Consider the following 55096-nt stretch of genomic DNA (forward strand, 5'->3'; position numbering starts at 1 on the left):
TGATAGCTTTTTCGAGGTCAATTTTCTACCTCGAAAAAGCTATCGCTCAGCCATGACCTAAGACACTTTAAATGAGGCTACCGACTGCTTCATCATGTCTTTGACCTTCTCCCAGCGCCCTTCGTCGGTGGAAGCATTGAAGGTGTAAAGCTTGCCTCGGCGGACAATGGCACTGGCTAGATTGTGGCGAGGCCCGGCGGGCAGGTCAGCTAGATATTCGAGAATGTAGTAGGTTTTGTTGTCGACAGTGTCAATGCGTTGAGCGCTGAGTAGATCGACGGCGCTGTCATTGCCCGACAGAGCGCTAAAGCTCTTAGAAAGCTTGTAACCCACCTCGGTGGGTCCGCCCAGTTCATCTAGGCTTTTGCCCTCGGGCACTTCGCTGACGACCACGCTGACATTCTCGGTCTCGTGAATGATGTCGTGAAACACCACGTCAGCGGCACCGGGAACATTTACTTCAACCCAGCCGGTGGGGTACATAAACTCGTAGCCAGAATACTGGTCAGCGTAGGCCTGTAGCCCCCCACCGCTGCCCACACAGCCCTGGAGGGTGACGGCAAAAATAATCAACAGCACTGTGGCCAGCCGCTTCAGCATGGGGTGAAATCCTTGGATTGCGATCGTCGATAAGTATTTACTTATTCTCTCATACAGCCTGCTTAACCTGTATTGGGCATAAGCTAGGCTCTTCGCAAGCAGTGTCGCAGTCGTAACCTTTATCGGTTGGGGGAGGTAATTCTGCGTCGTTGTCTAATCCTCTGAGAGGTGCCTGAAGATATGGGTGGGTCATAAATCTTGCCTGTGGCAAAAGCTTAACTCGTCCCCTTAGCGTCAGCAGCGGCATGGGCAACTTGGTTAGCAACTCGTTATCTGTTGGCAAACTGGCCAGGGAGCAGGCTAAAACACCATGAGCTGTTGCATGGTCTTCGTGAGCTCTTGGGTGGCCTCGGCTGCCCAAACACCTTCGCAACGGCGACCCGCAGACAAGATAAAATGCAAACTGTAGGCCTGGGGAAACCCTTCAGCCTCTAGCCACAGGTCGTCGGCTTCGGCCTCGCAAGCAATGCGCTCTTCGGTCATTAGCTCAGCCGCGATCGCATCAACGGCTTGGCCAATCTCAACCGCTAGCCGACGAAAGGTATTAAACTCGGCCTCAGTCACCTCGATCGCCCACCCCTCGCCTGCCAGTAGACCCTTGTAACAGGGGGCCGCGTCATCCCAACCGAGACGCCATCCATTGCCTTCTTTGGTGAACCGCTGCCCCATGGGTAAAAGGCTATTCGCCAATGATCTCGGGCTGGGTCAACTCGTCAGACATCTCAATGATGGCGCGCAGCACCGGTTTCATTTTCGGGTCTTCGTAGTTTTCAAAGTCTTCAAAGCGTCGTCGCTGGGCGCGGTTGGCCACCTGCACCGTAATGCGATAGCGGTTTGAGGCAGCTCGAATTAGCTCCTCACTGCGTCGCATAACCTGGGTGCTGTCGAAGGGTGAGCGTTTTGCCATAACAACCTAGCGAAATGGGTCAAGCCTCCATTATACCAAGCTTTCATGCCTCAGATCTGGCCTCCCGCGGCCAAAGCATTGGTCAACTTGATGGAGACGCCGGTTCTTCATAGCTGACCAAAGCCTTTCTTTTTCTTCTGGCTTTTCTGCTTTTTGCTGCTGGGGGCGCGAAACCCTTGCTGAGGCCCACCGCCCATGCCGGGCAAACCCGGCATGCCGCCGCCGTTGCCCATGCCCGGAAAGCCACCGCCCATACCGGGCATACCGCCGCCCATGCCCGGAAAGCCGCCGCCGCGTCCCATCTGCTGCATCATGGTGCGCATTTTGGTGAAGTCGCTGACCAGCTTGCCCACGTCTTTTTCTTGGTGGCCTGAGCCTTTGGCAATACGACGGCGACGGCTGGGGGAGCTGGAGAGCAGGTTGGGCTGCTTGCGCTCTTCGGTGGTCATGGAGTTGATCATGGCTTCGCAGCGTTTGAGTTGGGCCTCGCCCTGCTCTAACATGTCGCCCGTAATCTGCTTACCCATACCGGGGATGAGCTTCATGATGCCGCCCAAGGAGCCCATGCTCTTCATAAAGCGCATCTGTTTGAGAAAATCGTCGAAGTCAAACTCGGCTTCAAGAATTTTTTGCGTCAGCTTTTCGGCATCGGCAATATCGACGGCTTCCTGGGCTTTTTCTACTAGGGTGAGCACATCGCCCATGCCGAGAATGCGGGAGGCCATGCGATCGGGGTAGAAGGGTTGCAGGGCCTCTACCTTTTCGCCCACGCCGATAAACTTGATCGGCTGACCCGAGATTTGCCGCACCGACAGGGCTGCGCCACCCCGAGCATCGCCATCCATCTTGGTGAGAATAGCGCCGGTAATGCCGATCTGGTCGTGGAAGGTGCGGGTGAGGTTGGCGGCCTCTTGGCCGGTCATGGCATCGACCACCAGCAGCACTTCGTCTGGGTCAATGGCGGTTTTGATGTCGGCCAGCTCAGCCATCATCTTGGGATCGATCTGCAGACGACCTGCCGTGTCCACAATCACCGTATCGACGCCGTCGGCCTTGGCTTTCTCAATGCCTTGACGGGCAATATCTACTGGGTTGGCGTCTGTGCCCAGCTCAAATACGGGTACGTCAATCTGTTTCCCCAGGGTGACCAACTGATCGATAGCAGCCGGGCGATAGACGTCGGTGGCGACTAGCAGAGTGCTGCGATTTTCTTTGCGCAGATGCAGGGCTAGCTTGGCGGTGGCGGTGGTTTTACCGGTACCTTGCAGACCGGCCATTAGCACCACCGTGGGCTTGGTGGGCGAGTCGACCAGGGGGGCGTTGGTGTCGCCCATCAGGCGCACCAGCTCGTCGTTCACCACTTTGATGAACTGCTGGTCGGGGCTGACCCCTTTGACCACCTCGATGCCCAGGGCATTTTCTTTGACCTGGGCGATGAAGTCTTTGATCACCTGGAGGTTGACATCGGCCTCTAGCAGAGCGCGGCGCACCTCGCGCAGGGCGCTGTCGATATTTGACTCGCTGATTTTGTCTTGGCCACGCAGGCTTTTCCAGGCAGATTCGAGGCGGTCAGAGAGGGCTTCAAACATGGTTTAGGGGCGCAAACTATTCCCAGACAGAATATCTATTCTAAAGGGTGGAGGCCACCACTGGTGTTTACCTCGATCTGTCTCTCCGTTGGTGAACACCCATAGGCACGGAATCTGAGCAGTGAGGCTGGGTATGCTAGTGCTTAGGGTGATCTCAGCCCGGAGGCTGAGACGGAGACCTCTATTCAGGGTGCATCGAAGAGCGATTGATTTACAGACTCTATGTGTATTCCCTGGATTCCGAGAAGATATTGGCCTGGGTTCGGAATTCTAACGGGTTGCTTTGTAACTATTGTTTGAAGGGTGAACCACGGCGCAACTATGGCTGATAAATCGTCTTACTACATTGAAACCGATAGCGAATCTAGAGCTGAGACTCTGTCGCTGGTCAATCTCAGCTACACCTTGAACGATTCTGAAGGCGATCGCCCAGTGGGCAAGCCCCCCCATGGGAGCGGCGATCGCCCCAATTTGCCCTGGCTCGATCTAATTCAGCACTACAGTCACCTGGTGATGGCTGTAGTCGATGTCACTACTCAGTTGGAGATTCCTACCCAGACGTTTCCGGTGCTGTTTGCCAATCGGTTGTTTTGTCGTCTGACGGGCATTCACCCCGAGGTGGGCCACCTCGATCTAGGCTTCTTTGACCGTCTTCTGCCCGCCGACCAGGAGGCTCTACAGGAGCGGTTTCGCCGACATTTTCTCAACGCCCTGCTGGATTACTACTATGGCCAGGCTGATCTGGTGTGTCAGCAACTGCTCCACGAGCCGTTGGTGGTGACTCTGGTCGATGGCGATACTGGTGCAAAGCGCCAGATCGAGCTGCGGTTGCGCACCGCTGACCAAGGGTTGCAGATGGCGGCGATCGCCCCTGAGTTGGCCACCCGCCTTGCCGCCTGCTGGTCTGAGGTGCCCAGCCGCGATCAGGTGTCGACCCAGTTGATGGGCCAGTCACCTGCCTTTAAGCAGCTGTTGGTTGCCCTGCATCCAGGGCACTATACTGCCGCCGGCCACATTTTGATTGAGGGCATCGATGTTACTGAGCGGGAGATATCAAAGGCTCTGATCGAGCTGCTGGTTGGGCAGGAGTCGGTGCTGGGCACCAGTCGCTTTGACCAGGCCAATGAGCTAATGATGCAGCTCTTTGGTGCCACCGACAGCTTTTTGCTCAGCGCCGAAAATAACCAGGCTCAGATCTTTACTGAGCTCGATCGGCCTGAGTGGCGCACGGCCACTTATACCGCAGAAGACTTGCAAGGGTCCGCATTTTTGCAGGCCACTGAGCGCCGAGAGGTGGTCAATGTGCCCGATCTCAACCTCGCCTGCACCACCCAAAGTGAGCGCGATTTGCTGACTCAGGGGGCGCGATCGCTGCTGTTGATTCCCCTGATGACGCGCTCTGTCCGGCTGGGGGAAAGCGCCAATCAGAGGGTGGGTCTGGTGGGCCTGGTTAGCTCTCAACCCTATGCCTTTGACCAGGCTGACTGCTGCCGCGCCACTACCCTGATACCCGCGTTGACGGCGGCCATGCGCCACAGTGTCCAAGACCGCTTTACCAACATTCATCCGGCGGTGCGGTGGCGATTTGAGCAAGAGGCCGAGCGCATCGGTCTAGGGCTACCCCCGGCCCCGATTGTGTTTGAGGGGGTGTATCCGCTGTACGGCATATCAGACATTCGCGGCTCATCCGACGAGCGCAACCGGGCAATTCAAACCGACCTGCTGACCCAGTTTCGCCTGGCACTGGCAGTGGTCGAAGCCTCTGAAGAAGCGGTCAGCAATGCCCTCGTACGTCAACTGGCCTTCGATCTAGCCGATCATATTGCCACTCTAGAAAGCGGGGTTACTGTAGATTCTGAGGTGACACTGCTGCGCTATCTACAAGGGGAGGTAGAGGTGCACTTTGCTTACTTCGCCCAGCACAGTAACGAGGCCAAAACGGCGATCGCTCGGTACAGCGCCAATCTTGACCTTGACCATGGCAGTGTGTATGCCGCCCGCGCTGCCTACGATCAGACCATTGGTCACATAAACGAGCTGCTGCGCGACACCTGGAACCAGTGGCAGCAGTCGATGCAAGCGATTACTCCCCACTACTGCGATCTGGAGGCCACCGACGGCATTGACCATATGATCTACGCGGGTCAGGCGATTGACCCCAAATTTACCGAGTTTCAACTCAAGGCGCTGCGCTACGAGCAGCTGCGAGCGGTGTGTGACTGTGCCCGCAAGGCGTTTTTGCTCAGAGCCACCTACGACACCGATATGACCATCACCCACCTGGTGCTGGTGCAGGGCTTTACGGTTGACATTTGCCACGACGAGACCACCGAGCGGCTGTTCGACGTGCGTGGCACCCGCGACACCCGCTACGAAATTGTTAAAAAGCGGATTGATAAAGCTCGGGATGCGGAGACGGGCGATCGCATTACCCAGCCCGGCATGCTTACGGTGGTTTACTCTACGAATGATGAGTGGCAGGAGTACCAGCGCTACCTGCGCTACCTCCACCGCGAGGGGCTGGTCGAGAGCGAAATCGAGCAGGGCACCGTCGAGCCACTTCAGGGGGTCAGCGGGCTTAAGTTTGGCCGGGTGAGGGTGAATCCTGAATAGGGGTTGGTGCCAATAAATCAGCCCCCAATTGGGCATCTAATTGCCTGCTGGGGGCTGTCCTGCATGATGCTGTGGGTAAACCAGCTGAATCTTCGGTGCTGGGCGCAAATTATTGGCCGCGTTGTAGGTCCGGAGGCAGGCTGCGACCGCTATCAACCTGGCGCTGAAGCCCAAGGGGGTAGGCCACGACCACTCTCGACCTGACGCTGAAGACCGGGGGGCAGATTCTGATGTTCTGCCGTAGATTCGACCATCGGGTCATTTATGGAGGGCTCTGCGGGTAGATTAGCAACCGGCGTTTCGATGCTCCTCGCTGGGGTTTCAAGGGTGGCATTGGGTATTGCGACGGCAGGAGCACTGGGTTGAGGACGCTGCCCCCGCCCCTGCCCAGGGCGGGCATCGGCAGCAGTGCTAGCCAAGGCAATGGTAGCTAAAACGCTGAGAGCTGCTAGGGTTAATCGCGATCGCTGGGTCATCATGGCCATCCGCCTTTCTAAAAAACTAACTAAGAAACTAAGGAGCGACTAAAGGGAGTCAGCAGGACTGTGGCGTTGGGGTAAATGCTGCTGCCTAGTCTTAAGGTACTCAGCGCGGATGGGCCGGGGCATCTGTGAATACACTCTTTCCCGAGTTTCTAAGGATTACAGCTCTGGTCATCACAGAGAGGAAAGGCTGAGTCGTAGCGATCGCGGCGTTTGCCAAACAGGTCGTAGCGGCGATCGCGCACAAAAGCATAGATTTGGTCGCCCGCCTGTTTGGCCCCAGGTAGGGCCCGATAGGCCAGCACAAAGGGGTTGCCCAAGGGCAGCAGACGGCCAATTTCTTCGGCGGCGGCGCTGCCCTGCCAGCGCTGACCGGGGTTGACAAGATCAATCAAGATCATGCCCGCTTCACAGTCGGCAGGGGTGATGCCATAGCGGGCCAGGTTTGGGCTATCTTGCATCGGCAGGTACTGAAACTGTGCGCCTTGGTCTAACGACTCCAGCAGCCGCACCAGGTTGACGCAGAGGTTGCAGTTGCCGTCATAGATAACGCAGTACATAGTAGGATGGGCGGCGAAAACAACGTTATTGTTATCTTAACGAGTGTAGCCGTCTGAGCTTCAGAACCACCTGATTTGTCCTGGGCCAGTGCCCGGCTCCTGTTACTCCTGAAATTCGCCACGATATCCGTCACAATTCGGCATTGGTCAAAAATCGTCAAAGCAGCTGTATCGACTATGATTCAGCTTCTTTGGGGTGGTGATCCGTCGGCCACCGGCCAAGGTGGTTATAGCGCTGACCAATTGCGCTCCGATAGACTAAGTGCTCTCAACCCCTGGGAGTTGAGCTGAAGACTCTCGCTCTAGTGCATTTACCCGGCAGATTCCATGGCAGTAAAAAGACTCATTGATGGACGCTTTCAGTTCATTCGTGTGGTCAGTACTAAGGCCTATACCAAGACCTATTTAATGACTGACCACGACGATGCAGCCAAGGCTAAATGCATCGTCAAGCACTTAGAACTGCCCGCTCACAATGCCACCACCCGTAAGTTTCTCAGCGATTTGCTGGCAAAACGGGTTAACCTACTCAAGCGGATTGGCACTCACGACGCGATCGCCCAGCAGCTGACCACGGTGCAAGATGGGCCTAACTTTTACTGGGTGCGCAGCTACGTGCCTGGTCAATCGCTGTCGTCTGAGTTGACCGAGGGTAAGCCCAGGCCTGAGGACGAGGTCAGGCAGTTTTTGCTAGAAAGTCTGGGCACCCTGGAACTGATTCAGCGCCACGGCATTGCTCACCAAAATCTCCATCCCAATAACTTGATTCGCCACGTTGATGGCCATCTGGTGCTGGTTGATTTTGGCTTGATTCAAGACCTTGGCACTCCAGACCTCAGTGTTGCCGCCAATCGTGATTTGGCCAGCCCCAAAGTCGAATCGGCCTATCTACCCCAGGGGCACTCGCGGCAGTATACGCGCTTTGCCGCCGACCACTTCGCCCTCGGCATGGTGGCGGTACAGATGGCTACTGGTCTCTCCAATGAGGCTATGCCCCGTCTCAGTCAAGATGACTTTTGGGATCAGGTCAAACTTCAGCTCGATGAGTGCTCAAGCCTGGAGAGTGGGCTCAAAGATATCTTGCTCACCATGGTGTCACCCCAGCCAGATCACCAGTGGCCCTTAGCAAAAGATATTTTGGTAGCCCTGACCAGAGCCGAGGTGAGAGACCAAAGCATCTCTGCTGCGGGCACCGGAGAGAGTGATGGGGCAGCTAAAGTCGGTTCTCAACCAGAGGCTGCGACGACGCGCCAACCTCGACGGCAGCTACTGTCTCAGCCCAGGGTTTGGCTAGGGGCAGGGGTCGCCCTAGGACTGTTGGCCCTAGGTGGTCTAACTCTGAGGCATATGCCCCAGGCCCAGACGGTTAAGGCGCTGCTACAGCAGGCCGAGACGGCTAAACAGCTAGGCCAAAATAACGACTCGCTTAACTACCTGAACCAGGCCTTAGATCTCAAGCCTGACCATGGTTTAGCCCTGGCCGAGCGGTCTAGTCTGCTGTGGGAAAACGGCCAGTCGGAGCAGGCCTTGCAAGATTTGACCGATGCCATTGAGGCTACTCCTGAGAACGCTGAGTTGTACTACCAGAGAGGTAACTTTCGCCTGCGCCTAGGAGACTTGCAGGGGGCTATTCAAGACTATAGCGCTGCTATTGAGCGTCAAGATAGCTACGTTGACGCTTATATTAATCGGGGTAATGCTCGGGCCGAGCTGGGCGACGAAGCTGGGGCACTGCAAGACTATACCGCCGCTGTCAATCTAGCCAACGACCCCGAGAGCAAGGCCGATGCTTACCTCAATCGCTGTCTGTCATACTCTAACCTCAACGACCATGGGGCGGCCCTGAGCGACTGCGCTGCTGCCGTCAACCTGCGGCCCAACAATAGCTATGCCTACGAAAATAGGGGGCTGGTTAAGCGCCGTTTGAATGACTTTCAGGGGGCCATTCAAGACTTTACGATCGCCATTCAGATCGATGCCAGCAGCCCAGAGCCTTACTACAATCGGGGGCTAACCCGGCTCAATCTAGGCGATTTTGCCGGGGCTATGGCCGACTTCAACCAGACGATAGAGCTCAATCCCAAGCATCCCTTTGCCTACTACGACCGGGGGTTACTCCATGCGGAGCTAGGGGATATTGAAAGCGCGATCGCCGATTTAGAAACTGTAGCTAGTGCCTGTCTCGATGTTAGTCGCCTGGGCTGTTTCGACGACGCCCAGTACCAGCTGTCTCGGCTCCGGGCCAACCAGCAGAGCGAACTCTAGCTGCCGCGCATTCTGCGACGGCCGCTGCCTGGGCGATTGTTGGGGTGGACGTAGGAGCTGTTGGCCACTGCGTCGAGGTCAACGCTGATCGCTAGGGGCTGGGGAGACAGTTGCTGCCCGATCGGCTGGGGCGATCGGGCCATATAGGTGATGCCCCCAAGAGCGCCAATAGCTGCTAGCGCCAAGAAGATAGAGAAACGATGCCGCATGATGGTATACCAAATCTGGACAGTTACTTCTTCTCGGTCGGGGCGAGAAATCCTGCTATTTCCAGACTTGAACCATGAATAGATGGATAAAAAAATAGCCGCTTATTGAAGATTGTCCATGGATGGGGGTTAATAGCGGCACAAAAGTCCTCTACGACCTGTAGAAGAAGTGACCATAGGTAGATGCCCCAGCTGCTTAAGCCAAGGGAGGTTGAATCAACCTTAGATGTTTGGCCCAGCTTGATGAACTCATCATTCCCAAAGCCAGCGCACGCGAACCTAAGCTGATGCTTCACCCCATAAGTGTCTATATTTCTACGCTTTACAGAAGTAGATTTGCGATCGCTTGGCCAACTGCCGTACCAGACTATGTAGTTCTTGGCTTGGGTCAGCATCTGGGCGATCGCATCGAAATGGCGAGGAAACCCTATCTGCTCTTTACCAGCGCAGCTTTGACAAAACTTTTTAGCCCCAGATATGCGTGACGTTCCTAAGCCTGTTCAGGCAATCCAGCTTCAGCCTATCGAGGCAATGGGGATACCGAGAGGCTGCTTAGCAGGTTAGATACTCGTGCAATGCTCACGCTGAGAAGAGTGATTTGGTCGCAAAAAAATAGAGCCTAACCTGCTGTTAGGCTCTATTTTTTTGCTGAAGCGCCACCTACACTACTCGCTAACCGATTACTTTAAGCGAAGCAATCGTCAACTTGCTCGGGTAGGCTTCTCTAGTAGGCATCCTGTAGTTCAAAGAAGTCCGGCGATATATAATCCTTCCGCAAAGGCCAGCCAACCCAATCTTCAGGCATTAGTAGTCGCTTGAGATTTGGGTGCCCCTCATAAACGATGCCGTACATGTCATAGCTTTCCCGCTCTTGCCAATCGGCGGCCTTCCAAATCCAGTAGACAGACGGAACCCTTGGGTCATTACGGGGCAAAAACACCTTTACGCGCAGCTCCTCAGGGTGGTCAACGTTGTCGTCGACCTTAACTAGATGATAAAAGCTCACCAAATCCTTGCCGGGGCCGTCGTCATAGGCACCCTGGCACTGAAGATAGTTAAACCCATAGGCAAAGAGAGCCGTGCAGATCGGAATCAGAAATTGAGGATCAACCTTAATCACCTCAATGCCCAAGTGATCTTTTGCCATCAGCTCATGGTCAAAGCCATTCTCCGTTAACCAGTTGGACGCAGCACCGGCCTCAACCAAAGGGGCAACGCTGTCTCCCCCAGCCTGGGAAACAGAGGGTTGATTAGGGGATGGCGGTTGAGAGTCAGTTTCAGCCATTTAGATATCCTCACGCTCAGGAGCAAGCTCAGCCAACGCTTCAGCCACAGGCATGCCCATAGCTTTCATCAGTTCTTTTGGCGGCGCAGAGTGCCGACCAGTTTGCAAATACTGCCCCGTCAAAATAGGTGCAACAGTCTTCAACTCGTGGCTGCGTTCATAAAAACGGTGAGTTTGGAGAGTGTAGGCACGATCCTGCATCGACTCAGTGGCCACCTTCTTACGCAGCTTGATGATGGCATCAATGATGGCCTCGGGTCGAGGGGGGCAACCGGGAATATAGACATCCACCGGGATGAGCTTATCTACACCTCGCACCGCAGAAGGAGAGTCAGTGCTAAACATCCCTCCAGTAATGGTGCAGGCGCCCATAGCAATAACGTACTTTGGGTCGGGCATCTGCTCGTAGAGCCTGACCAGAGCCGGAGCCATCTTCATAGTGACTGTGCCCGCCGTAATCAACAGGTCAGCCTGTCTGGGGCTAGCGCGCGGCAAAAGACCAAATCGGTCGAAGTCAAACCTAGAGCCAATCAAGGCGGCAAACTCGATGAAGCAGCAGGCGGTGCCGTAGAGAAGCGGAAAAAGGCTGGAGAGACGACACCAGTTGTATAGATCATCGACCGTAGTCAAAATGACATTCTCAGACAAACCATGGGTCACCGCTGGAGGAGCAGCAGGATTGAGCAGTACCTCACCGGGAGAGGGGGAGAGCTTCCCAGAGGTAGAAGCAGAATTCATGACCATTCCAAAGCTCCTTTACGCCAAGCGTACACAAGACCAACAACCAAAATGGCGATAAAAATAAGTGCTTCTACGAAGGCTAACAAGCCTAGCTGGTTGAACGCTACTGCCCATGGGTAAAGAAACACAGTCTCCACGTCGAAGATAACGAACACCAGAGCAAACATGTAGTAGCGTATGTTGAACTGGATCCAGGCACCCCCGATGGGTTCCATCCCTGATTCGTAAGTGGTGCGGCGAGCCGGGCCACGATCTATCGGCCGCAAAAGTTTAGACGCTGTCAAAGCCGCAATCGGCACCAGACAGGATATGAGCAAAAAAACCAAGAAGTATTCGTAGCCAGACAAGACGAACACAGGTTCACCACCCTAGACAACTGAATTACACGTCTTCCAAACCGCCTTGGCTAGAGAGCCAAAGCCTACTTACACACTTATCTCCAGGTGTATTCTAAGGCAGTTTGGCCGAAAAGCCAGGGGTAAGCCTGGTCTAACTTATCAATAGCACCAATGGAGTTGCGCCAATGGTACGAGCGCTGTCAGGACGGCAAAATGATAGATGAGCGGGATGTCCTAACTGTGTCATAATTGTTTACAACGAGCATTTTTATCTCAATTAGCCATCTGTGCCCCAAATTTGCTCAAGAAAACTACTGATCTGCGTAGCTAGCTCTTGCTGAATTTAAGGTGTTTTGATCCTATGAGTGTTGAGCTTGAGTCTTCGGCCAATGAGTCTGACCCCAGTGAAACCCTTGCTGAGAGTGGTTTAGAGAGTGGCTCAATTGAAGGTGATTCAGAGGTTGTAGTCCTCGCCCCGGAGGAAATGGATTGCTACGAATGTCAGTCCTGCGGCTACTCCTATGAACCAGTCAAGGGAGACAGCCGCGCCAAGATACCTATGGGTACAGCTTTTGAAGATCTCCCGCTTAACTGGCGTTGTCCAGTGTGTAGCGCACCCAAGAAGCGGTTCAGCAACATTGGCCCCGTCAACGCTCCCTCTGGGTTCAAGGAAAACTTAGACTTTGGGCTGGGGGTAAATCGGCTTACCCCTGGGCAAAAGAATATTCTTATTTTTAGTGCCTTGGCTTTGGGGTTTGTCTTTTTTCTTAGCCTCTATGGGCTGCGATAAGCCTTTGGCTTAGCTTGATTGACCCTAGGAATGGCAGGGGTTTTATCTTAAGATCGATTGTTGTTTAGGAAGTACGGGCTTTGATTGTCTATGCACGCTGCGTTTAGTTGGTTACGGCGAGGGCTGGTGATGCTGGTGGCAGTGATGCTAGCAACCGGTTGCTCTAGTTATTTTTTGGCGGACGCAGACGTGCATCCTTGGTCGGTTGTTAAGGTGCCGGTGGAGTCTACTCTCGCCGATGTGGCCTTCACCAGCGACGAAAACCACGGCTGGATTGTAGGCAGTCGGAACACTCTCTTGGAAACTAACGATGGTGGTGACACCTGGGTGGTGCGGGAGCTGGCTCTTGGCGATCAGCCCTACACCTTTACCTCTGTGGGCTTTGCTGGCAATGAGGGCTGGGTCACAGGGATTCCATCGGTGCTGTTGCACACTGCCGATGGCGGTGATACTTGGGAAAATGTACCGCTCAGCAAAGAGCTGCCTGGTTCACCCTTTTTGATCACTGCAGTTGGGCCTAGGTCTGCCGAGATGGCTACCGACATTGGGGCTATCTATCTTACTGAAGATGGGGGCCGCACCTGGAAGGCTCTGGTGCAGGGCGCGGTCGGGGTCGTGCGCAATATGGTGCGCTCCGACGATGGTCGCTATGTGGCGGTCTCGTCTCGGGGTAATTTTTACTCTACCTGGGCAGCCGGTCAAGACCAGTGGATCCCTCACAACCGCCAAAACTCAAGACGCTTGCAAAACATGGGATTTGATAAGCTTGGCAAGCTATGGGTGATTGCCCGAGGGGGCCAGGTGCGGTTTTCTAATAGCCGGGCCTCTGACGACTTTACTGAGGCTATCACTCCCGAGTTTGGCACTAGCTGGGGTCTGTTGGATATGGCCTTTCGCACTGCCGATGAGGTCTGGGTAACCGGCGGTGGGGGCAACTTACTGTGCAGCTTTGACGGCGGTCAAACTTGGTACAAGGATTTATCCGTTGGTGATGTGCCCTCCAATTTCTACAAGGTGAAGTTCTTAGGGCCTGAGAAGGGGTTCATTTTGGGGCAGGAGGGCACTATCCTCAAGTACGAGCCGGTAGCAACCTAGAAAAACTTTGGGAACTTAGCCGAAATGGCTTGTTAGGGTTTCCGAGGTTCTCTATGATGAAATTAGATTCTTTGTGTTCAGAGAGGAGACGCTGATATGGCAGGTACTACAGGTGAGCGCCCGTTTGGCGATATTGTCACGAGCATTCGCTACTGGATTATTCACAGCATTACCATTCCGATGCTGTTTATCGCGGGTTGGCTATTTGTCAGCACTGGCTTGGCCTATGATGCCTTTGGTACGCCTCGTCCCAATGACTATTACCCCGACAATCAAATGCAGCTGCCGATTGTGACCGATCGCTTTGAGGCGAAGGATCAGATCGACATGTTCTTGAATCAGTAGTGCTTTAGTTATTCCACCGTTTGATTGAACCTATGCAAAGCAATTCTCCTAACGAGCAAATTACTTACCCGATTTTTACCGTGCGCTGGCTGGCTGTCCACACCCTTGGTGTTCCTAGCGTGTTTTTCCTCGGGGCGATCGCGGCAATGCAGTTTATCCAACGATAAGAGAAACACATGGAACGTACTCCAAACCCAAATAAGCAGCCCGTTGAACTCAATCGCACATCCCTATTCTTGGGGTTGCTGATGGTCTTTGTGCTGGGTCTGCTGTTTTCTAGCTACTTCTTTAACTAGGCATAGCTGACTACCTCCTCGGTAGATGGTGACTTACCTAGTCTGTGTTGGGTTTTTAGCAAATTAGTAGGAGGTCAATACTATGCTTCAAAGTGGACGGATTCCGTTGTGGATCGTGGCAACCGTGGCCGGTACTGGTGTTTTGGTTGTGGTTGGCCTATTTTTCTATGGTGCCTACGCTGGCGTTGGCTCGGCTATGTAGCCTCTATTGGCAAACCATAAAAAAAGGGATGAGCTATTCAAATAGCTCATCCCTTTTTTTATGCCGCTGCTGATCAGGCTACAGGTGGGCGATCGCGTCCTTGTATGCGTTCACTAAGCTATCAATACCTGTAATGGCTGTGCCTACCACTACCGCAAAGGCACCTAGGTCAAGCGCCTGGCGCGCCTGGGCCGGTGACGCAATTCCCCCTTCACAGATCACCGGTACTGCACAGCGATCAACCATTGCCTCAAGCAGCGTGAACCCCGGCGGAACTTGATTTTGCGTCTCCTCAGTGTAGCCAAAGAGAGTAGTGCCGACGCAGTCTGCTCCAGCCTCAACTGCCCTGAGGGCATTCTCAAGCGTGTCCACATCGGCCATGACGGGCTTGCCTAGGTGATCATGAATGCGTTGAATCAGCTCGGCCAGGGTTTCGCCCCCCGGCCGAGGCCGCTGGGTCGCATCTACCGCAATAATATCGCCACCGGCCCGGGCTACCGCCTCGGCATGGCAAAACTGGGGCGTAATGTAGACCGAAGAAGGCGGCATCACCTGTTTCCATAGGCCGATGATGGGGCGGGAGTCTGCCAAGGTTAGGCTTTTACTGTCGTCGCAGGCCCGCACTGCCTCAATGTGGCTAGGGCTATCAATCCGCACTCCTACAGCGCCTCTGAGCAGAGCGGCCTGGGCCATGGCGGCAATCACCTGGGGATGGTGTAAGGGAGAGTCAGGTGGGGCCTGACAAGAGACTACTAGCCCACCTCGCAATGGCTCTAGAATGGTCTTCAATGGATAAGATAACGTCACAGTACGATTGGGTTGGTTTTCCTGATTCTATGGCAACTCGGATTTCAAAAACCCTGCTGGTGGCGTCTATTGGCCTCTTAGCCTTAGTGATTGTTGTTAATAACCTGACCGATTACGACGCTAACTTCAAGTACATTCAGCATGTGCTGAGTATGGATACGGTGTTTCCAGACAGTCAGTTAACCTGGCGAGCGATCGCCTCTCCCCAGGTGCACAAGCTTTTCTATGGGGCTATCATCGCTACGGAAGCGACCATTACCGTACTGTGTCTAACGGGTGCTGTGTACCTCCTGCGAGCCATTAGCGCCAGCGGAGAGATCTTTAATCGGGCAAAGGCTACGGCAACCTATGGGCTAACTCTGGCCTTTTTATTTTGGTTTGTGGGCTTTATGGTGGTGGCCGGAGAGTGGTTCACCATGTGGCAGTCGCTAGATTGGAACGGCCAGCAACCAGCCTTTCGCTTCATTGGCTGTGTTGGTTTTGTGCTGATCTACCTGAGCCTGGTAGACGCGGACCTCGGTGCTTGAAGGTGCTTCGTCAAGCTGAGCTTGGTAGCCCATCAACTGATACCGAATCCGAATTCCATACCCCCCGATTTTCAAACGACCCACCTGTAGGGCGTTGGCGTAGCCTGGCCGGAGGCCTTACCGCTGTTCGCCCTGCTGAATCGGGGGTAGGCGAGCAGGATTTGGTATGAGATCCTGCATGAGTGAATAAATGCCATCTGAGCGCTGGACATCTAGCATCAGGGCAAGCGCCAGAAAACCATTGAGACACTGTGCCAGGTTGCGAGTCCTGCGGCAAGGCCTGCAAACCCCAATCCCCCAGCCGTCGCCAGAGCCTACAGCCTTTGACGACGGCTGGGGCTAGGCCAAAAACGTCACCAGGGCTTGTAGTTTTTCCCACGCTACGCCGCTGGATAAAATGTCTTGGGCTAGGGCGATGCCTTCAGCAATAGAAGCTTCTAGCGTGTCGCCCTTCACCGCTTCGCCGACCTTGAGGGCCAGGGCTGCATTCAGAGCCACCACATCCTGTTGGGCTTGGGTACCTTTGCCCTGGAGCACGGCGGTCAGAATTGCGGTGTTCTCCTCCAACTCGCCACCGCGCAGGGCGCTGAGAGGTGCCGCTGCCAGCCCCAAGGACTGGGGATCGAGCACCGCGCTGGTGACTTGGCCGTTTTCTACCACCGCCAGGTCGGTCTTGTCGCCTAGGCCCGCCTCGTCAAGCCGTTCGCGCCCGTGCAGTACGATCGCCTGAGGCATGCCCAACTGGTTTAACGCCTCGGCCATGGCGGGCACCACCGCCGAATCGTACACGCCAATCACCTGCCCCGTCGGCTGTAAGGGGTTGACCAGCGGCCCCAGCAAATTAAAAACGGTACGCACCTTGAGGGTGCTGCGCAAGGGGGCCACCGCCTTCATCGCCGGGTGCCAGCCCCGGGCAAAGAGAAAGGTGACACCCACCTCGTCTAAAGCCGCCTTGACCCGCTCGGGGTCAGCCCCCAGGTGTACGCCTAGGGCTTCGAGCACATCGGCAGAGCCGACCTTGCTAGAGGCAGAGCGGTTGCCGTGCTTGGCGACCCGTACTCCTGCCGCCGCCGCCACAAAGGCGACGCAGGTCGAAATGTTAAACGTATGCGCCCCATCGCCGCCGGTGCCGCAGGTGTCAATGCAGGGGGCGGGATGATGAATTGTATCTTCCCCACCCAGGGATTGCCCCTGGAGTACCCGCGCCATGCCCGCCAACTCATCTCCAGACACGCCCTTGGCCTGGAGCGCTGCTAGCAGCGCTCCAGACATGACTGCGGGGAGCTCTCCGCTCAGCCAGCCCCGCATCAGGGTTTCGGCCTCGCTCTGGGCGAGGGATGCCCCCACAATGAGCTGCTGCAAAAGCGGCGACCAGTCTTGGGCAGCAGGCTTGGCTTGAGTCACGGTGGCGAACTCCTGGATGAAAGAACAAGGCGTAGAATAGCCTTCCTATTTTCTCGCAGAATGTTCCTTTGGCGCAGATCAGGTGTGAGCACAGCTGCCCTGCGCCCCATGGCCCGTGGGTTGGCCCCAGGCGGCGGTCAACAGCGATCGCCCTAGGTTCAGGTGTTCGGGGCATGAGGTAAATCGATAGACGATCTGACCTGGTCGTCATCAATCGGTAAACTCCTCCCCATAGGTGGTGGCTGCATCGGGGAGCAGGACCGAGAGCATCAGGCGTTGGGCCAGGGGCATCTGCCCGTAGGTAAACCCCTGGGGAATGCCACTCAAGTGCGATCGCAGGGCCGCAAAGGCGTAGGGGCTACCGTAAATTGCCACACCCCGGAGCAGGTTGGCGGCCCGCAGGGCATCGATCCATGCGATGGCCAGAGTCATGGGTTTGGCTGACCCTCGAAAGGGGTTGCCCCGCACAAACAGCTGCACCACACTGGGGCGCAGCTGATCGATTTGGGGCGATCGCTCGCAACCCTGAGTATCTAACAGCTTTAGGGCGTAGTGGTGTCGCTGGGGCCAGGTAGTCGCCGCCGCCGTGCGGTCTAAAAAGCGGCAGTCGAGGGCGTCATCCACAATCACCAGGTTGTCGCCGGGGGCCGCAGCTGAGCAGGGAACTACCTGCCCCTGCACCGTCATCGAGGCCGTGAGTATATCAGCGGCAAGCTGCCGGGCATAGGGCTGGGCCAAGGCATGGATCTGAAGGGGGGGCGGGGGCAGGTGCTCCCAGGCGTGGCAGGTGATATCGGCGGCATAGGCCGGTGCGGCTTTTTGTTTGGCTCGCCACAGCCGCTCAACGCTGGTCAAAATTCGCTCTGGGGTAATGCGGCCCTGCTTTACCGCTTCGACCACGGCGGCAATCACCCCCTCAGGGTCGCCGGGCATGAGCAGCACATCGGCCCCCGCTTCTACGGCCAGTACTGCCGCCTCGTAGGGGCCATAGGTATTGGCGATCGCCCCCATGATTAGCGCGTCGGTGACGATCAGCCCGTCAAAGCCCAGTTGGTCACGCAGTAGCCCCGTGAGGGTGGGGGCTGAGAGGGTGGCGGGGTAGTGGGCATCGAGGGCAGGAATGTGCAGGTGGGCGGTCATCACTGTATCGACCCCGGCGGCGATCGCGCTCCGAAACGGCACCAGCTCCACTTTGTTGAGCCGCTCTAGACCATGGGTGATGACGGGCAAATCTAGGTGAGAATCGATCGCGGTGTCGCCGTGGCCTGGAAAGTGCTTGGCAGTGGTCAACACTGGCTGGGTTTGGGCACCGCGCAAAAAGGCTTGGCTCAGCGCCGTCACCCGCTCGACCTTGTCCCCAAAGGCCCGCACGTTGATTACCGGGTTCTGGGGGTTGTTGTTCACATCCACCGTGGGGGCCAAAATCCAGTTAATACCGATCGCCAGCGACTCCTCAGCGGTAGCCCGGCCAAAAGCTTCGGCATAGGCCAGGACTGCGGCGAGATTGCTATCGGCCACTGCCGACAGCGCCATCGGCGGCGGGAACCAGGTCGCCCCGCTAAACCGCTGCCCCACCCCCTCCTCCACATCCGCCGCAATCAACAGCGGTATCTGCGCCTGGGCCTGGAGGGCCTGGGTCTTGAGCCCTACCTCTGCTGCGCTGCCCCCCAGCAAAATCACCCCGCCGACCCCCAGCTCCTCCACGTAGCGGCTGAGGGTGGCGCTGTCAGCCTCCCACGCCGGATAGCGAATTTCGTGATCAAACAGGTGACCACTGGCCCGCACTACCACCATCTGGGCCACCTGCTCTGTCAGGGAAAGGCTATCGGGGGTCGGCAGACGGGCGGTGGTGACCGAGGGGCTCATGCACTCATCTCCTCAAAGGGGCTTAGCTGGGGGAGGCAAACGCCGCTGGCCCATGGGCATCTACCCGGCGTGGCAAGGATGGTCAGACCCAGCGCTGGGATCACGCGTCGTCATCCTCAGGAATGGGGAGAGCGTCCTCTAGATTGGCCTCTACCTCATCGTCGAGCCCTTTGGCTTTACGCTCCTGGCTAAGCTGGTTGATCAAGTTGAGTACCTGGGTGCCTCGCTCGACGCCTAGGTCTTCTTTGAAGATAATCTCAGGGGTGCGCCGTAGCCGCAGCCGCTGGCCCAACTCGGCCCTTACAAAGCCTGTCGCCGCCGTCAGCCCCTCCATGGTTTCGGCTTTGGCTTCGGGGGTGCCATAGATGCTGACAAACACTTTGGCATGCTGCAAATCGCCCGACACATCGACATCGGTAACGCTCACCATGCCCGCTCCCACCCGGTCATCTTTAATGTCGAGTACTAACATTTGGCTGACCTCGCGTTTGATCAGAGAGGCCACCCGCTCTACGCGACGATTATTGGGCATTGAGTTAAACTCCATGAACGTACAGTGTCTGGCCCAGGCATGTATTTGGCTCTAGGCGGGGAATTTTTGGCGGAGCGGCCCACTAGTTGGGCAGGCAATTGTAGAACTCCTCACCCACGGGGAGGGTCAGCCCTTGCCTGGCTACCCCAGCCCCAGCATGGCCCGCAGGGTAAAGGTGAGAAACATGAAACCAGCCACCGCTGCGCCAATCAGCGCGATCGCCGTCGGCGGCTTTTGCAATAGCGGCACCAACGGCTGCACCGCGCTGTATAAAACGCCCAGGCTAAAGGAGATCAGGTAGCGGGGGTAGCGAAGAACGTTTTCAAAGAAGGATTTCATGGCGGCAGATCGAGGGCTTGAGGGGCCAATGCGCGCAAAGCCCTAACGCACTGACTCAGAATTGATCGGGATGATTTAGATTCGTTTTACATCCTACCCCACGATAAAACGGTCTGCCTTGGGCAAGTCTTGCTATAGTTGGGGCATTCTTCACAGAGTACATTTGATCTCCAGTGATCTCAAGCAGTGTTGTGACAGCAGCCCTCTCGGTAACACCCACCCTCTATTCGCGCCCTTTTCTCAAGTGGGCGGGGGGCAAAGGCCGATTGCTCAGCCAGTATGAGCCGTTTTTACCCCAGCGCATTGACACCTACTATGAGCCGTTTTTGGGTGGTGGGGCGGTGTTTTTTCATCTGGCGGAGCGGGTGCAGCGGGCGGTGCTGGGAGACATTAACCCCGAGTTGGTGAATGTCTACTGCTGCGTGCGTGATGAGGTGGAGGCGCTAATTCGTCATCTGCGGGAGCACCAGCGGTGGCACTGCCCCGACTATTACTATGAGGTGCGGCAGCGGCAGGGTCTGCGATCGCCCATCGAGCGCGCCGCCCGGCTGATCTACCTCAACAAGACCTGCTACAACGGCCTCTACCGCGAAAATTCTCAGGGTCACTTTAATGTGCCGGTGGGGCGCTACAAAAACCCGGCAATCTGCGATGCCCTGCTGCTGCGGGCGGCTTCAGCAGCCCTACAAAAGGCCGAGATTCAGACCCTTTCTTTTGATGTGCTGTTGGAGCATTCGCTCACGCCGCAAGATTTTGTCTACTTTGACCCGCCTTACCACCCCATCAGCACCACCAGCAGTTTTACGGGCTATAGCCGCTATGGGTTTAATGAGGCAGATCAGACTCAGCTGGCTCAGGTGTTTCGCACCCTAGCGGCGCGCGGGCAGCGGGCTATGCTCTCAAACTCAGACTGTGAGTTTGTCCGTGAGCTTTACGAGGGCTTTAGGCTGCACAGCATTCAGGCATCACGGGCCATCAACTCCCGAGCCGGGCGGCGGGGCAAAATCAGCGAGCTGTTAATCACCACCAGCCCAGCCCATTAGCTGGCTCATGTCGCCTTGGTCAGTAAAGCTATGACCTAGACGTGATTGCCTATCTAGAGGCTGGTTCACAGCCTGGGGAAGTCAGTTTAGAGTAGGGCAACCCCCTCTGGAGAACTGCTGTGACTACTCCCCCAAATGTTGACCCCAAGGCCAATGCGCGCGACACCTTTCAGGCCGTCACCCAGGTGATGCAGGCAATGGTTAAGGTGTTGGATAATGCTACGGCCACCGCAGGCAACTCTGTGGTCTCGACCTGGCAACCGTTCTTAGAGCCTGCCACCGCCACTGTGGGTAGCGTGGTAGGGCCGATCGCTAGCCTGCCGTTGATCAAGTTTGCCACCCTGCTGCCCGGCATGAAGTGGCTGCTGGCTGCCATTGGTCAGGTGAATGTAGAGGAGGTGCGATCGCAGGTCGACGATCTTCGCCAGCAGCACCCCACCGATGATCGACGCGCCCTGGCCCAGCGGGTGATGGCCGAGACAGCGGTGAAAGCTGCTGGCGTGGGTCTGGCCACCAACATTGCCCCCCCGGTGGCCCTGGCGCTAACCCTGGTAGATATTGGCGCGATCGCCGCCCTCCAGGCCAATATGATCTACCGCATCGCCACCATCTACGGTTATTCCCCCACGGAGCACGATCGCCGGGGCGAGGTGCTGGCCATCTGGCTGCTGTCGTCGATGGCGGGGGGCGTCGTCAAATCGGGCCTCAGTATTGTAGAACTCATCCCTGGGTTGGGCGCTGTTACCGGCATCGCCGCCAATGCGTCGGTGATTTACGGTGTTGGCTACTTTGCCTGCCGCTACTACGAAACCAAGCGATCGGCCCCGACAGAGGTTACGGTCTAGGGTCGTGGGCGTACTATAAGCTTTTGATTTGGCTGCATGGCCAGGTCAATACTCTGCCCTTGAGCCCCTTTTTTTGGTGTTTTCTGCTACCTGTTTAGGATAAACCGCTGCCTGATTAGATAGGCATTGAAGCTGGTCAGGTGGTCATCACTACGATTGAAATTGATTCAGGCGGCGTTAGCAGATTGGAGTGAGGACTGTTGGTACCTGCACCGCAGTGCCTCGGTTGTCTTCGACCAGTACTGGGAGATGTTTCATCAAGCCGCCCACCGCTTGACTGATCGCTGGACTCTCTAGTCGTTGATGCCTAGAAGTCTGACTGGATGGGGGTCAAGGCTATTTTAGGAGAGAGTCAGGGATCATCTAAGCTTTAAATATCTTCTTGCTCTATGAAGAAGACGTGCGTTACTAGATCAGTACTTTTCTCATAGAGGAGGAAGGTGCGCCTTGGCTATGTAAGAAAAATCAAGGTTTATCTGAGCTTTAAGTATGGCTCTGCTCTATGAAGAGCGCGTATATTATACGGTTCATAAACTCCCTTCCTATGGGAGATATACATATATGTTAACAGAGGCATTGCAAAACCTGAGCGCGGATTCTTGCTTCTGCCCTATGTTTCCTTGCTGTGTCGCAGGTAAAACAAAGTCATGACTATTGAAAAGTGTTCAATTATCGACGTTGACCATCTGGAATTTTATGTGGGTAATGCGAAGCAAGCCGCTTGCTTCTACTCTCGCTGCTTTGGGTTCAACGTGGTGGCTTATCAAGGGTTAGAGACAGGAGAGCGAAAAGTAAATTCCTATGTACTGGAGCAGGGCGACATTCGCTTTGTGATTAGCTCCGCGATGGATGCAGATCATCCCATTGCCAAGAGTGTTTTAAAGCATGGCGATACGATCGCTGTGATCGCCCTAGAGGTACCCGATGTTGCCGATGCCTATCAGCATGCGGTGGCTCAAGGGGCGATCGCCACTATCCCGCCTACGGAACAAACCGATGAGCATGGCACCCTACGGTTTGCGGCTATTCGCAGTTTTGGCGATACATCCATCAAGTTTATAGAGCGGAAAGATTATCGCGATGGCGTCTTCCCTGGGTTTGTAGCCCGCACCCCTGCGTCACCTCAGCGGGGTGGTCTCCGCCGCGTCGATCATATCGTCGGCAATGTAGAGCGCGGCATGATGGATCGGTGGGTTGAGTTTCTTATGAAGACGATGGGCTTTGAGGTGCGGATGCACTTCGATGATAACGACATTGCTACTGAGTACTCAGCCTTGATGTCAAAAGTGCTGCAAAATGGCAGCAAAACCATCATTAATATCAATGAGCCAGCCGATGGTCTGCGGAAGTCCCAAATTGCAGAATATCTCGATTTCCACAACGGCCCTGGGGTTCAGCATATTGGCTTGAGCACCGAGAATATCGTCGAAATGGTGGTGCACTTGCGAGCCGCAGGGGTAGAGTTTTTGCCCATTCCTCAGACCTACTACGATAATTTACCTGACTGGGTCTATGAGCTAGATCTGCCGGTTAAACAACTGGCAGATTTAGGCATTTTGGTAGACCGGGATGATGATGGCTACCTGCTGCAACTGTTTACGAAGCCTTTGGGCGATCGCCCTACTCTCTTCTTTGAGATTATCGAACGCCACGGCTCACGTGGATTTGGGGCAGGCAATTTTAAGTCGCTGTTTGTGGCCCTTGAGCGGGAGCAAGAACTGCGCGGCAACCTATAGTCTGCCACCTGTTTGCGGCTGCTCAAGGGTCTTGACTAGATCAGTTTATGATTGAACCTGGTCAGGTTTAGATGCTGCTTTAGGGTCTTAATTGACTCAAAATCGTATCGTTGGTTGAAAAAAAACTGTGCCGCATTAGGGCTATGTCAGCACCAAGAATTAGGGATGACAGCTTCTAATTCTCTTGCTTGGCAGGCCTTTTGAGGGGCAGCAACCCTAAAGTTGAGTTTTGACACTGCACTGGTGGGCATGCCTTAATTATGACTTTTAAGAACTCTGCAAAGATAGATCAGGCATTCGGTTCAATCGAGATGAGGGCTGATATCGCAGAAAGCCATGTCATAGAAGCCAGTGGTCTAGAACCTGGGGTTGTCGAAACAATCGACGGCAAGCATAGCAACGGTCAGAGCCGCGCCATACAAACGCCAGCCTCTAGCTATAGCGCAGCCGAAGTCTCGGGCGATCGCCCTGCCTCAGGCGTGCAGACAACTCCCACTGCGTCAAACGCCGTGGTGCTGCAACTCCCCTGGGATAGACTCAAAACGGCCACGCTAGCCTATGAGCCAGCTTACTTAGACTTTACGCTACCGATCCTGTCCTCTGAGAAGGCAGCGGCGATCGCGGCTTTGGTGGCTCTGCTGCATCGCTACGCCCAACCTGAACGGGTGATCCTCACGGTTAATCGTTCTAGTGCCCAATTGGCCGATGGGCCGATGGGCTGCTCTGGTCTGCAGATCGCGGTTACCCCTGCGACCTCTGGTCGTCAGCTGATGGAGCAGATCGCAGATCAGCTAGCACAGCCGTCATCTGCGGGCAGTGCCGATCGCCCAGACGTCGCCCTGTCTTCAAACGTTTCCCTCACCCTGCTCCCCCCAAACTCTCCGTTGTCCCAAGCGGCTGTAACAGATGCCCAGGAGCAGATATCAGGCTCCGATGTTGCCGATTTACACTGGTTTTTAGCGCCCGTTGAAACGCAGTGGCGCGGGGCGGTCATCTACAACGCCAGTCTATTTCATGCCTCTACCATCGAGCGGCTGGTCGGTCATTTAGCCCAGTTAGGTCAAGGGATACAGGTCGAGGGCGATCGCCCCATTAGCACCCTGCCCCTGCTCACCCCCGCCGAAGTAGAGCAGCAGCTTGAGGCCTGGAGCAGCCCTAGGGCGGTCTATCCCCAAGTCCCGATTTTCCACGCTGTTGAAGCCCATGCGGCGCAGCAGCCTGGGGCGATCGCCCTCCGCTTCAACCAACAATCCCTCACCTACGGAGAACTCAACGCCCGTGCCAACCAGCTGGCGCATTATCTGATCACCCAGGGCGTGTCTCCGGGAGTGCGCGTGGCCACTTGCTTTGAGCCCTCGTTAGAGGTGATGGTTGCGTTTCTGGCCATCTTGAAAGCGGGCGGCACCTATGTTCCCCTCGACCCCAACCATCCGCCCGATCGCCTCACTACCATTCTTGAAGATACACAGCCGCCGCTGTTGTTAAGCCAGGCTCAGTGTTTGCCGCTGATGCCGGCGATCGCCCCTCCAGTGTTTTGCCTCGATAGAGATTGGCAGAGACTGGTTAACCAACCCAGCCACAACCTCGATCGAGCTATCGACCTCGAGCAAACAGCCTATATCATTTACACCTCAGGCACCACGGGCAAGCCCAAAGGGGTGATGGCCAGCCACGCCAACCTCGTCAACTACATCTGGTCGGCCCACGAAACCTATGGTTTTAATGCCCATGATGTGATGCCGTCTCTAGCACGCTTTACTTTCAGCATCACCATGTTTGAACTGTGGTCGCCCCTGGTGGCGGGCGGTCAATTACTGCTGATAGAGCGTGACCATATCTTCGATTTCAAGCGCATGGTGCAAACCCTCCAGGAAATCACCGTAATTCACGCCTCTCCCAGTTTGTGGCGAAAACTGCTGCCTTATATCGAAGAAAATAATATCGCCGCCTCTGCCTTTGCCCACCTCCGCCATGTTTCTTCGGGGGGCGATATGGTGCCTGCCGATCTGTTGGCGCACATGAAGCGGGTGTTCACAAATGCCGAAGTCTACGTGATTTACGGCTGTAGCGAAGTCAGCTGTATGGGCTGTACCTATTTTGTCCCACGCACCGAGGCCGAAACCCTCACTCGCGTCGGCAAGCCCTTTCCAAATGTGGCAGTGCGCCTCTATGACGCCCATCAAAATCTCGTGCCCTTGGGTGTCTCGGGTGAAATCTATTTTGGGGGCGCTGGCATCAACCAGGGCTACCTGCACCAAGCTGAGCTGACAGCTAGCAAGTTTGTAGATATTGACGGAGTGCGCTTTTATCGTACAGGAGATGTGGGCCGGTTTCACCCCGACGGCAATCTAGAGATCTTGGGGCGTTCTGATTTTCAAATCAAGCTGCGTGGCATTCGCATGGAGCCGGGTGAAATCGAAGCGCGACTGCGACAAATGCCCGGCATTCGAGATGTTGTAGTTGCGGCTCCTCAACTGCCCGGCAATGAAGATAAAAGTCTCGTGGCCTATGTGGTGTTAGACGGAGAAGCGCAGCCCACAGTGGCAGCTATGCGCCAGTTTCTCGGCGCAACTTTGCCTGATTACATGGTGCCCGCCATCTATGTAGCGCTGCCTAGCTTACCGCTCAATGTCAATGGCAAGGTCGATCGCAAGGCTTTACCGATTCCTGCTCCTCACGATTGGATGGGTGCCGCTGACTATGTCGCTCCGCGCAACCTGCTCGAGCAAAAACTGGTTGAGATTTGGCAAGCCGCCATGGGCATACACCCCATCGGGGTGCAGTCCAATTTCTTTGAGCTGGGGGGAGATTCTCTCATGGCCGTACAAATTTTGGTGGAGATTGAGAAGCAGTTTGGCAAAACCCTCTCGATTACAACGCCGTTGATTGCACCAACGATCGCAGCCCTAGCTGCGTTATTGCTCGATTTCGATGAGCAAAAGCAACCCAGCGGCCTAGTTCCCCTGCGATCTACAGGGAGTAAACCACCTCTTTTTTGTCTCTATGGCGTGTTGTTATATCGGGAGCTGATGGAGCATCTTGACCCAGACCACCCCGTGTATGGGGTGTATCTGGAGGAAGAGGTGAACCTGCTCAAGACCGGACAGACGGATTTAGAGCAGGGAGATTTTTCAAGCGTAGAGGCGATCGCCCAACAATATCTCAAGGTGATTCGTACTCAGCAACCCGCTGGTCCCTATTATCTTCTCGGTGAGTCTTTTGGTGGGATAGTCGCCTACGAAATGGCGCAATATTTGACCCAGCAAGGCGAAGAAGTTGCCCTACTAGCTATGCTCGACTCTAGAGCACCCCATCTCTACAATCAGGGTTTTCTAAGGCACCGCTTGAAAATGCATCTAAAAATGGTTGGCACCCAGGGGCCTGCCTATCTGATCGAAAAAATGCAGCTGATCCTAGGTCGACTCAACACCCAGGGTCGACCCCGTAACCAGCAACGGCCCCACCCGGTACAACCCGATGCGGCGGCCCCAGATCAGCCGGCGTCTATAGGCGACAACCGAGCATCCTTCCGGACTCACCTCAGCCACAAATACCCGATCAAGCCCTACGCCGGGGAGACGGTACTGTTTCGAGCTATGGAACGCGACCCCTTTGAAATTGACCCCAACCAAGACATGGGCTGGGGCGGGATGGCGAAAAACTTAAAAACGATCCATATCCCCGGCGATCACCTGGGCATTCTCAAATCTCCGAATGTCAAGATCATGGCTCGACATCTAGAAAGCTACTTTAGGTAAACCTTGCGATCGATGGCACCACTCCCGTCCAGCCCAAGGCGCTGGTGGGTCTCTGCTGTCGACCAGGGTGGGCCTAGTGATGTTGGAGAAAAAGCGTAGACCTAGAGCCAGGGGCTTGATCGTGTGTGCCCAGAGGTGCCGAGGGTGACCCAATAGGAGTGAGTATTTAGATCGTCTGGCTGAGGGCGGCATGGCTAACGCCGCCGCTACCGCAGCAGGTCAAAGAGGCCGTCATCGATTTCGTAGCCCAGCATTTGGGTCATAAACTTGAGGCGAGTGTGGTTGGTCATGCCTTGAGATTTTTGCCAGGCGGCGATCGCAAAAATTTTTGCCATCATAAAAATCTCTAGCCCCTCCGGGTTGTAGCGAATGCCCTCGGTGGGGCTGAACTGGTGGGGCACCAGCATAGCGGCATAGCGGCCCAGCTCCCCCGCCTCCCAGTCGAGTGCCAGGGGCAGCCAGGGATAGACCGTGTCTAGACGAATGAACCACAGCCGCACCTCCGGCAGTTCTGACAGCTCTCTGGGGTCAGTGGGGTCGCGGCTGATGTCTATGTCAAAGCGGAGGGCCATCTCGCCTTCAAGTGCCTTGCCCTCGGCCAGCAGGGGCTCAATCACTGTCCGGGCTGGAGACAGATCCAGCGTTTGCAGGTGAGACTCGTGCAGGGTAATGGTGTGGGCCATGGAGCGATGAGGCGAGAGAACAGCTATCGCCCATTGTCGCAGAGGGCGCGCTCAGGGGCACTAACCAGGGGTGCTAAATTTAGCCCCCAGACACCAGGGCGTAGTCAGAGGGGAGAGGCCATGCAATCATAGATATCGCTTTAGGGATATTCTGCGGAGAGATTTTTCGCGGAGAATACTTTTCTGAGGCAGAGGCTCTGGGGCGACGCTGGTAGATGCTTTATTCCAGGGCTGTATGGTTGTGACACTGTTGTGATATTCGGCGCGGCGGCTCTATGTCTGACTCTCTCATGCGCGTGTGCATTATCTTGGGCACCCGGCCCGAGGCCATCAAACTGGCTCCGGTGATTCGCGCCTTTCAGCAAGACCCCGCCCTAGAGACCCAGGTGGTGCTCACCGGCCAGCACCGCGAAATGGTCGATCAGGTGATGGCACTGTTTGACCTTACCGCCGACGCCGACCTGGCGATCATGCAGCCCCAGCAGACCCTCACCGACATTACTTGCCGCAGCTTGCAGGGGCTAGAGGCCCACTTTCAGATCCAGAAGCCCGATTTGGTGATCGTCCAGGGCGACACTACCACCGCCTTTGCTGCCGCCCTGGCCGCCTTTTACCAAAAGATTCCTGTTGGCCATGTGGAAGCGGGGCTGCGTACCGACAATATCTATAGCCCCTACCCCGAGGAGGCCAATCGACGGCTGATCTCCCAGCTCACTACCCTGCACTTTGCCCCCACCACTACTGCCGTGGGCCATCTCAAGGCCGCTGGCGTGGTGGGCGAGATTCACCATACGGGCAATACGGTGATTGACGCACTGCTGACCGTGGCGGGGCAAAACCCCGACTGCCCCATCGATGGCCTCGACTGGGAGAAATATCGGGTGCTGCTGGCCACGGTGCACCGCCGCGAAAACTGGGGTGAGCCCTTGCAAGCGATCGCCGAAGGCTTTCTCACCATTTTGAACCATCAGCCCGATACCGCTCTATTGCTGCCCCTGCACCGCAACCCCACCGTGCGCGAGCCGCTAACCCAGCTGCTGGGCGACCACCCCCGGGTATTTTTGACCGAGCCCCTCGACTACCGCCGCCTAGTCGGGGCTATGGGCCGCTGCTATCTGTTGCTCACCGACTCTGGCGGTCTGCAAGAAGAGGCCCCAGGCTTGGGTAAGCCTGTGCTGGTGCTGCGCGATACCACTGAGCGTCCAGAGGCGGTAGAGGCGGGCACAGCTCGCCTAATTGGCACCAGCGCTGAGGCCATTGCCAGCCATGGCATCGAGCTACTCACCAATAAGGCTGCCTACGAGACCATGGCCCGAGCGGTCAACCCCTTTGGAGATGGCCATGCGGCAGAGCGAATTTTGGCGATCGCCAAAACCTATATCCTGGGCCCGAACTGACCCACAAATGGTCAAAGCCACTGGCCTAACCTGCCGCCTCCAGCGATTGACTCAGTCAGAGAGGTGGGCTATAGCCTTTTAATGTCATGGAATCTTGACAGGAAGGATGGGGGTAAGTAAATTCTCGGGTGTTTTTCTCAGCCGCCATAAGATTTTATACCAGGTCTAAAAGTTTGCTGTGGCCCTCACATCTTAAAGTTGAGACGTTAGAGAACCCTGGCTTGCCCTGAGTCCTGTGATGACAGTCACCGCTTATTTTTCGCAAAATCACACTGTAAATAGCGCAATTTTACACTTTACAAAAACTTGATGCGGCTACATTAGAACTTAACGGTGGCCATCTACCCAAAGTTATGCCTTCCTCAAATTCGTCAGAGACCGAGCAGTTTAACCGCGATGTCCAGTTTCTTCTAAAGCCCCAAAACCCCAATGCGCGATCGCTGCTGGCCTTTATCCAGCGCACCATTCGACAGTTTGGCTTGCAGATTTACATTACCGAGATCGATATTTTTGTCGAGGCCTACCTGCGGGGGGTAAAGTACACCCAAGACCACCAAGTTGAAATTCGTCAGCCCAAAGCCTGGATACGGCGCACCGCCTATAACATTATTCGCGAGTGCAAGCGCGATCGCCAGCGTTACTCAGCCCTCGCCTTTGACGAACTCATGGATCAGGGGCCACCCGGCCCATCTACCGCAGAGGGGGTAGATAGCACGGATATTGGCAACTTTATCAGTGCGGCGCTGCAAGCCTTAGAAACGCTTTCACCCAGCGATCGCAGCCTCATTCAGTGGCAGGTGATCGAAGGGCTGAGCTGGCAAGAAGTCCAGGCCCGACTGGTGGCTGAGGGCGAAGCCCCTGTTTCTCCCGCCACCCTGCGCAAGCGCGGTCAGCGTGCCCTAGAACGTCTGCGGCGGGCTTACCACACTTGTCATGGCGAACTCGGCTCAGAGAACCTGCTAGACGATCTATCTGATCACCCCGTCGATCAGCCTTAGGGCGTGTCATCAATTACAACTAAAACCCTTGTGGAATCAGCCCTGCCACGCCCGCCCCAAATAACAGGCTAGGGGCGGCAACCTCTGATGCTTGGGCCACACGCGACTCATTGATGACAGCCCCTAGGGTGTGGGGTTTTCTGGTAGCGCCCCCAGGTCGTGATATCCATAATTGGGCAGGTTGTCAAAATCACTCCGGTGGGCACAATGAGTCTGATCTGGGTAGTAAACTTGACAGCAGATCGCCAAGGTATTTTTTCTAAACCTGATCAAGGCCTAGCAGTGGAGCTCTGCTGGTGGAAAAACTACAGATCTCAAGCTGGACTTGGTGGGGCGGCTCTATCGGACGGCCACCTAAATTTGGTAACTAGGAGTATTTCACCGCAATGCGCCACTGTCTTCGCCTGGCCAACCCTGCGCCCGGCAAAACCTTCACCTGATAAAACGTTAGGGTTTCATGGCCAATATCGTTAGTTCATCCGACGCTTCGCTTCCGGGGCAGAATCAGTCTGCCCCCGAGCCTATGGCCTTAGGCTGCCCAATCTTTAGCGTTAGATTTTGGGGGGTGCGGGGCAATATTCCTGCCCCTGGGGCAGACACCGTGCGCTACGGCGGCAACACCGCCTGTGTGGAGGTAGTCGTCGGCGATCAGCGGGTTATCTTCGACGGGGGCACCGGGCTACGGGTGTTGGGTCGCCACCTGCTAGACCAGGGGCAGCCAGTCAGTGCCCATCTGTTTTTTACCCACTCCCACTGGGATCGCATCCAAGGGTTTCCGTTTTTTGATCCGGCCTTTGCCCCGACGACTCACCTCGATATCTACGGAGCAGCGGCTCTCAATGGGGCTTCCATCAAGCAGCGCCTGATGGACCAAATGCTCAGACCCAATTTTTTTAAGCCTCTACAAACCATGGCTGCAACCATGGAGTTTCACAATATTGCTGCGGGAGACACCCTTACCATCGGCGCAGTGGTAGTAGAGTCTTGGGGTATCAATCGTCACACTAGCGCCCTGGGCTATCGGGTGAGATGGCAAGATCGGGTGCTCGTCTATGCCACCGACACCGACCCCACCCAAACCAGTCTCGACCCCAACTTGCTGATGTTGTCGACGGGGGCCGATGTACTCATTCTCGATGGCACCTACGTCGATGCTGCCTACGCCGATGATCTCGATCGAGGGCCTGCCCCTTGGCACCTGGGAGTTGAGATGGCTCAAGCCAGTCAGGTGAAACAGCTGGTGCTGTTTCACCACGACCCGTGCCACAGTGACGATTACCTCGATCAGCTAGAGCGTGAGATACAGGGCAGCTTTGCCAACACCAGCCTAGCCAGAGAAGGCATGGTGATTGATTTGTACAACCTCTAACTTGGCGGGGCTGGCTCTGCAATGAGGGACAGGGCTTTGGAGACGCGATCGCCTCCTAATACAGCATCAAAATGCAGCTTCAAAACTCACCCTTAGAGTTGGCATGGGTTGGGTAAGGCGCTAGATAGGCTGAAGCAGATCGCCTCGCACCCAGCCGGTCACCCCCTGGTAAGTCACCTGGTACCAGATAAAGTTGTCTAGGGGGTTACCCACTCGGTCAAGGACATCGACCACTGCGGTACGGCGAGCTAGGCCCAAAATGTCGCTGTCTAGGCTGGGTGCCGATCGCAGTCGGGCCGCCTCAGCCGAGAGCACCAGGGCTGGGGTACCAGGGGCAAAGTTATGGCCCCGAAAGTCAGCGGAGCCGGGGGGAACGCCAACCATCGGATTAAAGCCAGATTCCTTGAGCACCACGGTGCCATTGGCGGCTACGATCTCTAGCTCAGTGTTGCCGAGGGTGTCAATGCGGGCAAACCGCTCGGCTTCGCCCCCGGCTTGGTAGACCGTCTGCCTGCCAGTGCTGGGCAGCAGCTCAGTCGGTGCCCCCCGCAGTTCTACAATGTCCGTAGTTTTGTTATAGAGATTCATCCGCAGACTGGCGTCGCTGCGATAGACCCGCACCACCATCGATGCGGTTTCAAAAAACAGCACCGTCTCAGCGCTGCCCGCCTGAGCTAGCATGACAGCCTGCTCTGGTAGCGGGTTTAAGCCATGTCCTGGCTCCCGGCCCCAGGCTGGGGCAATGCTCAGCCCCAGGGCTGCCAGCGATAAAACCGTTAAAGCAACTCGATTCATAGCATGTAACCCACAGTTAACCGATGGTCAGGCAGGATGGTGTCTCAAACAGTGCTTTGGTGATGGCAGGCTAGCCAAACGCTAGCACCCCACCTAAGCACACCAGATACCTAAGCGTAACCTTACTGCAAAACCCTGCTGCCGTTAACCTGAGGCCTCTCTACTCTTGACCCGCCTAGGTTTGCACCAAAGGGTTTGCACTAAAGGGTTTATACGAGCGACGAGGTCAGGCCCGACGCCTCGGGCGATTGACTCCCCTGGGGCAGTTCTTGAGCGGGGTAGAGCTGTACTCGATGGGGGTCAACGGTGATCTGCACGCGCGCACCTACGGCAATGGCGCTCCCCACAGGCAGCCGCGCCTGGATCAGCCGCCCCGAGGGGGGCTGAAGGCAGTATTGATATTCGCGCCCGAGAAATTGGCGATCGCGCACTACAACCTGCCCCTGATTACCTACGGCCAAGGACAAATCTTCCTGGCGCACCATGAGGTCTGCCTGGGTGGCCTCGGGGAGCGTGTCTGGAGCCGCAAAACAGCCCACCTCCGTCTCCCAGCCCTGGGCCACCCGGCGGGCCGGCAAAAAATTGGCCTGGGTGACAAATTCAGCCACAAAGCGAGAGGCGGGCTGGCTATAGACCATCTCTGGAGTATCGATCTGCTCTAGGTGGCCCCGGTTCATCACCGCCACGCGATCGGCCAAGGCTAGGGCCTCTTCTTGGTCATGGGTGACAAAGATGCCCGAGGCCCCCACCTGGCGCAATATGTTGCGCACCTCTTGGCGCAGGTAGAGACGCACCTGCACATCTAGGTTGCTAAAGGGCTCGTCGAGCAGAATGATGGCCGGGCGTGGGGCCAGGGCGCGGGCTAGGGCCACCCGCTGCTGTTGACCCCCCGACAGCTCGTGGGGGTAGCGGTGCTGGAGGTCTTTGAGACCGACCAGGGCGATCGCCGCCGCGCTTTGGTGCTGTATTTCCGCTGGCGAGGGCCCGCCCCGCCGCCGCCCCTGCAACCCAAACGCCACATTCTGGGCTACGGTCAGGTGGGGAAACAGGGCATAGTCTTGAAACACAATACCCACGTCGCGGTGCTCTGGCGGTAGCCAAGTAGACCCGTTCACCGCCTGATTGCCCAGGTAGAGGGCACCGTCGTCAGGCTTCTCAAACCCGGCGATTAGCCTCAGCAGCGTCGTCTTGCCGCAGCCCGACGGCCCCAGCAGCCCAAGAATTTCTCCCTGTTTTAAGGTCAAACTGACCCGATTGACCGCTGGGGGCAAGTGGGCCACGTATCGCTTGGTGAGGGCATCGAGGCGCAAAACATCAGATCGGGGCATAACCGAGACATTAGAAAAAACTAGGCCGCTCCAGTAAAGTTCGCCCAAGTCTAGAAATGAAGGCTTACTGGTGAGAAAACTACAGATCCCGAATTGGACTTGGTGTAGCGGCCTTATTGCAACTATTACTCATTAACTATACCCCTGCCTAGGCCTGCTCCAGCGACGGTAAGGGGCTAAACCATTGCCATCGCCGTGGTAATCGTCCACAGATCTACCAACAGCAACAGCAAGGTCAGGCCCAGCAAAATAAAGTACATCCAGGGCTGAGCCAGAGGCTTTACATCTTGGGTGTCAATGCCGGTGTAGGCCTCGACCAGAGCCACCAGGCGCGCAAAACCCGCCACTCGCATGGGCAACAGGTAAGCTCGTTGTTGGTCTGATCGCGCCGTATCTGAGCCCACAAAATAGTAAACAATGCCACCCTGGCCCGTCGATCGCGGCTTCAGCGCCTTGACCTCTGCCCAGGGCAAGTACCACCCGCCGCGAAACAGCCAGCGTACCCAAACTGGGTAGGTCACCCGAATGCCTGCGCCAGTCACCTCTACCCGCTGCCCGAGAGCGCCGTAGAGCGCCAACAGACCTAGGCCAATGCCTGATACTACTAGGGCTGGAGACACTGCCGCCTGGGTCACCTGAGCCAAAAAAGGCAGCGGCCCCAGCAGCGCCAGATAGAGCAGCAGCAGCGTCAGGCGAATCAGAGGAGAAATGTGAAAGCTAGCGCGATCGCTCTCAGCCAGGGGCAGGCTGGGCGGCGCAGTTGACAGTGATTCGGTCATAGGTAGCAACGGGGCAACAAGACTTGCTTCTCAAGGTAGATACTTTTGCACCACCTGCCAACCTGACCACCCCACCGCTACTAGAGCTAACCCCAGTACACCGTTGAGAGAACGGTGAAGCGATCGCGCCCAGGGGCGATCGGGCGCAATGCGGCTGGCGCTCCAGGCTGAAGCTAGCACCAGCGCCACCACGGTCAGACCAAACAACAGATGCACCGAATGCCCCAACCGACCGTACTCACCCAGGGTGCCAATTAGCCCAATGGCCAGCAGGCCCAGCACCAGCAAGACCACGGTCGTACCTAAGATGATATGAAGCGGTCTTAGCCAGGCCGATCGTTCATGCTGCTGGGAGCGAGTGTAAAACAGCACGCCACCGGTAATCGCCAACAGGCCATAACCCGTGATGGTTAGCCCCATTGACCAGGCGGCGATCCGCCACAACCATAAAAATGAAGGTAGATTCATCCCCTCTCCTGCCTATCCTGGTCAGCCATGCCCCAGCGGTTCAGCGAGAGTAGACCCTCTACCTCCCGAAAATAACTACCCTAAAGCCAATAGCTCTATCTGCCGTGGTCAGGGCAAAGCACGCTTACCCTCAGTGTAGTCTCTAGCCAGCAGGAGTAACGGCTACTACAGCCGAGGACTCTGCCACCGGCCCAGACAGAGGCTCAGCTTCGAGAATTGGACTGGAGGCGGGCTCAAAGACCGCTGGCTCAGGGTCTGCAACCCTCAAGCGATCGCAGGGAATGCTGTCTGATAAAATGGCGCTAGCCATCATACCCGTATGAATTTCTAGCAGTGCTCTGGGAACCGTTTCAAACAGTAGGCGCTGCCCTGGAAAAACAACCCGCTCAAAGTACCAATCGGGCACGTTGGTAATACGGGCAATCTGCATCTTACTGGTAGCGTTGATGTAGCAACAGAGAATCTGACTCTGCCCGTCGGAGGGAAGGGGATCAAGAATTTGTGCCATTTGATGCTTTACGGCAATACTGCAAGAATCACTGGGCAAAGCCTAACACCTCGCGATCCCCAGCTGTTGTAAAGGCGACTACCAACCCCTGCAACAGCTCAACTATTCAAAATGTTTAGACACAGTACTTAAGACTTCGCAATACCTAAGCAGGGCTTGAAGCCGCAGCCCAGTTAACCTGTGAAGAGGCAAACCTATGGCTGCCTAAGGTCGAAGAACTTGGGTCGTTCTAGAGAGACCCATAACGCTTTTATACCACGGGCTGGGCCCATTTTCTCTCAGGGCCTAGAGTTTGGGAGGCCTCTGGGCACAACAGTTGAGTTAACTCTATAAGTCTATGGGGACTACATCAACTAGACTCTAGGGCTGATTTCGGCGATCGCCCGGCCCGCAGCAGTAGACGGTGCTATCGTGAAGATATATGTCAAGCCTGAGAAGCATGCCCTCTACTACCGCCAGCCAGGCCCGTGTGCTCTACGTGCGGCTGCCTTGTAATCCTATCTTCCCCATCGGGGTGGTTTACCTGGCCGATCATGTGCACAAGCTGTTCCCTGGTTTAGAACAGCGAATTTTTGATCTGGGTGCTGTGCCACCCCTCGACTATGGTGCCGCCCTCGACCGCTGCATCGACGACTTTAAGCCCACCCTGCTGGTGTTCTCCTGGCGAGACATTCAGATCTTTGCCCCGGTGGGCGGTCGCGGCGGCAACCCGCTGCAAAATGCCTTCGAGTTTTTCTACGCCCGCAATCTGTGGCTTAAGGCTCGGGGTGCCCTGGGCGGGCTGCGCATGGCCACCACCTACCTGGCGGAGCTGTGGCGCAACCAGGGCTTGATTAAGCGAGGCTTCAAGCGCGCCCAGCGCTACTCCCAAAACGTCACCACCGTGGTGGGCGGCGGGGCGGTGAGCGTGTTTTATGAGCAGCTGCACAACCGCCTGCCCAAGGGCACGATCATCTCTGTAGGCGAGGGGGAGATGCTGCTAGAACGGATTTTGCGGGGCGAAGATTTCTCAGACCAGCGCTGCTACATTGCTGGGGAGACCACACCGCGCGATCGCCTGATCCATGAAGAGCCCGCCCCGCTCGAAAAAACCGCCTGCAACTACGACTATATCGAGGCGATCTGGCCCGAGTTTGACTACTACCTGCAAGACCAAGATTTCTACATTGGCGTGCAGACCAAACGCGGCTGCCCCCACAACTGCTGCTATTGCGTCTATACCGTGGTCGAAGGCAAGCAGGTGCGCATCAACCCCGCCGAGGAGGTGGTGGCCGAAATGCAGCAGCTCTATAAGCGTGGCGTGCGAAACTTTTGGTTTACCGATGCCCAGTTCATTCCCGCTCGCCGCTTTATGCGCGATGCCGAAGAACTGCTGGAGAAGATTCTCGCAGCAGGCATGGACGACATTCACTGGGCCGCCTACATTCGCGCTGACAACCTGACGCCCAAGCTCTGCAAACTCATGGCCGACACCGGCATGAACTATTTTGAGATCGGCATCACCAGCGGATCTCAAGAGCTGGTGCGCAAGATGCGCATGGGCTACAACCTGCGCACGGTGCTGCAAAACTGCAAAGACCTGAAGGCGGCGGGCTTCAACGACCTGGTATCGGTCAACTACTCGTTTAATGTGATCGACGAGCGGCCCGAGACCATTCGCCAGACCCTGGCCTACCACCGCGCTCTAGAAGAGGTGTTTGGCCGCGACAAGGTAGAGCCTGCGATCTTCTTCATTGGCCTTCAGCCCCACACCCACCTCGAAGAATACGCCTTCGAGAAAGACATTCTCAAGCGCGACTATAACCCGCTGGATATTCACCTGCCCTGGGTGTCGAAAAAGCTGCTGTGGAACCCAGAGCCGCTAGGCTCCTTCTTTGGCGAAGTTTGCTTAGAGGCTTGGCAGCGCAACCCCGACGACTTTGGCCGCGAGGTGATGGATATTCTCGAAGAGCGCCTGGGGATCGCACCCCTGGAAGAGGCTCTGAGTGCGCCGATTGAGGAGCGCGATCGCCCTCTGGCCGCCGCCGCCCGGTAGGCGATCGGCACACCAAGGGTCTGGGATTACAATGGGGTTATCCTGACTCCCATCCCTATGCCCATCCTGGACATTACAAGTCATTCTCCGACCTTGAAACCCTATCGATGGAGCATCGACAGCTACCATCGAGCGGTGGCGGCTGGCGTTTTTGATAGTCAGCCAGTTGAGCTGTTGGCGGGGGAGCTAATTGAGATGTCGCCAGAGGGTATTCCCCATGCGGGGTTGAGCAGTGATGGGGCCGATTACCTGCGGGAGAGGCTGGGCAGTCAAGTGAAAGTGCGGGAGGCCAAGCCGATTACCCTACCCGATGACTCAGAACCAGAACCGGATATTGCCGTCGTGTGCCCCCTGGGGAATGTGTATAAGACCGAGCGGCATCCCCAGGTTGACGATATTTTTTGGGTGATTGAGTACGCTAACACCAGCCTAGAGAAAGATCGGGATGTGAAAAGCGCGATTTATGCCCAGGCTGGCATCGACGAATATTGGCTGGTGAATTTGAAGACCCGAGAGTTGACGGTGTATCGCGATCCAATGGGGGATCAGTACCAGTCAGAAACACTGCTCACGGCTGGTATGCTCTACCCGCTCAGCTTTCCCACGGTGGGCATTGAGGTCAACCGCCTGGTGCAGTAGCCTACCCCCAAAGACTAGGGCTCTAGCTGAATGGACGGCTCGCACAGTACCGGAAAATTGACTGAGTTGGCAATAAAGCATTTCTGGTGGGCCGACTCATGGAGCTGGGCCGCCAGCGCCGCATCGCTCTGAGGCTCAATCGTCACCACGGGCCTGAGCAGCACCTTAGAAAACCGACCGCCGCCGTCGGTTTCAACCATCGTGCCGATGGGGTAGTCGATGTAGCGGGTAACAACCACCCCGGCGTCGGCGCACAGGTGCAGGTACCAGAGCATGTGGCAGCTCGACAGTGAGGCTACCAGCAGTTCTTCGGGGTTGTACTTGGTTTTGTCGCCCCGAAAGGCTGAATCAGCCGAGGCCTCGATGGTGGGTTTGTCGGCTACGGCAATGGTATGGGCGCGATCGTAGGCACTGTAGCTCTGGGTACCCTGGCCCGTGTTGCCCGTCCAGTGCAGTTCAACGCGGTAGAGATGGGGCTTCGCTTTGTTCATAGTGGTCTCTGCCTACAAGGGAGCCTAAGGGGGCCATGGAGGAGGTGTTCGGTTTCCCAAAATCAGATTGACTGAATGAAGCCATTGGCCCTACCAGATAGCTTAGGGCACTGTGCCACCGAGCTGTTCCCTAGCCAAACACCCTCGTCTCTTGGCAGATGTCTACCGACGAATTTGCTGCCAGGATGAAGGCACCCTACGGCAGAAAGGAATGGCTATGATCCTCGATGGCGTGATTGTAGATATTGATGGCACGCTGGTTTTGAGCAACGATGCCCACGCCCACAGCTGGGTAGATGCCTTTGCCAGCCAGGGCTATGAGGTGCCCTTTGACCAGGTGCGATCGCTGATGGGTATGGGCGGCGACCAGCTCATGCCCAAAGTTGTGCCGGAGCTAGACGAGGCAACTGAGCCCGGCAAGACGATCGCCAGCTACCGCAAAGAACTTGTCTTAAATGAGTATGTCCCCCACATCTCCCCGGCCAACGGGGCCAGACCACTGGTGCAAAAAATGCGCGAGGCAGGCCTGCATCTAGTGATCGCCACCTCCGCCAGCCCCGAAGAACTGGAGGTGATGCTCAAAATTGCCGATGTGGAAGACCTGCTGACCGCAGCCACCACCTCTGACGACGCCGACAACTCTAAACCCGCCCCCGACATTGTGAACGCCGCGCTGAAACGGGCTCAGCTAGACCCCGATCGCACCGTCATGCTGGCCGACACTCCCTACGATATTGAGGCCGCTGGCAAGGCCGGAGTAGGGGTGATTGCTATGCGCTGCGGCGGTTTTAACGATGAAGACTTGGCAGGTGCGATCGCCATCTATGACGACCCCGCCGATCTGCTGCGCCACTACGATCGCTCTCCCCTAGGGCAGCCGTAGCTCAGCTGTCCTAATTTCTAAGGCTAGGAACCTCAGCCCAGAGCTCGTTGCTCCAGCGCTCGTTTCTCCATGGCTTTGACGAATTCATCTTTGCCATCCATGTAGCTGTCGATGTCGGTGGGGTACTGAGCCGCCAGAGTGCGCTTGAGGTCACTATACTGCTGGGCACAGTCGGGGTGGGCTCGCATAAAGTCACGAAAGGCCAGATGCCGTATCACCTCGGGCGACCCCAGCTGAAATGTGTGCAGGTGGTGGGTTCTGACCCCTGCCTCATTGTCTTTGCGAAAGTAGCGCCGCCCCGGCAGGCCATACTCACCCAGGGCGGTGTAGCCCAGCGCTGCCAGGGCCGGGTTGCAGGCATCTACCGGCTCGATGTGGCTGACTTCTGCCAATAGGTCGATCACGGGCTTGGCGTAGATCTGGGGAATCGCGGTGCTGCCGATGTGGTGAATGTAAACCATGTTGTCACCCAACGCGCGCGCAACCTGGACAGCCTCCGCTGCAAAAGCCTCAGGCCACTTAGGGTTGGGGGGATGAACCTGAACCTGTTGCATGGCAATTCAATCCGCTGAACACGTTGCATCTTAGGTGCCCTTGTTATTATCTTAAAGACACGAGCAATGGCAACAATAGAGGAACGCAATGCTGGAGGGGTCAATTCTAAAGCGGCTGGTGGATGGCCGAGCTGAACCAGACACCACACCTCTTAATTACGGTGTCTACTACAAAAATACGCTGGTTGCCCTCTGCCACGCTCTTGAAGACTGCATTTTGACCTCTGGCTCTGCTCCGCTGGTGATTACCGCGTTTCAGCGGGGTAAGTGGTATCTAGAAGAGGCCGATCGCTACAGTGCGATCGCAGACACCGCCAAGCAAATCGTGATTATGGCTGCCTCTGAGTCGGGCTTCCACGATCACCCCACCAGCCAGCGAGAGAATGTTGATCTAGTCGACCTGGCCAACGACGACCCGGTGGCCGAAGAGTGGCACTTGATGATTCTCTCTCCTGACTACAGTGCCATGGTGCTGTGCCAGGAGCTATCGGTGGCCGACTATGGCAAGGCCGGGGTGCCCGAGCACGATTTGGAGCGCAAGTTTTACGGTCTCTGGACGTTTGACTCGTCTCTGGTCAGTCAAACGGTCGAGCTGGCGATCGACCACGTGGGCCGCTATAACCCCGCTCTCCAGGCCAAGTTGGCCGATCACCTCGCCACCCTCAAGCAGCAAAATCCTGAATTACGTGGCGATGTGCCTGCTGCTGTCAGTCACACCGTCACCCAGGTGGTGCACTACCTGCAAAACAGCCGCAACGACCTCCAGGGCAACCTGGCTTTTAGCCTCGTCGACGATCTCGACCAAAATCTTTTCTCCAACGAGCTGCAAGCCTTCCTCCGCATGGCTCAGCTGGTAGACTTTAGCGACCCTGTGAACCCCCTAGCCGCTAGCGAAGTGGTATCGCTGCTAGAAATGATGGGTCAGCTGCTCGACCTGCCCGCCTGGCAGCTCCAGCGGCTACGCCTAGCGGGGATGCTGCACCGCATTGCCCCGGCCCCTGACCTGGCCAATCTGACTGACGATGGCCCTAGTTGTCCCCTAATTCCTGAGGTACAGGCCCTGCGGCTGATGCCGCGCATGCGTGCGATCGCTGCCATTATTGCCCACCAGGGCGAGTGCTGGGATGGTAGCGGCTACCCCGCTGGTTTAGAAGGCGATGCCGTGCCCCTAGAGTCGCGGATGTTGAGCCTGGCGGCTGAGTTTCAGCGACGGTTGGCCGAGGCCCGCCACGGTACCCCCACCGACAACAACCTGACGGCTCTCGGGGAGGTCTTAGCCATGTGCCAAAGCGAAGCAGGCCAGCGATGGGATCCAAAACTGGTAGAAATTCTGGGGCTAATGGTGATGGGTCTGCAACAGGGTATGAGTCTGCCCACCATACCCACTAAGATTACTTTGGGGTCGGGGTTACTCAACCCTGACTTGGCCGAGCCCACTGTCTTTCCTGCTGCCTCCGAACTGGTTTCTCAATAGTCTTTCTCGCTGGTCTTTTGCAACCTGTGACTTCTGTACCCAGCCCTTCTTTAGATATTGCCGCCCTGCGATCGGGCCAGCTTCGGCATCTGGCCGGAGCTGATTTAGAAGACGAAGACCTATCTGGTGTCGATCTGGCGGGTATTCACCTGGCCGGGGCCAACCTGATGGGCGCTAACCTGAGCCGATCGTCTTTGGTAAAAGCCCATCTCGAGGGGGCCAATCTCATGGGGGCCAGTCTGGTGGGCAGCGATCTGCGGGCCAACCTCTGGGGGGCTAACCTGATGCAGTCTGACCTCACCGGGGCCGACCTGCGGGGGGCCAACCTGCGAGGGGCCAATCTCATGGGCGCGCGTCTGGGGTCGGTCAGCCTTGCGGGGGCGTTTTTGAGCGGCTGCAACCTGATGGGGGTCAACCTTCAGGGAGTCGATCTACGAGGGGCCGACCTACGGGGGGCCAACCTTAGCGATACCAACCTTAAGGGAGCCGATCTGTCTCAGGCCGATCTGCACGGGGCGAGGCTCGACAACGCCAACCTAGAAGAGGCCGACCTACGCCAGGCCAACCTGTCGGGGGCCTCTCTAGTGGGGGCCAACCTACTCTGCGCCGACCTCACCGGCACTCAGTTTGACGGGGTCAGCCTGACCGGAGCCTGCCTGATTGGCACTGCGCTGGCTGCCTAGCCTTTTGGGTGTTCAACGGCTTAGACCATGGGTTTTGACCATCCCCCTCGCATTTTGTTTCTATACGGGTCGCTGCGGGAGCGATCTTACAGTCGGCTGTTGGCAGAAGAGGCCGCGAGAGTGATCGAGGGCTTTGGCGCAGAGGTGCGCTTCTTCCATCCCCACGGTCTGCCGCTGCTCAGCAGCGTGCCCGATGACCATCCTAAGGTGCAGGAGCTAAGAGATTTGGTGGCCTGGTCTGAGGGGCAGGTGTGGTCTAGCCCTGAACTGCACGGCAACGTCAGCGGCCTCATGAAGCACCAGATCGACTGGATACCCCTGAGCATTGGCGCGGTGCGGCCCACCCAGGGCAAGACCCTGGCGGTGATGCAGGTGAGCGGTGGTTCGCAATCGTTTAATGCGGTCAATACCCTGCGGGTGCTAGGTCGGTGGATGCGGATGTTTACCATCCCCAACCAGTCGTCGGTGCCCAAGGCCTACCAGGAATTTTATGACGATGGCACTATGAAAGACTCGGCCTATCGCGATCGCGTCATTGACGTCATGGAAGAGTTGTACAAGTTCACCCTGCTGCTGCGCGACCAGGTCGACTACCTCACCGACCGCTACAGCGAGCGCAAAGCCGAGACCGAAAAGCAAGCCCAAGCCATTGTCAGCCAGGCTATCGGTAGCGATACCGACCCAGACGAGACTGACTCTGAAGACGACTCTTAACTGTTTATCCTATTGCTGCGCTATGGTTCAGTTTTTTTGCCGCCGCTGGGCGATCGCCCTACCCGTCATCTTGGCCCTGGCCTGCCAGCCAGTGTCATCCCCCGATAGCTCTTCTGCTATGAATAAAATTGCCTTTGACCTCAGCAGCCTGGATGAAAATGGTCTGTATGGCCCTGCGGACGGCAAACGTTCCCTCGACTATGAGTTCTGTATTCCGAGCGGCGGCCCCTATGCCGATGCAGTCAGCGCCATCGACCCCTCTGCACAATTTTTTCCCCAGAGCCGGGGGCGCATTGGCTGTGGAGAAGGCGAGGTGCTGACCATCGGCAATACCCATCAGACAAATCACCAAATGATTTTGCTGGAGCTCGCCAACCTCGACTACATCGACCGTATCCAGCAGGTAGATTGGGAATAGCCTGGTTGCGAGTAAGCCTGGAGCACCATCGGCGAGAAAAAATCTCAGCATCTTACCCCAGCTTGGCTACCCGCTTGACCAGCTTTTTGCTGACGATCAATTTGAATATGATTAAGACTCAGCGATCGCGTCGTGTCTCTGGAGGAGAATTGCGCCCTTTGCCCGGTGTGGGCGATCGCGACTCTGATCAGGCCTCGTCAATCGCAGCGGCGCGGCTGCAACCCCAGGGTTGACTCGTTATCATGCCGGCTACTGGCTTTAATGCACCCAAGCAAGCGTGCATTGTTGATCGTTACTGCGCATCGCCAGTTCGATAATGCGAATGGTGTCTCGCGCGGTTTCGGGCGTGACCGCTAGCTCGGCACGTCCGGCGATCGCATCGGCCACATTTTGATAGTAGGCCTGGTAGCTACCCGCCAGGGTTTCTACTCGCCCCTCGACATGCAGCCCGTCAATTTGCGTGTTGAGCCTGCCCCAGCGCTCCCTGGGCTCCTCACCCCAGCCGGGGGAAGCGGGGGTGAGGCCGCGCTTCAGCGCCTCCTCCTGCGGGTCCATGCCATATTTAATGAAGGAGCCTTCGGTGCCGCGCAAAATGAAACGGGGTTCTTGCCCGCGCACCAGCATTCCCCCTTTGAGAATCACCTTTAGCTTGTCGTAGTGCAGAGTTAGATCAAAATTGTCGACGGCCTTGGCAAATTCTCGCTGCACTCTGAGGTCAGCCGTTACCCCTTGCGGCAGGCCAAATAAAACCTGCGCCTGATCGATCAGGTGGGCACCTAAATCAAAAAGAATGCCGCTGCCCTCGCCTACCTCTTCTCGCCAGGCGTTGGGGCGGGGGAAGTTTCTGAAGCGATCGTAATGGGACTCGTATTCGACTAGGCGACCCAGCCGATGGCTGGCCAACAGCCGCTGTACGGTCAAAAAGTCGCCGTCCCATCGCCGGTTGTGGTGGACGCTGATCAGTCGGTTTTGCCCACGTGCCAGCTCAATTAACTCCTGGGCCTGAGCCGACGAGGTGGTGAAGGGCTTTTCGACCACAACGTGTTTATGGGCGAGCAGCGACTGGCTGGCCAAGTCGAAATGGGAGCGGTTGGGGGTGGCGATCACAACCAGGTCAATGGCTTTGTCTTGCAAGAGGGCGGCGGCGTCTGGCACCACCTTGACGGACGGATCGCGATCGATCGCGGGGTCTGGGTGGCGCGACACCACTTTCTTTAGCCTCAGGTGGGGCACTGACTGAATGATCGGCAGATGGAAGGTGCGAGCTGCCATGCCATAGCCAATCAGCCCTACGCAAATTTCATTTACCATGGGGCCACCAGCAGGGAAGGTTGGGTAAAACGCAGGGTCACCCAATTTCCTTAAACTAAACCTTCATCCCTTACTCACGACCCATTGCTTCATCAAACTCAACTGCTGTTGTCGTGCCCCAAGCTGTCGAATAGTTAGATTCTGGGGTTTGGGCGCGGCGATCGCCCATGAATCGGTGAAGGAATTTGTGCAATTAAGATAGGTTGTTGGGTAAGAAAACTATCGGTGAAGTTGAGTTTTGCTGGTGTTTCACTCAACATGCAGAAACTATCTCATCAACCTATAGCGGTTCTCATTTGGATGAAGTACCGGTAAGTGGCTCAATCTTATGAACTTCCAGACTTCCCCCAATCGAGATGTACTTCATGCGTTCAGGAACCGCTGTAGTTGCTTACGATAGGGTGCATCCCAGTTTTGCAATAAGTACAAATGCGTAGCCATCAACCCTACGAGAATCAAGGGTCTTGAAGGTCATCTCATCTCTAGCCTTACAAGACTGGGATGCGCCCCTTCCGATACTCCTTGTTCTCGCCCACAGTGTCTTCTCAAAAATTGGCTGGGCTGCACTTTCAAGACTCAAGAAATCGATCGGCTGCAATAGGCAATTTCCTGTCACGCGCAGCGCAGCACCTGAGGCCAAGATGCCTCGACCTGCTTCAACTCTAGCCCACGCTGGAAGATTTCGTCGATCGCCATCATGTCCCCGGTCTCGGTCATAAACTGGTGGTCGGCGGTGGCGCGGATGGTGGTGCCGTCGTCGAGGTGATATTCAAACACCTCTTGCTGGCCGCGATCGTGCCATTGGGCGACGGGTTGGGTGTACACATAGCCGCTCTCATCCACACTAAAGACATTGCAGGGGATGCGTTTGGCGACGATTTCGCCGATGGTGAGGGGGCCGTACTCTAGCGTCAGCAGTTCAGTGTCGGCGCTGAGGCAGTATTCGGCGAACTTCACCATTTGGTCCCAGAGTTCTTCGGCCACCTTCTTGGCGACGCCTTTCTGCATGGCACCGCCGACGAAGTTCTCCTGGTGCTTGAGCATTTCCGACATTTTCTTTTTACCCATGGCTCGCCGCAGCAGGTCGGCCTGGCCCAGAGAGTAGCCGCCCATGTCCTGGGCGATTTTCATGATCTGCTCCTGGTAGACCATGATGCCGTAGGTCTCGCTGAGAATCGGCTTGAGAATTTCGTCGGCGAAATCAATTTTTTCGCGCCCGTGCTTGCGGTTGATAAATTTGGGAATCAGCCCGGCATCCAGCGGCCCCGGTCGGTAGAGGGCAAGTACGGAAGAAATATCTTCTAAACCCGAGGGCTTGAGGTCTTTAACAATCTGGCGCATGCCGGAAGACTCTAGCTGGAAGACGCCGCCCAGGTCACCGCGCTCTAGCAGCTTGTAGGTGGCGGGGTCATCCATAGGCAGGTCGTCGGGGTCGATTTTGGTGCCGTGGGTGGCCTCGATCAGCTCCAGGGTTTTTTGGATCATGGTGAGGTTGCGCAGGCCCAAAAAGTCCATCTTTAAGAGGCCCAGGGCTTCCACATCTTCCATGTAGTACTGGGTGATTACCTGGCCGTCGTTGTTGCGCTGGAGGGGCACAATTTCGTCGAGGGGGTCTTTGGAAATCACCACCCCGGCGGCGTGCATGCCGAAGGTTTTGTTAGTGCCCTCAATGCGCAGGGCCATGTCGATCCAGCGGCGGGTTTGGGGGTCGTTGTCGTACTTTTCTTTGAACTCCGGGGCGGGGGTGTCGTCGGAGATCATCACCTTGAGCTTGGTAGGCTTGCCCCGCGCCACAGGGATCAGCTTCGCCATCCGGTCGGACTCGGCGTAGGGAATGTCGAGCACGCGGGCCACGTCCTTGAGCACCGCCTTGGAGGTCATGCGGTTGAAGGTGATGATTTGCGCCACCCGCTCCTCGCCGTAGCGGCGGGTGACGTATTTGATTACCTCATCGCGGCGATCGATGCAGAAGTCGGTGTCAATATCCGGCATCGACTTGCGTTCGGGGTTGAGAAAGCGCTCGAACAGCAGGCCGTGGTGGATGGGGTCGATGTTGGTGATTTCCATGGCGTAGGCCACTAGCGACCCCGCCGCCGAGCCGCGACCGGGGCCGACGGGAATGTTGTTGTCGCGGGCAAAGCGAATGTAGTCCCACACGACGAGAAAGTAGGTGGGGAAGCCCATCTGGATCATCATCTCGATTTCGTATTCGAGGCGATCGCGATACTCCCCGTCAATCTCCCCATAGCTGGCCGCCTTCATGCGCTTGACCAACCCTTCCCGCGCTACGTGGCCCATGTAGGCCCCAGCGTCTTCGTTAAACTCTGGCGGGATGGGGAAGTCGGGAATGCGCGACTGACCGAGGATGCCGGTGTACTCTTCGATTTTGTCGGCGACTTCGAGGGTGTTGGCGATCGATTCTTCGATCACCTCTGGCTCAATGTGGTCGCGGAATAGCTGCCGCATCTCATCGGCAGACTTCAGATATTCGGTGCCGCTGTAGCGCAGCCGTTTGTCTTCAGTCAGCAGCTTGCCGGTTTGAATGCAGAGCAGAGCGTCGTGGGCCTCCACATCGTTGCAGGAGATGTAGTGGGAGTCGTTGGTGCAGATCACCTTAATGTCCATTTCGCGGGCGATCTTTAGCAGCTCGACATTCACCACCCGGTCTTCGGGGGAGCCGTGATCTTGAATCTCCAGGTAGTAATCTTCGCCAAACAGGTCTTTGTACCACTGGGCCACCTTGCGGGCCACATCGGGCCGCTTCTGCAAAATCGCCTGGGGCACTTCGCCGCCTAAACAGGCGCTGGTGACGATCAGCCCTTCGTGGTACTGCTCCAGTAAGTCTTTGTTGATGCAGGGGCGCGAGAAGATGCCCTTGCCCTGCACCCCTTGTAGGTGAGAGATGGTGGTGAGCTTAACCAGGTTTTTGTAGCCCTGGGTATTTTTGGCCAGCACTACCTGGTGGTAGCGGGGGCGGCGCTGCTGCTGCGAAATGTCGCCGTTGATCAGGTACATTTCGTTGCCGATGATCGGCTTGATACCCGCCCCTTTGCAGACCTTGATCAGCTCGATCGCACCATACATGACGCCGTGGTCGGTGAGCGCGATCGCAGGCATGCCCAGTTCCTTCGCTCGCTCCACCATCTGGGGCAATTGGCTGGCCCCGTCGAGCAGGCTATAGGCACTGTGGATGTGGAGACCAACAAAGGACATGACGCCGCTGCTCTAGTAGTACGATTTTACTTTTTTGAGCTTGCGATCGCCAGATTTGTTAACCTAAAGCGCCCAAGCTGCTCCTTAGGTTAACGGATCTGTCGGCCCACATCTAGTGATTTTCGAGAAAGATAAAATTTGGAGACCCCTAGATATGGAGTCTTCCCCTCCGAGGAGGGGAAAGTGAAAGTGCTGCTCTAGGGACTTTTCTGATGCCGGACTCAGGTTAGACAATCACCCCTCGCAGATGCTCAGCCAGGCGAATCGCCAGGGCCGCCAGGGTCAGCGTTGGGTTGGCTGCTGGCGACGACGGAAACACCGACAGGTCGCAGGCGTACAGATTGTCGTAGGCCAAAAACTTGAGGTTGGTATCGACCACCCCATCGTTGAGCGATCGGCCGTCCTCGGTCTCGCCGCCCATGCGCAGGGTGCCCACCTCGTGGGCTACCCCACCCAGCCCCGCCCCCTTGAGGCTGAGGTCGTTGTTGACCAGGGCTTCGCCGCCGAGGGCATTGATAATGCTGTCTTTAATCGCGCTCATCTCGTCGTAGTACTGGCCGCCGAGGGGGCTGGGCTGCATCTGCACCACCGGCTTCACAAAGGCTGGGCCGATCTGCTGCACGGTGTTGGCCTCGATCAGCGGTGCATCCATCAAAAACACAATCTCGCAGAGCATGACGTTGCCCTTCTCTCGGCGGTGGCGCTCTAGCAGGGCCATATCGACGTAGCGGCCCTGGTTAAAGTCAGCGCCAAACTCCAGCACCACATTGTAGGGGTGAGCAAGGCCGTCGTTGGGCTGGCAGAGTACCTTGCTGGTGCTGTTAGGGTCGTAGAGGTCGGCGGTGGGGGGCAGAGCAAAGTGGGTGAAGTAGATCGGGTGGTCGGTGATGCCCACACCAATTTTGCCGGTGGGGTCAGCTAATCCGCTGAGCTGGGCAATTTTGGCGCTTTCGACGGTACCTGCCGCCAGCACCACGGCCTTGGCCTGGTAGCTGCGCTCCTGCTGGGCGATCAGGTCGTAGGCGACCACGCGGGTGGCCCGGTTGCCCTGGGTCTCGACCCGGCTGACGGGGTGGTTGAGGTTGATAAACAGGTTCTGGTTGCCCTGGGGGCCTTCGGTCAGCATCGACTCGGTGAGCAGGTCGGCGGTAGAAAACATGCCCGTGGGCACGGTGCTGAGATCTTGGGTGTTGGAATACTGCACCGCCATGGGGGCGTCGAAGGCGGTGAACTCGCCTAGGGTTTGGCGCAAGAACTGCTTCACCCGGCGGCGGTAGGGAGTGGGGGGCAGAGGCACGCGGTTCATCAGATCTTCGGCCTGCTGGTAGCCGCCGCCTTCGAGAAACCAGCGCAGGCTGCGGGGCCAGCGGTCTAGCTCCCACCAGGCCATGCGGGGAATCAGCCCGCCCCAGAAGATCGATTTACCGCCCAGGTTAAAGGCCTGCCCGCCGTCGAAGGCGGAGCCAAACCCGTTGGCAAAGTTCTGCACTTTGAAGCGTTCGTACAGAGTCCATATATGTTTATCGAACTGGCCGACCCGGTGCTGCCGGGGCAGGTTGGCGGTGTGGGTGGGAAACAGGTAGCTGCCCGCCTCCAGCACCAGCACATCTAGCCCCAGGTCAGAGAGCTGGTCAGCCAAGATGCCACCGCCAATGCCGGAGCCCACCACAATCACATCGTAGAGGCGGTTTTCATCTAGGTTGGGGGGAAAGAACTGCTGCTGGATGTTGGTGTTTTCGACCACTACCTCGGTCATGGGCGGAAAGGTGACGGCAGGGGCGGTGTAGAGGTAGTCGCCCCCCAACACCGGCTGGAGGAACAGGTCGGGGCCATTTTGCCAGTAGGTGCGCTCGAGCACAAATTTGAAGGTGAAGCCGCCGCCGTAGCGGGCCACAGGTAGCTCAAAGCGCCAGGCGCCATTTTCATAGAGGCCGGGGATGTCTTTGGCGGCCCAGCCGTCGAGGGCGGTGCGCAGGGTGATTTGGCGATCGGGGCGGTAGTCAGCGGTGGCGAAGCGAATGGTAAACATGGGGCTATCCTCGCGGGGGTCGCTTTAACCTCCAGCGGGGATCACAGGCGCTCCGGACAGAGGACTGTGATCGCGATCAGCTTTTCCAGTTTGCAGAAGGATTTGCCATCTGTCTGGCGGTGGCGATGGCGATGGGCCTAGTCAATGTCTCGATGCGTTGACAGTGACAGAGAAACTCCCATACTGAAGGGCATAGGATAATTGGTGGTCAGCTCATATCCCCAACCCCGCTCCAGAAAACCCTCAAAGAAATGCCATGATGGCCCCCAGCGATACTCACGTCTACCCGGTACTCTGGCAAGACGACCACCTGGTGCTGATCGACCAGCGGCAGCTGCCGGAACGCTACAACATTGTGGCCATTCGGCGGTGCGAGGATGTGGTGCGATCGCTGCGTTCCGGCATTGTTCAAGGCGGCTCTGCTCTGGGGTTGACCGCCGCCTACGGCTTGTACCTAGGGGCCAATGAGATTTTCACCGACGACCCCACTGCTTTTTGGGAACGACTGGAGGCGATCGGCGATCAGTTTAAGCAGACCCGGCCTGACAAGGCCCATTTGCAGTGGGCGGTAGATCGGGTGCTGGCCATAGCCCACCACTCTCGGGATGCGATCGCTAGCGTTAAGGAACAATTGCTGGCCGAGGCCCAGGCGCTGCAGGCCGAAGACTTTAACCTCTGCCATGCCATTGGCGACCACGGCATGGCCCAACTGCCCAAAACACCTGAAAAGCTGACGGTGCTGACCCACTGCAACCACGGGGCGCTGGCCACCTCGGGCTATGGCACGTCGTTAGGCATTATGCGATCGCTGTGGCAGGCGGGTCGTCTAGAGCGCGTCTACGCCGCCGAGACCCGCCCTACCTTGCAGGGGTCACGCCTGACCGCCTGGGAATGCGTGCAGGAGGGCATACCCGTCACGGTGATCACCGACAGCATGGCCGCCCACTGTATGGCCCAGGGGCTAATCCACGGGGTGCTGGCGGGGGCCGATCGCATTGCCGCCAACGGCGACGTGCTGAGCAAAATTGGTGCCTATAGTCTGGCTTTGGTGGCCCAGGCCCACACCATTCCCTTTTTGGTGGCAGCGCCGGTATCCACCATCGACTTGAGCGTGGCCCGTGGCGCCGATCTGGCGATCGCAGAGCACGACCCGGCAGAGATTTACCAGTTGGGCGGGCGGGTCACCTCTCCCAACGGCGCAGGGTTCTACAACCCGGCCTCTGACCTGACCCCGGCCCGTCTCATTACAGCGATTGTGACCGAGCGGGGAGCCTTCGCCCCTGACCAAATTGCGTTGACTTTTGCCCCCAAACTGTAGAACATTGCCCCATCGTTATTATGATTAGGGGCATTGCTGCCTCTGTACGTCTCGTCTATGGCTATCCCGCGCGCCTCAGCTAATCTGGTTAAGTACTTGCTGACGGTGGTCGCGGTCACGGCGGCAGTGCTGGGGCTGCGCCTTCTCATTACCTGGGCAGCGGAGGTGTTTTTGCACCCCATTCCTATTTTGGGCGGTTGGTTAAAGAGTCTTGAGATTGTTGAGCTGAGCGTCGTTCTTTTGTTTGCGTTGTTGGGCTTTGGGCTGGGGGCTGCGACCCGTCATCTCTCAGCAAAAACGCCGCTGATGTTGAAGGCGATCGCCCTGCTGGTGGCCCTGCCTCTGGTCTTTTTTAGCAGCTATTGGCTGCGCCACCACCTATGGATCAGCCAGCTCACCGCTGAGTCAGACCTCAGCCGCAATCAAATCACGACTCTGGCCAACCAGGCGCTCACTCAGCAGGGCAGCAGCCCAGGGTTTTGGGGCTATTACACCATCACCACCCGCATGCCTATTCTGCCCGCTACGGTCTCTGAACTCCAGCGCATGGCCGACGATCAGAAGTGGTTTCGCTCAGAGCTGACCCGCTTTAGCGGCATTGAACCGGGGGTATTTTCCATGGTGTTTGACGGGGCGGGCTGGGGCATTCGCATTTTTTATATGCTGCTGGCATTGTTGACTGGTCTGATCTACTTTTCTAAGGGGCTGGCCGAGGCCGAGGTCGCTCGTCTGCGTGAGGTGGCCAAGGGCGCTGCCATCCCTATCAAAGCGCCTGGTAAGCCATGACCCTGCTGACGGTGCGGGTCAAGCCCAACGCCAAACAGCAACAGATCACTCGCCTAGACGATGGCAGCTGGCTGCTGCATCTTAAAGCTGCCCCCCAAGACGGCAAAGCCAACGCCGAGCTGATTGAGCTTTTGGCGAAAGAATTTGGCGTGGCTAAGGTCAAGGTGCGCATTAAGTCTGGGGCAACCGCCCGCACCAAGCGGGTTGAAATCGATGAGGACTAGGCCCTGACATGGCATCCCCAGTCAACCCATTCGTAATGGCGATCATTTTGGCCGGGGGCCGCAGCTCTCGCATGGGCCGTGACAAAGCATTGATGGCGGTTGAGGGCAAACCGCTGATTTATCGCACCTGCGAAGTGGCGATCGCCTGCGCCGATGCCGTCTACGTCGTGACGAACAGAGGCGATCGCTACCGCCCCCTGCTGCCCCCCAGTGTTGATCTGCTGGCTGAACCCGATGTCCCCCAGGGGCCGCTGGTGGCCTTAGGGTATGCCCTGGGGCAAATTTGTACCGAGGAAGATATAGCCCCCGATTGGGTCTTGACCCTGGCCTGCGACCTGCCCAACCTGTCGGCGGCGGTGCTGAGTAGCTGGCGTCGAGAGTTAGCGACCCTGGCCCCTGAGGTGGTGGCCTACCTGCCCAAAAGGGGCGATCGCTGGGAGCCGCTGTGTGGTTTTTATCGGGCCTCAGCGGGAGAGTCTATGCGGCAGTACGGCGGGTCGGAGGGACAATCATCAGCAACTGGTTCCAAAGGGCGATCGCTGCAAGCCTGGCTGCACCAGCAATCTGTGGTTGCGATTCCCTCAGTGGAGGATCGGCTGCTGGTGAATCTCAACACCCCCGCCGATTGGGCGCGGTGGCAAAATGCAGGCGATCGCTGAATCCTCAACGAGCGGGGGCTAGGCGTAGGGTGGGCACTGCCCACCATGGGGCAACTATCTTGCAGAGGTCGCCCATAGGTCGCCTAAATCGTCTCGATCTAGGCGAGCTTTACCCTAACCGAATTTACTCTAGTCGGGTGGACGTCCGCCCTGTCAACTTCTGAAATAACAGCTGCACTCCCAGCAAAAAGATGCCCAGGGCGGCGAGGCCAAACACCCCAGCCCCCAGGGCGGCCATGCCTATCACCAGCGTGCGCACCGCCGATGAGATATTCGCCACCGCTGGGTTGTCTGAGACGAGGGGCCGAGTGGCAAAATTGGCGGCGATCGACAGCATCATGCGGTAGGCGAGCATGGCGATCGTGCCCGCCACAAAGGAACCGCTAAAGCACTGGAGAATTTTGGCGGTCGGGGGTGGGGCTAGGGGGCTGGGGGTGGGGTCGTCGGTCATGGGTTGAGGTCATCTATGAAGACAGCATGTATTTCAGTTTACCTAGAGGTGGCAATGCCCTACCCCTACCCAAAGATCGGTAGGGTGGGCCTTGCCCACCAGGGTTAAGGCAAGGCAAGGCCAATGTCATCGCTTTAGACTTGAACCGACCACTACTCTTAGGACAAGAGCTTCCTCCCGAGGGCGCAGGCTCTGCGCTCCTACATGGAGGTATCTTCTGCCTCAGAGCCTTTACCCAAACGGATGCTGGACCTTGCTGAGCAGGTCGTAAAAGGGTTGCCAGTTGTCCTCGGTGGTAATCGGTTCCCAGACAGTTTCAATCTCGGGGCGCAGGAGCACGGTTTGCGGGTTGGTGCCGTTTAGCTCAGCGGCGATGTTGTCCATCGCCTCGGGTGGCAGGCTCTGCAGACAGCGGTGATAGGTTTGTCGCCAGGTTTCGAGCGGGGCGGCGGCGGCTGGGTCTGAGGCTTGCAGAGTAGCGCTAAAAATTTGGCTGGCGTCGTCGCGCCAGGTGGGCAAAAACTGCTGGGTAAGGCCAAAGAAGAAATCGTGGTAGCCCACCTCTACCTGGCTCAATAGCTCGATAGTTTGGCTGAGCAATTTGCTGGCCAGATCATCTGCCAAGCCTTTAAAGCCCAGCTTTTGCAGCATACGCTGCTGGTAATAAGCCTCGTAGCGATCTTTGAAGGGGGCTAGGGCCGCCTCTAGCTCTGCCTCGGGCATGATCAACTTTAGAGGCTTTTGCAGCGCCTTGAGATTCATTTGGCAGATCAGCGGCTGGTTGCTGTAGCTGTAGCGCCCGGCATAGTCAAAGTAGGCGGCGGTAAAGCGCGGGTCGTAGCCATCGATAAAGGCAAAGGGGCCGTAGTCAAAGCTTTCGCCCGTGATCGACATGTTGTCGGTATTGAGCACGGCGTGGCAAAAGCCCACCGACATCCACTGGGCGGCAAGGCGGGCAACGCGATCGCACAATTCCCCATAAAAGTGCAAATACCGCTCTTGGGCATCGGTAAACAGCCGCGCCTCGGGGTAGTAAACATCGATCACATGCTCTAGCAGCTTGGCGATCAGGTCAGGGCGCTGCAAATACTCCAGCCGCTCAAAGGTGCCAAAGCGAATGTGCGATCGGCTAAAGCGCACCAGCACCGACGATCGCGTGGGTGACGGCTCATCGCCCCGCCACAGCGCCTGCCCCGTCTCCACCAGGCTAAAAGCGCGGGAAGTGTTGACCCCCAAGGCGTGGAGCGCCTCCGCCGCCAGCACCTCGCGCACGCCGCCCTTGAGGGTAAGCATGCCGTCGCCGCCCCGGGAATAGGGAGTAGTGCCAGAGCCCTTGGTGCCAAAGTCGTAGAGATTGCCGTCGATGCCGCGCACCTGGCCGTAGAGAAAGCCCCGCCCATCGCCCAAAAAGGGATTGTATTCGCCAAACTGGTAGCCGTGGTAGCGCAGGGCGAGGAGTGGTTCGCGCCCCTGAAATTTGCCAAAGGCTTCAACAAAATCTGCGTCGGCGACAGTGGCCGGGTTGAGGCCGAGTTGACGCACCACATCGTCGTTGCGAAACCGCAGGGTGTGCTGCGGAAATTCGGCGGCGGCGACTATATCGTAATAGTCATCCCCCAGAGACTCGAGGGCGGGCAGGTAGTCGAGGGCGAGCAGGGGGTTGGCGGCAGTCATGCGATCTGGTGTTGAGGGCTGGCGGTGGGCGAAAGAACTTT

The 55096-nt window shown here is 56.9% G+C and carries 56 protein-coding genes; 28 read left to right on the top strand and 28 right to left on the bottom strand.

Features of this window, described 5'->3' with window-relative positions:
- Positions 1-57: 57 nt before the first annotated feature.
- From psbP to ffh, 4 genes are all read right to left on the bottom strand, one after another.
- Complete coding sequence (gene psbP / locus AC0QKW_RS08075) at positions 58-600, bottom strand: photosystem II reaction center PsbP (protein ID WP_473150548.1); 543 nt, start codon at positions 598-600, stop codon at positions 58-60.
- A 300-nt stretch (positions 601-900) separates the two neighbouring features.
- Entirely contained in the window at positions 901-1269 is a 369-nt protein-coding gene (locus AC0QKW_RS08080; RefSeq protein WP_473150549.1) for a DUF1818 family protein, read from the bottom strand.
- Positions 1270-1279: 10 nt separating this feature from the next.
- Positions 1280-1507: a DNA-directed RNA polymerase subunit omega gene (locus tag AC0QKW_RS08085; RefSeq protein ID WP_473150550.1), complete on the bottom strand. Its 228-nt coding sequence runs from the start codon at positions 1505-1507 to the stop codon at positions 1280-1282.
- Between the two features lie 107 nt (positions 1508-1614).
- Positions 1615-3096: a signal recognition particle protein gene (gene ffh, locus AC0QKW_RS08090; protein ID WP_473150551.1), complete on the bottom strand. Its 1482-nt coding sequence runs from the start codon at positions 3094-3096 to the stop codon at positions 1615-1617.
- A gap of 321 nt (positions 3097-3417) precedes the next feature.
- On the opposite strand from ffh, the gene AC0QKW_RS08095 reads away from it, so the two are divergent.
- Positions 3418-5709 carry a GAF domain-containing protein gene (locus AC0QKW_RS08095; RefSeq protein ID WP_473150552.1) on the top strand — a complete coding sequence of 764 codons (2292 nt, stop codon included), beginning with the start codon at positions 3418-3420 and terminating at the stop codon, positions 5707-5709.
- A 152-nt stretch (positions 5710-5861) separates the two neighbouring features.
- Here the strand turns inward: AC0QKW_RS08095 and AC0QKW_RS08100 are convergent, their stop codons facing one another.
- Both AC0QKW_RS08100 and AC0QKW_RS08105 read right to left on the bottom strand, forming a co-directional pair.
- Positions 5862-6194, bottom strand: coding sequence for a hypothetical protein (locus AC0QKW_RS08100; protein ID WP_473150553.1), 333 nt, complete (start codon positions 6192-6194; stop codon positions 5862-5864).
- A 149-nt stretch (positions 6195-6343) separates the two neighbouring features.
- Entirely contained in the window at positions 6344-6751 is a 408-nt protein-coding gene (locus AC0QKW_RS08105; RefSeq protein ID WP_473150554.1) for a thiol-disulfide oxidoreductase DCC family protein, read from the bottom strand.
- 327 nt (positions 6752-7078) lie between these two features.
- On the opposite strand from AC0QKW_RS08105, the gene AC0QKW_RS08110 reads away from it, so the two are divergent.
- Entirely contained in the window at positions 7079-9016 is a 1938-nt protein-coding gene (locus AC0QKW_RS08110) for a tetratricopeptide repeat protein (protein WP_473150555.1), read from the top strand.
- Here the strand turns inward: AC0QKW_RS08110 and AC0QKW_RS08115 are convergent.
- The 4 genes from AC0QKW_RS08115 to ndhC all read right to left on the bottom strand — a co-directional run bounded on the left by AC0QKW_RS08115 (position 9013) and on the right by ndhC (position 11607).
- Positions 9013-9225, bottom strand: coding sequence for a hypothetical protein (locus AC0QKW_RS08115; protein WP_473150556.1), 213 nt, complete (start codon positions 9223-9225; stop codon positions 9013-9015). The genes AC0QKW_RS08110 and AC0QKW_RS08115 overlap by 4 nt on opposite strands.
- A 724-nt stretch (positions 9226-9949) precedes the next feature.
- Complete coding sequence (locus AC0QKW_RS08120) at positions 9950-10510, bottom strand: NAD(P)H-quinone oxidoreductase subunit J (RefSeq protein WP_473150557.1); 561 nt, start codon at positions 10508-10510, stop codon at positions 9950-9952.
- Positions 10511-11248, bottom strand: a complete 738-nt coding sequence (locus AC0QKW_RS08125; protein ID WP_473150558.1) for an NADH dehydrogenase subunit K — start codon at positions 11246-11248, stop codon at positions 10511-10513.
- Complete coding sequence (ndhC, locus tag AC0QKW_RS08130; RefSeq protein WP_473150559.1) at positions 11245-11607, bottom strand: photosynthetic/respiratory NAD(P)H-quinone oxidoreductase subunit C; 363 nt, start codon at positions 11605-11607, stop codon at positions 11245-11247. The genes AC0QKW_RS08125 and ndhC overlap by 4 nt, the downstream gene beginning before the upstream one ends.
- A gap of 466 nt (positions 11608-12073) precedes the next feature.
- Here ndhC and AC0QKW_RS08135 point away from each other — a divergent pair, with 466 nt between their 5' ends.
- The 6 genes from AC0QKW_RS08135 to AC0QKW_RS08160 all read left to right on the top strand — a co-directional run bounded on the left by AC0QKW_RS08135 (position 12074) and on the right by AC0QKW_RS08160 (position 14317).
- Positions 12074-12379: a rubredoxin gene (locus tag AC0QKW_RS08135; protein WP_473150648.1), complete on the top strand. Its 306-nt coding sequence runs from the start codon at positions 12074-12076 to the stop codon at positions 12377-12379.
- Between the two features lie 90 nt (positions 12380-12469).
- Positions 12470-13474: a photosynthesis system II assembly factor Ycf48 gene (locus tag AC0QKW_RS08140; RefSeq protein WP_473150560.1), complete on the top strand. Its 1005-nt coding sequence runs from the start codon at positions 12470-12472 to the stop codon at positions 13472-13474.
- Between the two features lie 96 nt (positions 13475-13570).
- Complete coding sequence (gene psbE, locus AC0QKW_RS08145; RefSeq protein ID WP_473150561.1) at positions 13571-13819, top strand: cytochrome b559 subunit alpha; 249 nt, start codon at positions 13571-13573, stop codon at positions 13817-13819.
- A 32-nt stretch (positions 13820-13851) separates the two neighbouring features.
- Positions 13852-13986: a cytochrome b559 subunit beta gene (gene psbF / locus AC0QKW_RS08150; protein ID WP_035991167.1), complete on the top strand. Its 135-nt coding sequence runs from the start codon at positions 13852-13854 to the stop codon at positions 13984-13986.
- 9 nt (positions 13987-13995) lie between these two features.
- Complete coding sequence (locus tag AC0QKW_RS08155; protein WP_473150562.1) at positions 13996-14115, top strand: photosystem II reaction center protein L; 120 nt, start codon at positions 13996-13998, stop codon at positions 14113-14115.
- A gap of 82 nt (positions 14116-14197) precedes the next feature.
- Entirely contained in the window at positions 14198-14317 is a 120-nt protein-coding gene (locus AC0QKW_RS08160) for a photosystem II reaction center protein J (RefSeq protein ID WP_071527210.1), read from the top strand.
- Positions 14318-14395: 78 nt separating this feature from the next.
- On the opposite strand, the gene AC0QKW_RS08165 is transcribed toward AC0QKW_RS08160, so the two are convergent.
- Positions 14396-15124 carry an N-acetylmannosamine-6-phosphate 2-epimerase gene (locus tag AC0QKW_RS08165; protein WP_473150563.1) on the bottom strand — a complete coding sequence of 243 codons (729 nt, stop codon included), beginning with the start codon at positions 15122-15124 and terminating at the stop codon, positions 14396-14398.
- 29 nt (positions 15125-15153) lie between these two features.
- Here AC0QKW_RS08165 and AC0QKW_RS08170 point away from each other — a divergent pair, with 29 nt between their 5' ends.
- A complete protein-coding gene (locus tag AC0QKW_RS08170) occupies positions 15154-15651 on the top strand; it encodes a DUF2165 family protein (protein ID WP_473150564.1) in 498 nt (165 codons plus the stop codon).
- Positions 15652-15990: 339 nt separating this feature from the next.
- Here the strand turns inward: AC0QKW_RS08170 and trpD are convergent, their stop codons facing one another.
- From trpD to AC0QKW_RS08190, 4 genes are all read right to left on the bottom strand, one after another.
- Positions 15991-17055: an anthranilate phosphoribosyltransferase gene (trpD, locus tag AC0QKW_RS08175; RefSeq protein WP_473150565.1), complete on the bottom strand. Its 1065-nt coding sequence runs from the start codon at positions 17053-17055 to the stop codon at positions 15991-15993.
- A 210-nt stretch (positions 17056-17265) separates the two neighbouring features.
- Positions 17266-18921 (bottom strand): glycoside hydrolase family 3 N-terminal domain-containing protein, encoded by a 1656-nt coding sequence (locus AC0QKW_RS08180; RefSeq protein ID WP_473150566.1) that lies wholly within the window; start codon positions 18919-18921, stop codon positions 17266-17268.
- Between the two features lie 100 nt (positions 18922-19021).
- On the bottom strand, positions 19022-19453 hold the full coding sequence (gene rbfA, locus AC0QKW_RS08185) for a 30S ribosome-binding factor RbfA (protein WP_473150567.1): 432 nt from the start codon (positions 19451-19453) through the stop codon (positions 19022-19024).
- Positions 19454-19594: 141 nt separating this feature from the next.
- Positions 19595-19792, bottom strand: a complete 198-nt coding sequence (locus AC0QKW_RS08190; protein ID WP_473150568.1) for a DUF751 domain-containing protein — start codon at positions 19790-19792, stop codon at positions 19595-19597.
- Between the two features lie 191 nt (positions 19793-19983).
- Between AC0QKW_RS08190 and AC0QKW_RS08195 the strand changes: the two genes are divergently transcribed.
- The 4 genes from AC0QKW_RS08195 to AC0QKW_RS08210 all read left to right on the top strand — a co-directional run bounded on the left by AC0QKW_RS08195 (position 19984) and on the right by AC0QKW_RS08210 (position 27174).
- Positions 19984-20835, top strand: a complete 852-nt coding sequence (locus AC0QKW_RS08195) for a DNA adenine methylase (protein ID WP_473150569.1) — start codon at positions 19984-19986, stop codon at positions 20833-20835.
- Between the two features lie 119 nt (positions 20836-20954).
- A complete protein-coding gene (locus tag AC0QKW_RS08200; RefSeq protein ID WP_473150570.1) occupies positions 20955-21680 on the top strand; it encodes an EcsC family protein in 726 nt (241 codons plus the stop codon).
- Positions 21681-22327: 647 nt separating this feature from the next.
- A complete protein-coding gene (hppD, locus tag AC0QKW_RS08205; protein WP_473150571.1) occupies positions 22328-23416 on the top strand; it encodes a 4-hydroxyphenylpyruvate dioxygenase in 1089 nt (362 codons plus the stop codon).
- A 311-nt stretch (positions 23417-23727) separates the two neighbouring features.
- Entirely contained in the window at positions 23728-27174 is a 3447-nt protein-coding gene (locus AC0QKW_RS08210; RefSeq protein WP_473150572.1) for a non-ribosomal peptide synthetase, read from the top strand.
- 206 nt (positions 27175-27380) lie between these two features.
- Here the strand turns inward: AC0QKW_RS08210 and AC0QKW_RS08215 are convergent, their stop codons facing one another.
- Positions 27381-27857, bottom strand: coding sequence for a CRR6 family NdhI maturation factor (locus AC0QKW_RS08215; RefSeq protein WP_473150573.1), 477 nt, complete (start codon positions 27855-27857; stop codon positions 27381-27383).
- 275 nt (positions 27858-28132) lie between these two features.
- Between AC0QKW_RS08215 and wecB the strand changes: the two genes are divergently transcribed.
- The 3 genes from wecB (at position 28133) to AC0QKW_RS08230 (ending at position 31621) form a co-directional block, all read left to right on the top strand.
- Complete coding sequence (wecB, locus tag AC0QKW_RS08220) at positions 28133-29254, top strand: non-hydrolyzing UDP-N-acetylglucosamine 2-epimerase (RefSeq protein WP_473150574.1); 1122 nt, start codon at positions 28133-28135, stop codon at positions 29252-29254.
- Positions 29255-29607: 353 nt separating this feature from the next.
- A complete protein-coding gene (locus tag AC0QKW_RS08225; protein ID WP_473150575.1) occupies positions 29608-30252 on the top strand; it encodes an RNA polymerase sigma factor in 645 nt (214 codons plus the stop codon).
- Positions 30253-30775: 523 nt separating this feature from the next.
- On the top strand, positions 30776-31621 hold the full coding sequence (locus AC0QKW_RS08230; RefSeq protein ID WP_473150576.1) for an MBL fold metallo-hydrolase: 846 nt from the start codon (positions 30776-30778) through the stop codon (positions 31619-31621).
- A gap of 120 nt (positions 31622-31741) precedes the next feature.
- Here AC0QKW_RS08230 and AC0QKW_RS08235 read toward each other — a convergent pair whose 3' ends face one another.
- From AC0QKW_RS08235 to AC0QKW_RS08255, 5 genes are all read right to left on the bottom strand, one after another.
- A complete protein-coding gene (locus tag AC0QKW_RS08235; RefSeq protein WP_473150577.1) occupies positions 31742-32416 on the bottom strand; it encodes an SH3 domain-containing protein in 675 nt (224 codons plus the stop codon).
- A gap of 209 nt (positions 32417-32625) precedes the next feature.
- Positions 32626-33744 carry an ABC transporter ATP-binding protein gene (locus tag AC0QKW_RS08240; RefSeq protein ID WP_473150578.1) on the bottom strand — a complete coding sequence of 373 codons (1119 nt, stop codon included), beginning with the start codon at positions 33742-33744 and terminating at the stop codon, positions 32626-32628.
- A 176-nt stretch (positions 33745-33920) separates the two neighbouring features.
- Positions 33921-34523: a hypothetical protein gene (locus tag AC0QKW_RS08245; RefSeq protein WP_473150579.1), complete on the bottom strand. Its 603-nt coding sequence runs from the start codon at positions 34521-34523 to the stop codon at positions 33921-33923.
- A 30-nt stretch (positions 34524-34553) separates the two neighbouring features.
- The gene (locus tag AC0QKW_RS08250) at positions 34554-34991 is read right to left on the bottom strand and encodes a DUF4079 domain-containing protein (RefSeq protein WP_473150580.1); all 438 of its coding nucleotides are present in this window, start codon (positions 34989-34991) and stop codon (positions 34554-34556) included.
- Between the two features lie 142 nt (positions 34992-35133).
- Complete coding sequence (locus AC0QKW_RS08255) at positions 35134-35499, bottom strand: DUF1830 domain-containing protein (RefSeq protein ID WP_473150581.1); 366 nt, start codon at positions 35497-35499, stop codon at positions 35134-35136.
- Between the two features lie 439 nt (positions 35500-35938).
- Here AC0QKW_RS08255 and AC0QKW_RS08260 point away from each other — a divergent pair, with 439 nt between their 5' ends.
- Both AC0QKW_RS08260 and AC0QKW_RS08265 read left to right on the top strand, forming a co-directional pair.
- Positions 35939-37534: a photosystem II high light acclimation radical SAM protein gene (locus AC0QKW_RS08260; protein WP_473150582.1), complete on the top strand. Its 1596-nt coding sequence runs from the start codon at positions 35939-35941 to the stop codon at positions 37532-37534.
- A gap of 93 nt (positions 37535-37627) precedes the next feature.
- Positions 37628-38173 carry a Uma2 family endonuclease gene (locus AC0QKW_RS08265; protein ID WP_473150583.1) on the top strand — a complete coding sequence of 182 codons (546 nt, stop codon included), beginning with the start codon at positions 37628-37630 and terminating at the stop codon, positions 38171-38173.
- A gap of 14 nt (positions 38174-38187) precedes the next feature.
- Here the strand turns inward: AC0QKW_RS08265 and AC0QKW_RS08270 are convergent, their stop codons facing one another.
- Positions 38188-38664: an OsmC family protein gene (locus AC0QKW_RS08270; RefSeq protein ID WP_473150584.1), complete on the bottom strand. Its 477-nt coding sequence runs from the start codon at positions 38662-38664 to the stop codon at positions 38188-38190.
- A 217-nt stretch (positions 38665-38881) separates the two neighbouring features.
- Here AC0QKW_RS08270 and AC0QKW_RS08275 point away from each other — a divergent pair, with 217 nt between their 5' ends.
- On the top strand, positions 38882-39547 hold the full coding sequence (locus tag AC0QKW_RS08275) for an HAD family hydrolase (RefSeq protein ID WP_473150649.1): 666 nt from the start codon (positions 38882-38884) through the stop codon (positions 39545-39547).
- A 32-nt stretch (positions 39548-39579) separates the two neighbouring features.
- Here the strand turns inward: AC0QKW_RS08275 and AC0QKW_RS08280 are convergent, their stop codons facing one another.
- Positions 39580-40101, bottom strand: coding sequence for a GrpB family protein (locus tag AC0QKW_RS08280; protein WP_473150585.1), 522 nt, complete (start codon positions 40099-40101; stop codon positions 39580-39582).
- Positions 40102-40189: 88 nt separating this feature from the next.
- On the opposite strand from AC0QKW_RS08280, the gene AC0QKW_RS08285 reads away from it, so the two are divergent.
- From AC0QKW_RS08285 to AC0QKW_RS08305, 5 genes are all read left to right on the top strand, one after another.
- Positions 40190-41575, top strand: coding sequence for a DICT sensory domain-containing protein (locus AC0QKW_RS08285; RefSeq protein ID WP_473150586.1), 1386 nt, complete (start codon positions 40190-40192; stop codon positions 41573-41575).
- A gap of 26 nt (positions 41576-41601) precedes the next feature.
- Complete coding sequence (locus AC0QKW_RS08290; protein WP_473150587.1) at positions 41602-42258, top strand: pentapeptide repeat-containing protein; 657 nt, start codon at positions 41602-41604, stop codon at positions 42256-42258.
- Between the two features lie 27 nt (positions 42259-42285).
- On the top strand, positions 42286-42972 hold the full coding sequence (gene arsH / locus AC0QKW_RS08295; protein ID WP_473150588.1) for an arsenical resistance protein ArsH: 687 nt from the start codon (positions 42286-42288) through the stop codon (positions 42970-42972).
- Positions 42973-42994: 22 nt separating this feature from the next.
- Positions 42995-43390: a hypothetical protein gene (locus AC0QKW_RS08300; protein WP_473150589.1), complete on the top strand. Its 396-nt coding sequence runs from the start codon at positions 42995-42997 to the stop codon at positions 43388-43390.
- Positions 43391-43452: 62 nt separating this feature from the next.
- Positions 43453-43623, top strand: coding sequence for a hypothetical protein (locus tag AC0QKW_RS08305; RefSeq protein ID WP_473150590.1), 171 nt, complete (start codon positions 43453-43455; stop codon positions 43621-43623).
- A 25-nt stretch (positions 43624-43648) separates the two neighbouring features.
- Here the strand turns inward: AC0QKW_RS08305 and AC0QKW_RS08310 are convergent, their stop codons facing one another.
- The 3 genes from AC0QKW_RS08310 to AC0QKW_RS08320 all read right to left on the bottom strand — a co-directional run bounded on the left by AC0QKW_RS08310 (position 43649) and on the right by AC0QKW_RS08320 (position 49943).
- Positions 43649-44701, bottom strand: a complete 1053-nt coding sequence (locus AC0QKW_RS08310; protein ID WP_473150591.1) for an oxidoreductase — start codon at positions 44699-44701, stop codon at positions 43649-43651.
- Positions 44702-45313: 612 nt separating this feature from the next.
- Positions 45314-47914 (bottom strand): DNA polymerase III subunit alpha, encoded by a 2601-nt coding sequence (locus AC0QKW_RS08315; protein ID WP_473150592.1) that lies wholly within the window; start codon positions 47912-47914, stop codon positions 45314-45316.
- A 226-nt stretch (positions 47915-48140) separates the two neighbouring features.
- A complete protein-coding gene (locus AC0QKW_RS08320; protein WP_473150593.1) occupies positions 48141-49943 on the bottom strand; it encodes a GMC oxidoreductase in 1803 nt (600 codons plus the stop codon).
- A gap of 259 nt (positions 49944-50202) precedes the next feature.
- Here AC0QKW_RS08320 and mtnA point away from each other — a divergent pair, with 259 nt between their 5' ends.
- Genes mtnA through AC0QKW_RS08340 form a run of 4 tightly spaced genes read left to right on the top strand, consistent with a single transcriptional unit; the run spans position 50203 to position 52930 of the window.
- Positions 50203-51261 carry an S-methyl-5-thioribose-1-phosphate isomerase gene (gene mtnA / locus AC0QKW_RS08325; RefSeq protein WP_473150650.1) on the top strand — a complete coding sequence of 353 codons (1059 nt, stop codon included), beginning with the start codon at positions 50203-50205 and terminating at the stop codon, positions 51259-51261.
- A 57-nt stretch (positions 51262-51318) separates the two neighbouring features.
- Entirely contained in the window at positions 51319-52047 is a 729-nt protein-coding gene (locus AC0QKW_RS08330) for a hypothetical protein (protein WP_473150594.1), read from the top strand.
- Positions 52044-52271, top strand: a complete 228-nt coding sequence (locus tag AC0QKW_RS08335; protein ID WP_473150595.1) for a DUF167 domain-containing protein — start codon at positions 52044-52046, stop codon at positions 52269-52271. Before AC0QKW_RS08330 ends, AC0QKW_RS08335 begins: the two co-directional genes overlap by 4 nt.
- Positions 52272-52306: 35 nt before the next feature.
- Entirely contained in the window at positions 52307-52930 is a 624-nt protein-coding gene (locus AC0QKW_RS08340) for a molybdenum cofactor guanylyltransferase (RefSeq protein ID WP_473150596.1), read from the top strand.
- Positions 52931-53054: 124 nt separating this feature from the next.
- On the opposite strand, the gene AC0QKW_RS08345 is transcribed toward AC0QKW_RS08340, so the two are convergent.
- Both AC0QKW_RS08345 and AC0QKW_RS08350 read right to left on the bottom strand, forming a co-directional pair.
- The gene (locus tag AC0QKW_RS08345; protein ID WP_473150597.1) at positions 53055-53381 is read right to left on the bottom strand and encodes a DUF3082 domain-containing protein; all 327 of its coding nucleotides are present in this window, start codon (positions 53379-53381) and stop codon (positions 53055-53057) included.
- Between the two features lie 231 nt (positions 53382-53612).
- Complete coding sequence (locus AC0QKW_RS08350) at positions 53613-55055, bottom strand: protein adenylyltransferase SelO (protein ID WP_473150598.1); 1443 nt, start codon at positions 55053-55055, stop codon at positions 53613-53615.
- Positions 55056-55096 lie beyond the last annotated feature (41 nt).

The sequence above is a fragment of the Pseudanabaena sp. PCC 9330 genome, assembly GCF_055795045.1.

What these genes read in the sequence shown, in the direction of transcription:
- AC0QKW_RS08190 (WP_473150568.1), bottom strand. Translation starts at nt 19,792, where the DNA reads ATGAAATCCTTCTTTGAAAACGTTCTTCGCTACCCCCGCTACCTGATC.
- arsH (WP_473150588.1), top strand. Translation starts at nt 42,286, where the DNA reads ATGGGTTTTGACCATCCCCCTCGCATTTTGTTTCTATACGGGTCGCTG.
- AC0QKW_RS08300 (WP_473150589.1), top strand. Translation starts at nt 42,995, where the DNA reads ATGGTTCAGTTTTTTTGCCGCCGCTGGGCGATCGCCCTACCCGTCATC.
- mtnA (WP_473150650.1), top strand. Translation starts at nt 50,203, where the DNA reads ATGGCCCCCAGCGATACTCACGTCTACCCGGTACTCTGGCAAGACGAC.
- AC0QKW_RS08275 (WP_473150649.1), top strand. Translation starts at nt 38,882, where the DNA reads ATGATCCTCGATGGCGTGATTGTAGATATTGATGGCACGCTGGTTTTG.
- ffh (WP_473150551.1), bottom strand. Translation starts at nt 3,096, where the DNA reads ATGTTTGAAGCCCTCTCTGACCGCCTCGAATCTGCCTGGAAAAGCCTG.
- AC0QKW_RS08140 (WP_473150560.1), top strand. Translation starts at nt 12,470, where the DNA reads ATGCACGCTGCGTTTAGTTGGTTACGGCGAGGGCTGGTGATGCTGGTG.
- AC0QKW_RS08225 (WP_473150575.1), top strand. Translation starts at nt 29,608, where the DNA reads ATGCCTTCCTCAAATTCGTCAGAGACCGAGCAGTTTAACCGCGATGTC.
- AC0QKW_RS08125 (WP_473150558.1), bottom strand. Translation starts at nt 11,248, where the DNA reads ATGAATTCTGCTTCTACCTCTGGGAAGCTCTCCCCCTCTCCCGGTGAG.
- hppD (WP_473150571.1), top strand. Translation starts at nt 22,328, where the DNA reads ATGACTATTGAAAAGTGTTCAATTATCGACGTTGACCATCTGGAATTT.
- AC0QKW_RS08095 (WP_473150552.1), top strand. Translation starts at nt 3,418, where the DNA reads ATGGCTGATAAATCGTCTTACTACATTGAAACCGATAGCGAATCTAGA.
- AC0QKW_RS08120 (WP_473150557.1), bottom strand. Translation starts at nt 10,510, where the DNA reads ATGGCTGAAACTGACTCTCAACCGCCATCCCCTAATCAACCCTCTGTT.
- rbfA (WP_473150567.1), bottom strand. Translation starts at nt 19,453, where the DNA reads ATGCCCAATAATCGTCGCGTAGAGCGGGTGGCCTCTCTGATCAAACGC.
- AC0QKW_RS08255 (WP_473150581.1), bottom strand. Translation starts at nt 35,499, where the DNA reads ATGGCACAAATTCTTGATCCCCTTCCCTCCGACGGGCAGAGTCAGATT.
- AC0QKW_RS08285 (WP_473150586.1), top strand. Translation starts at nt 40,190, where the DNA reads ATGCTGGAGGGGTCAATTCTAAAGCGGCTGGTGGATGGCCGAGCTGAA.
- AC0QKW_RS08100 (WP_473150553.1), bottom strand. Translation starts at nt 6,194, where the DNA reads ATGGCCATGATGACCCAGCGATCGCGATTAACCCTAGCAGCTCTCAGC.
- AC0QKW_RS08115 (WP_473150556.1), bottom strand. Translation starts at nt 9,225, where the DNA reads ATGCGGCATCGTTTCTCTATCTTCTTGGCGCTAGCAGCTATTGGCGCT.
- AC0QKW_RS08110 (WP_473150555.1), top strand. Translation starts at nt 7,079, where the DNA reads ATGGCAGTAAAAAGACTCATTGATGGACGCTTTCAGTTCATTCGTGTG.
- AC0QKW_RS08170 (WP_473150564.1), top strand. Translation starts at nt 15,154, where the DNA reads ATGGCAACTCGGATTTCAAAAACCCTGCTGGTGGCGTCTATTGGCCTC.
- AC0QKW_RS08340 (WP_473150596.1), top strand. Translation starts at nt 52,307, where the DNA reads ATGGCGATCATTTTGGCCGGGGGCCGCAGCTCTCGCATGGGCCGTGAC.
- AC0QKW_RS08335 (WP_473150595.1), top strand. Translation starts at nt 52,044, where the DNA reads ATGACCCTGCTGACGGTGCGGGTCAAGCCCAACGCCAAACAGCAACAG.
- AC0QKW_RS08135 (WP_473150648.1), top strand. Translation starts at nt 12,074, where the DNA reads ATGGATTGCTACGAATGTCAGTCCTGCGGCTACTCCTATGAACCAGTC.
- psbE (WP_473150561.1), top strand. Translation starts at nt 13,571, where the DNA reads ATGGCAGGTACTACAGGTGAGCGCCCGTTTGGCGATATTGTCACGAGC.
- AC0QKW_RS08315 (WP_473150592.1), bottom strand. Translation starts at nt 47,914, where the DNA reads ATGTCCTTTGTTGGTCTCCACATCCACAGTGCCTATAGCCTGCTCGAC.
- psbF (WP_035991167.1), top strand. Translation starts at nt 13,852, where the DNA reads ATGCAAAGCAATTCTCCTAACGAGCAAATTACTTACCCGATTTTTACC.
- AC0QKW_RS08270 (WP_473150584.1), bottom strand. Translation starts at nt 38,664, where the DNA reads ATGAACAAAGCGAAGCCCCATCTCTACCGCGTTGAACTGCACTGGACG.
- AC0QKW_RS08180 (WP_473150566.1), bottom strand. Translation starts at nt 18,921, where the DNA reads ATGAGCCCCTCGGTCACCACCGCCCGTCTGCCGACCCCCGATAGCCTT.
- AC0QKW_RS08240 (WP_473150578.1), bottom strand. Translation starts at nt 33,744, where the DNA reads ATGCCCCGATCTGATGTTTTGCGCCTCGATGCCCTCACCAAGCGATAC.
- AC0QKW_RS08250 (WP_473150580.1), bottom strand. Translation starts at nt 34,991, where the DNA reads ATGAATCTACCTTCATTTTTATGGTTGTGGCGGATCGCCGCCTGGTCA.
- wecB (WP_473150574.1), top strand. Translation starts at nt 28,133, where the DNA reads ATGTCTGACTCTCTCATGCGCGTGTGCATTATCTTGGGCACCCGGCCC.
- AC0QKW_RS08245 (WP_473150579.1), bottom strand. Translation starts at nt 34,523, where the DNA reads ATGACCGAATCACTGTCAACTGCGCCGCCCAGCCTGCCCCTGGCTGAG.
- AC0QKW_RS08310 (WP_473150591.1), bottom strand. Translation starts at nt 44,701, where the DNA reads ATGGTAAATGAAATTTGCGTAGGGCTGATTGGCTATGGCATGGCAGCT.
- AC0QKW_RS08155 (WP_473150562.1), top strand. Translation starts at nt 13,996, where the DNA reads ATGGAACGTACTCCAAACCCAAATAAGCAGCCCGTTGAACTCAATCGC.
- AC0QKW_RS08160 (WP_071527210.1), top strand. Translation starts at nt 14,198, where the DNA reads ATGCTTCAAAGTGGACGGATTCCGTTGTGGATCGTGGCAACCGTGGCC.
- AC0QKW_RS08215 (WP_473150573.1), bottom strand. Translation starts at nt 27,857, where the DNA reads ATGGCCCACACCATTACCCTGCACGAGTCTCACCTGCAAACGCTGGAT.
- AC0QKW_RS08260 (WP_473150582.1), top strand. Translation starts at nt 35,939, where the DNA reads ATGCCCTCTACTACCGCCAGCCAGGCCCGTGTGCTCTACGTGCGGCTG.
- AC0QKW_RS08350 (WP_473150598.1), bottom strand. Translation starts at nt 55,055, where the DNA reads ATGACTGCCGCCAACCCCCTGCTCGCCCTCGACTACCTGCCCGCCCTC.
- AC0QKW_RS08105 (WP_473150554.1), bottom strand. Translation starts at nt 6,751, where the DNA reads ATGTACTGCGTTATCTATGACGGCAACTGCAACCTCTGCGTCAACCTG.
- psbP (WP_473150548.1), bottom strand. Translation starts at nt 600, where the DNA reads ATGCTGAAGCGGCTGGCCACAGTGCTGTTGATTATTTTTGCCGTCACC.
- AC0QKW_RS08080 (WP_473150549.1), bottom strand. Translation starts at nt 1,269, where the DNA reads ATGGGGCAGCGGTTCACCAAAGAAGGCAATGGATGGCGTCTCGGTTGG.
- AC0QKW_RS08345 (WP_473150597.1), bottom strand. Translation starts at nt 53,381, where the DNA reads ATGACCGACGACCCCACCCCCAGCCCCCTAGCCCCACCCCCGACCGCC.
- AC0QKW_RS08210 (WP_473150572.1), top strand. Translation starts at nt 23,728, where the DNA reads ATGAGGGCTGATATCGCAGAAAGCCATGTCATAGAAGCCAGTGGTCTA.
- AC0QKW_RS08230 (WP_473150576.1), top strand. Translation starts at nt 30,776, where the DNA reads ATGGCCTTAGGCTGCCCAATCTTTAGCGTTAGATTTTGGGGGGTGCGG.
- AC0QKW_RS08235 (WP_473150577.1), bottom strand. Translation starts at nt 32,416, where the DNA reads ATGAATCGAGTTGCTTTAACGGTTTTATCGCTGGCAGCCCTGGGGCTG.
- AC0QKW_RS08330 (WP_473150594.1), top strand. Translation starts at nt 51,319, where the DNA reads ATGGCTATCCCGCGCGCCTCAGCTAATCTGGTTAAGTACTTGCTGACG.
- AC0QKW_RS08085 (WP_473150550.1), bottom strand. Translation starts at nt 1,507, where the DNA reads ATGGCAAAACGCTCACCCTTCGACAGCACCCAGGTTATGCGACGCAGT.
- AC0QKW_RS08320 (WP_473150593.1), bottom strand. Translation starts at nt 49,943, where the DNA reads ATGTTTACCATTCGCTTCGCCACCGCTGACTACCGCCCCGATCGCCAA.
- AC0QKW_RS08280 (WP_473150585.1), bottom strand. Translation starts at nt 40,101, where the DNA reads ATGCAACAGGTTCAGGTTCATCCCCCCAACCCTAAGTGGCCTGAGGCT.